We start from the raw sequence: 56483 nt of genomic DNA on the forward strand, positions 1-56483 counted from the left end.
TGCCCTTGGTGGTATACAACCCGTTTTACTACGGCGAGTTGTTGCCTCGTTTTAAATATGTCCCACAGAAATAGTAACCGGGTTTTGGGGGGGCCGCCCCCGCCACGCTGACGCGCGGCTCCCCCGGGGATATTTCGGTGAAGAAGAAGGGGGCGCATGCTGGAATTTCATATCTATGACGTGTTCACCGACCGGCCATTTTCGGGGAATCCGCTGGCCGTCGTCATGGGGGCCGACGATCTGAACACCGCGCAGATGCAGGTGATCGCGCGGCAGTTCAACCTGTCCGAGACGATATTCGTCATGACCCCGCGCGATCCGGCGCATACGGCCCGCGTCAGGATATTCTTTCCGACCGCCGAGATTCCCTTTGCCGGTCATCCGACCATCGGCTGCGCCTTGCATCTGGCAAAAGGTCAGGACGGGCAAATTCTGCTGGAGGAAGAAGCCGGGCTGGTGCCGGTCCGGATTCGCGGTGGACAGGCGGAATTCACCGCGCCCAGACTGCCCGTGCCGCATGGCGGGGACGTGGATGCCGGACTGATCGCGCGCGCATTGGATCTGCCAGACGCCGCTATCGGCTTTGGCAGGCACCGGCCGGGCGTCTGGCAGGGTGGTCCGGCTTTCCTGTTCGTGCCGGTCGCGGATCTGGATGCGCTGGCGGCCGCGCGGCCGATCGAGCCTTATTGGTCCCGGGCGATGGCGCAGGCGCAGGTGGACAGCGCCTATCTTTATGCTGCCGAAGACGATGGCTATCGCGCCCGGATGTTCTCGCCCACCGCTGGCATTCCCGAAGATCCCGCGACCGGCTCGGCCTCGGCCATACTGGCGGCGCAGCTTCTGGCAAGTGGGGCGCTGGCCGATGGCGAGAACCGGATCGGTCTTCGGCAGGGCGTCGAGATGGGGCGGCCCTCGCGGATCGGTCTGTCGGGGCTTGTCGAACGGGGCGAATTGCGCGAAATCAGAGTCGGCGGAACTGCCGTTTCCATCGCGGAAGGTCGTATCAGAATACCGGAGGACGCATGACCAAGGCTTATTGGGTGGGCCATGTCAGTGTTGATGACGCAACGGCCTATGAGGCTTATCGCAAGGCCAATGCCGAAGCCTTTGCGAAATTCGGCGCGCGTTTTCTTGTTCGCGGCGGCGCGCAGGAGATTGTCGAGGGTAAGGTCAGGCCGCGCTGCGTGGTGATCGAGTTTCCTTCGATCGAAGCCGCGCGAGGGTGCTATGACAGCCTCGAATATCAACGCGCCAAGGCGCTTCGCGATCCGGTCAGCCTTGTGGATCTGGTGATTGTGGAAGGCTGGGCTGATCCAAGCTAGACGCTTGTGTTTGCGGTGAAAAACCGTATGATTGAATGATGTTCCGCGATCTCTTGTCCCGCCTTTTCAATGAAGACCCGCTTCCGCGGCCTTTGGCCTCGCCGGATGCCGAGGTTGCGATTGCCGCGCTTTTGGTGCGGGTCGCGCGTTCGGACGACCATTACCGGCAGGTGGAACGACAACGGATCGACCAGATTCTGGCCCGGCGCCGTGGCCTGTCGCTGGAAGAAGCAGCCGAGCGTCGCGCCGCCGCCGAGATGATCGAGGCCGAGGCCCCCGATACCGTCCGCTTCACCCGGCAGGTCAAGGACCGGATCGCACTTGAGGATCGTACCGGCGTGATCGGCGCGATGTGGGAGACGGCTTATGCCGACAGCCGGCGCGGCACAGATGAAGAGACGCTGATCCGACTTGTCGCCGGGCTGCTAGGCGTACCGGACAAGGATTCGGCCATGATCCGCCAGAAGGTTCTGCGGGATCTGGGGATGGACGGAAGCTAAGGCTTCAGAACCCCAACCGGTCACGCAGCCCGTACCACGCCATGCCGGCGACCAGCAGTGGACCACGCAGGGATGCACCGCCGGGAAAGCCGCCTGTGGGAATGGCCTCCATGACCTCGAAACCCTCGGCCTGCCCGGCGATCGCTTCGGCCATCAGCCGTCCGGACAGGGTCGCCATGCCCACGCCATGCCCCGAAAAACCGCTTGCCGACAGGCAATTCACGGCGGGGCGCACGAAACAGGGCATGCGGTTGGTGGTGATCGCCAATGTGCCGCCCCATGCATGGGTCAGCCGCACATCCCCAAGCTGCGGATAGACCGACAGCAGATGCGGGCGCACCTTGGCGAAGATATCCTTGGGGAAACGGTAGCTCACGGTTTCGCCGCCACCGAAGATCAGCCGCCGCTCATCGTCCAGCCGCCAGTAATTCACCACGAATTTCGTATCCGCGACTGCCGGGTTTTGCGGCAGGATCTCGGGGAAGTTCTCGCCCAGAGGTTCGGTCGCCACGATATAATTATTGATCGGCATGACCTTCGAGGCGATTTTCGGGGCGATGCCGCCAAGATAACCGTTACCGGCAAGGATGACATGATCGCATATCACCCTGCCGGTATCGCAATGGATTATGGTTTTCTCGGCGGGTTTCCGGGCATGGGTGATGCGGTGCACATGGGTATTCTCGTGAATGACCGCCCCGGCATCATGCGCCAGTCTTGCGATGCCTTTGGCAAGGTTCAGCGGATGCAGATGCCCCGCGCCCCAATCTACATCTCCTCCGGCATAGCTTTGGGTACCGGCCAGATCGGCCAGTCCCTGCCCGTCCAGCGGCTGAACCCGGGCGTAATCGTAATGCTGCGCCAGATGTTCGGCGATGCGGTGGGCGTGATCGACCTCTGATTGAGTGCGGCAGGCATGGGCTACGCCATCGCGCACCGGAACCCCGGCTTCGGCGGCCAGCGAACGCACCAGTGCCTTGGCCTTTTCGGCCAGATCCCACAGACGGCGGGCGGTTTCCCTGCCAAACTGCGCTTCCAGCCAGTCAACCTCTTGTCGCTGACCAGAGCCAAGCTGCCCGCCATTGCGGCCCGACGCGCCGAAACCGACGCGATGCGCCTCAAGCAGGATCACGGCATATCCGCGCCGGGCCAGATGCAAGGCCGCCGACAGACCGGTATAGCCGCCGCCTACGACCGCGACATCAGCCCGCGTCTCGCCCTTCAGCATCGGGAAAGGAGCAAGCTCCGGGCTGGTTTCGGCGTAAAGGCTATCGGGGTATTTTCCCCGCCGGTCGTTTAGGTAAAGCAGGTTCATGGGGCGCCGCCGGAAACGGTTTCGTGCCTGTCACCGGTACCCTGACGGGTTTGGCGCATCGGACCGCTCATACATTCAACAGCAGATGTTCCCGTTCCCACGGGCTGATGACCTGAAGGAATTCCTTGTATTCATTGCGCTTCACCGATTCGTAGACAGCCGTGAACTCTTCGCCCAATACGCCGCGCATCGCCTCGTTCTCCGACATCAGGTCAAGCGCATCGCCCAGATTATAGGGCAGTTCATCCTCGGACATATAGGCATCGCCAAGGCATTCGGCCCGGGGAGATTCGCCGCTTATCAGGCCCAGATAACCGCATGCCAAAGACGCCGCGATGCCCAGATAGGGATTGCAGTCCATCCCGGCCAGCCGGTTCTCGACCCGTCTTGCCTCGGGTCCCGATATCGGTACGCGCAGCCCGGTTGTGCGGTTGTCGCGCCCCCATTCCAGATTGATCGGCGCGGCGAAATCCGGGACATAGCGGCGATAGCTGTTCACATAGGGCGCAAGCAGCGCGATCGCCGCCGGCAGATGCCGCTGCATCCCGGCAATGAAATGCAGAAAGGCCGGAGTTTCCCGGCCTCTCTCATCCGAGAACAAATTCTTCCCGGATTGCATATCCACGATCGAATGGTGGATATGCATGGCGCTGCCCGGTTCGCCTTCGATCGGCTTGGCCATGAAGGTGGCGAAGCAATCATGGCGCAGCGCGGCCTCGCGGATCAGGCGTTTGAAAAAGAACATCTCATCGGCCAGGGCCACGGGATCACCGTGATTAAGGTTGATCTCGACCTGCCCGGCGCCACCTTCCTGCAGGATGCCGTCGATCTCGAATCCCTGCGCCTCGGCGAAATCATAGATATCGTCAATCACCTTGCCATATTCATCGACCGCCGACATGGAATAGGCCTGTTTGGCCGCCGCCCGCCTGCCGGTGCGCCCCATCGGAGGAATGATCGGCTGATTTGGATCGGTATTGCGGGCGACAAGGAAAAACTCCATCTCGGGCGCGACGACGGGTTTCCAGCCCTTTTCCTCGTATAATCCGACCACTTTTTTCAACACGTTGCGCGGCGCGATCGGCACGGGATTGCCCTGCTGATCGGTTGCGTCATGGATGATCTGAAGCGTCCAGTCCGCCGTCCATGGCGCGGCGCTTGCGGTGCTGAAATCCGGGGTCAGGATCATGTCGGGCTCGGTGAAAGCCCCTGCCGGATTGTCGGCCCATTCACCGGTGATCGTCTGCAGGAAGATCGAGTTCGGCAGGTAGAACTTGTCCTGCCTTGCGAATTTCGAGGCGGGCATCGCCTTGCCGCGCGCCACCCCGGCGATATCGGCAACGATGCACTCCACCTCATCCAGCCGGCGACCGTCCAGATATTCCCGTGCGGCGGCGGGTGTGCGGTCTATCCAGTTCATGATCACGCAGCTCCTTTTGCGGCGCTGCGGGGCTGTTTGAAAAACGCCTCGATCCGATCTGCGATCACATCCGATGCCCTGACTTCGCCCATCCGGCCGGCCGCGCGATCCAGCAGGTCCTGCGGCACCACGCCCTTGGCGCGGGTATCCATCAACCCCTGCACGAAATCGTCCTGAAACTCGGGATGCGGCTGCACGGTCCATGCCTGGTCGCCATAAACCAGCGCAGCATATTCGCAGACCTCGCTGCGGCCCGCGACCCGGGCGTCATCGGGCGGGGTCACGACCTGATCCTGATGCCAGGCATTGAGCGTCACTTTCTCGCCGCCGAAATCGTAATCCTGCGCGCCGACGACCCAGCCGCCCGGATGTTTGACGACCTTGCCGCCCAAAGCCTGCGCGATAATCTGATGACCGAAACAAATCCCGACCAGAGGCACGGCAGCGGCGTAGGCGCGGCGGATAAAATCTTCCAGCGGCGGGATAAAGGCGTGACCCTCGTAGGCGCCGTGGCGGGAACCGGTCAGCAGCCAGCCATCGGCATCATGGATATCCGCCGGGAAATCCATATCTTCGACATGCCAGACCCGAAATTCGAAGCCCCGATTGCCCAGAAACCGCATGAACATGTCTGGATAATCGCCCAGACTGTCCCTGAGCTGTTCGGGAGACTGGCCGCATTGTAGGATACCGATACGCATGATTAACCTGCGATGTTGAGTTCAACCGCAGGGTAGTCGCCCGAACGGGGTGGCCGCAAGAGGCAGTGATACCGGTCCGTGATCAAGCGCGCAGCCTGTCAGATATGGCGGGGAAACTCGATCTTGGTGCAACGGTCCTGAATCACCTCGACGCCCCTTGCACGCGCCCGTGCTGCGGCCTTGTCGTCCCGGATTCCAAGCTGCAGCCAGATGGTCCCGAGATCGGGCAGATGTTCAAGCGCCTCATCGACGATCGCGCCCACCGCCTCGGAACGCCGGAAGACATCGATCATCTGCACGCCCGCATCCGCAGGAATACTTGCCAGATCCGCATAGACCCTTTCATCCAGAATCGTCTTGCCAGCATGCCCGGGATTAACGGGGATCACGCGCTTTCCCTGCGACTGAAGGTATCTTGCCACGCCCCAGCTTGCCCTTGCCTCATTCGGCGACAGCCCCACCATTGCGATCACCTTCGTCTCACGTGCGATCCGGGCGATCAGTTCATCATCGGCCATATCCAGTTGCAAAAGACTACTCCCCCTTCCCAGAAACGCGTCCAATACGAATTGCCTTAGGCTTACACAGAAAAGGCGCCCGGTCCAGAATTTGGCCGGGCGCAAGTGGCGGAACGAGGGACAGTGATCTGAACATGACCGTTCCGGGGTCATGTTCTGTGATGTAAATGAGCATCCATAGGGAAAAGTTCCATAGTTTTCGCAAAATTGTGAAGATTCGGCGATTGCGCTCCGGGTCAGTTTCTGGCGGCCCAAATCTCTTTGGCCTGGCGCAGAATTTCGTCCGGAGCCTGCTGTAGCCTGCGTAAATCGGCATCCGAGCGCGTCAGATAAAGCGTGTCGCCGATAACGGCGAAAAACCGCGGATCCCCCCGAAGCTCTTCTCCCTGGGCAAGGGAAACCGGGCATAATCCATCAAATGCGGGGGCGAATTGCCCCGGATCCGATTCGAATCGCGTACGGTTGTCTTCAGAGACAAAATGCCAGAACTGGCCTTTCCACAATGTCGAGATATCGCTGCGACCGGGCGCGGGGCGCCCCGAAACGAACCCGACGGGGTCATATCCTCCGACCGCCCAGTCCTGCGCAGCAAGGGGCGAAGCGAATGCGGTCAGCATGGATATGGCAGGTGCAAACAGTTTCATGGTCGCGTAGCTCTGGGATAAACAGGACTCCTGCCAGTATCTTCGGTGATTCTCAATGCTGTTGAGATCATGTCTCGGTGATATCGCCCGTTACCGCGTTCCCGCGTATAACGCGACCGCAGCGGCATTCGATACGTTCAGCGACCCGAAATCCGCCGCAAAGGGGATACGCGCGACATGATCGCAGCTTTTCATGGTGAGTTCGCGCATCCCGGGCCCTTCCGCCCCCATCACAAGGCAGATCGCCGCCCGGTCCGGCAGACCGGCAAGCAGATCGGGCAATGCCGTCTTGCCGGTGCCGTCAAGCCCGATCAGCGTGAAGCCCATCTGTTTCAGCTGGTTCAACGCCTCTGCAAGATTGGGCACGCGCAGATAGGGCTGCCGCTCCAATGCGCCGGACGCCGTCTTGGCAAGCGCACCGGTTTCAGGGGCCGAGTGACGCGCCGGGGCAATCACCGCGCGGGCGCCGAACACTTCGGCCGAGCGCAGGATCGCGCCGACATTATGCGGATCGCTGACCCGGTCCAGCGCAACCAGCAACGGCCGGACCTCGCCGGGTGCTTCCCGCAGCGCCACATCGCTAAGCCCGCCCCATTTCAGCGGCTTCACTTCAAGCGCCGCCCCCTGATGGACGCTTTCATCCGGCAGCGGCACGGTTTTCGTGAAGACGCGCGGATCGATCACCTCCGGATCCATGCCGTGCAATTCGCCAAGCCGGTCCAATGCGTTCCGCGTGACCACCAGCCGCAGCCTGTCACGCACGGGATTGGCCAAAGCGTCGCGCACCGCATGAAGCCCGAAAAGCCACAGGGTTTCGGCCGCTGCCGCCCGCCGCGCACGCTCTTTCCCGATGACCCATTGAGGCTTCTTCGATTTCTGTTGGGCGGCCATTGTGAATTCCCTTTATCTTCCCCTTGTCTGCGCCCCAATAACCTGCGACGCAAGCCCCGGAAATCCGCTTGACGCCCGTGGGCGAGACCGCTAATCACGGCCCACGCCGACGGCACTCGGCGGGCGACGTGCTGCAAGGTGCGGCAGCGGACTGTAACTCCGCCGGGGAGACCCATGCCTGGTTCGATTCCAGGGTCGCCCACCATTTCACCTGAAAATCGAACGAAATCAACGAAGTGGTGTCCCGATACCCGGTCAGGTCTACCGTGCATATCATGAATTGCCACTGACTGACGCATATTTTCTTCGATTCGAAAGATATTGCCCGGGGACGTCAAAGCCCGCTATCGAAAACAACCCGTGCCCGTCCTGAAGAAACGGCGCGGATCGTTGAACCTGGCGATAATGCACCGCCCGACGCATGAGCCACAGCCCCGGCGCGTTCAACCGGCAGCACATGACCCAAACATGCCCTTTTACACATTGCGCAGGCGGCTTTCGATCAGCAGCCCTTCTTCATCCAGTATCGGATGGGCGACCGAGACGAGATGCGCATTGATGCGCTTGAGATCGCGCAGAATATCAAGATGAAGGGAGGATGTTTCGCGGCTTTGCTGATGCCCGTCGCGCAGGCGCACCAGATGGCGCTGGGCCGACTGACGTTCCCGATTACGGATCTCGATCTTCTGTTCCATCAGTTGTCGGGCCAGTTCGATATCCCGTGTCATGAAAATCGTCTGCGCCATCTGCAATGTTTCCATCGTCATCAGGAACAGGGCGTCCAGTTCCTGATAGCCGGCATCCGAGAAGCGCAGTTGCAAGCCGATCTTCTTGCGAACGCTTACGGTAAGGCCCTTTTCGATGATGTCCCCGACATGTTCCAGATTGATGACATAATCAAGGATCGTGATCGACTGGCGCCGGTCATGCTCATCCGCGTCCCGGCCCAGCCGCGAGAGATAGGTTTTCACCTGCTGCTGGCGCAAATCCACCCTGTCCTCGAGTACCGTCACCTCTGACAATGAGCTGCTGTCGTTTCTGGTGAATGCCAGCCTGGTCTGATCAAGCATGCGGGCGATGTCATCACCGATCGACAATGCCTGCCTGCTGGCACCCCCAAGGGCAAGCGCAGGCACTTCGAGCGCCTGGTCGTCAAGCCATTGCGGCGGGGCTTCTCCGCTTGGTTCGGCGTCAGGCAGGAAATGGGCAAGGCTGCGCGAGATCAGGCCGGTAAACGGCGCGATGCAGACAGCCAACAGAACATTGAAGGCCAGATGCGCTTCGACGGCCAATCCGGTCATGGTCATGGGAACTGTTTCCAGTGCCGCACCGAATTGACCCGCAAATGGCAGCACCAAAAGGCAGCCGGCCGCGCGGATCATCAGGTTTCCGACCGTCAGACGCCGGGCCGCGATGCTGCCTTTTGCAGTGGCCAGAACCGGGGGAATTGCGCCGCCCAGATTGGCCCCAAGCACCAGAACAACAGTCAGGCCGACGGGAATGTTCAATGTCATCACCAGCAGCACCGCCGCAAGCGAAGATGAACAGATTGCAGCAATAATCGCCGCGAATAACAGCGCAACCGGCCATGACGCATCCAGCATGGTCAGAAAGGCCGCGATCTCGGAAGATTCGCGCAAAGGCTGCGTTCCGACTTCCAACAGCGCCAGCGATACCAGCATAAGGCCAAGCCCGATCAATGCCCGGCCGCTGCCGCTGATGGCTGGCTTTTCGCGACGGCTTGCGGCGAACCCGGCAAGGATCAGTGCAGGTGCAATGGCCTGAAATCCGACAGAGATCACTAATGCCGTCAAAGCCGTGCCGACATTCGCCCCCAGAAGCACGATCTGGGACATGCGGGCGCCGATCAGGTTCCGGTCGCGAAAAGAGGCCGTAAGAAGCGCCGTTGCCGTAGAGGATTGCAGCCCCAGCGTTGCGACAACACCGGAAAGGAACGCCCGCGGCCCCGTCCGGGTACCCAGACCAAGTGCCGTTTTCAACCGGATGCCGAAAGCGGTCGTTATGCCGTCACGTACAAGCCCGAGCCCGAACAGAAGCAGGGCAACGGCCCCGCCGATCTGAAAGAAGACAACGAATGATGCCATATCTGTTCCTGGCGGTTCTTCCTCGCGCGATCATAGTCAAGAGCAAACCAATCTGAGTCCCTCTTTCGGTACGAGGTCAATGATTTCTTCTGATTTTGGGCTATTTCTTGCGTATCTGCGGCATAAATAATGGCTTGACCATGCGGTTTCAGCCAATCTGGCGCAGCCATGTGATGCGGTCTGGACGAAACCGGCCTTTGATCCCGTCGGCCCGTCCTGCGACCGGAGGCGCAACGATCGACGCCCGATCTCCTCGCCGCTCTGCGGATCATCGGCCAAGGGAAAATCATCGCATGATACCTGCCGGTAGACGCCGGCGAATATTTCGTTCTTATTGTTGCATGATCTGCTGCACCCGGCATTGCGAAGGGGGAGAGGATGACGGATGCGATCAAAGTGATCAGCCAGCATCTCAGGCTGACCGGCAGCCTGTTCTATCGTTATGCGCTTCTGCTGTCAGCGATTTGGGCCGCAGGGACTGTACTGGACCAGCTTCTTCTGCGCGCGGCGGTCTGGATCGGTCTGCAAAACCGCCTTCTCGGGCTGGTCGCCATCGCACCGGTCATCCTGCTTCAGCTTGTCATCTTCGTGGTGTTTTTCGTGATTCTGAGAAACGGCTTGCCCCGGATGCGCATGCGGATGCTGCTACGCCGCAGGCAACCCGCGCCAGAGCCGGAACCCGGTACCGCCGAAACCGAGGCGCCGCCCCCCGGTTTCGCGATTGCCCTTCTGGCGGTGCTTGTTCCCTTTTACGGCTATTACGCCGGATGGGGTCTTTTGGGCGATACGCTGCGTAGCTATTCGCAGATCTTCCTTGCCACCCAGATGTCGCAAATTGATTTCAACGACCCCAAGGCGACTCCCACGGCTCTTGAAGTCAGCCAGACCGGCTGGGTGATCCTTGCCGTCCTGCTGGTCTGGGCGATCCGCAAATTTGCAAAATATTTCAGCGAACGCACCGGGAAGCAGTCCTGGTCGATGCTGATCGTCCTGTGCGAGGCAACCTGGGCGCTTTTGGGTCTGTATGTCATCTCGGGCTGGAAGAACGAGATTGCCGGGTGGATGGCAAATCTGCCGCCGCCGGGCGACCTGATGAACTGGTTTGTCTCGGAGGCATCGGCCGCGATTACCGATGCCTCGGCGATGCCGGTCGACTGGCCCCCTGCACCGCAGCTTTGGCCGACCGTCAAAGCGCTTTTCTGGTATGCGCTCTTGCCTCTGGTCTGGTTCAATCTTGGTGCTATCGTCTATGGTCACGATATGAACGCGGTGCGCGGCGAGACGGATCGCTTGGCGGGCCGGGCGCTACGCCGCTGGGAAGCCCTGCCGAAGCCAGTTACCGATTTCCTCGGACATTTCTGGAGAGGGGTGATCAAACGCTGGCATGCGGTGACGAATGGCATCCTGCTGGCAGCTTCCGCGGGCTTTGCATTGACTGCCTCGGTGCTGGTGCTGTGGCGGCTTGTCGACTGGCTGGGAAACTGGGCCTGGATCGGGCTTGCTCACCTGATCGGGCCGCAGGACATGCAGATGTGGCAGATCGCTTCTGTGCCGCTGAACGTGCTTTTCGACGCCCCCGGAGCACCGCCGGGCGGGCTTCTGGTCAGTCCCTTGCAATTCTGCATCCTCGCGGCCGGGCTTGAACTTGCCGGGCGCGCGCAGGACGCAGCGCAACAGGCTAGCCGGGCGGCAGCTGCATCACCGGGTTGAGTGGCAATGACAACGCATCCGGGCGCGTATTCAGACCCGAGATCTCAAGCCTGAGCCCACCCACAACATCGGCCGGCACCAGAAAGGGCTGCCCTGAAAAAGAGGGGCTGCCATCTTCCGGCGGCATACTCAAAGACTGGTTGCAGCTTTGCTCATAGGGGTCATCGCCAAGGAACCGGATGATCTGAGCCCCCGCCGCATTGGCAAGTGGAAGCCATTTGCGCCCGCTGCCATCGGTCAGGGCGATATCGCAGCTTAGCCAATCGCGCATCCGATCCGGCTCTGCCTGCAATCCCAGCCGCAGATAAAGCAAGGCACGGTCAGGCGCCGCAGGCAGGATCATCGCCCGCGTCTGATCCACGAAGACCCTGACGCCATGCAATTCGCCCTCGGACCGGTCAGATTGCGCGACATCCCAGTTCCTGCCGCGCCGCAATTCCTTCAGATCCGGCCATGCAACGATCAGGACCGACAGGCCGAAGAAGAACAATGTCGCGATGACAAGCCCGATCGATTTCATGGTCCCAGCCTCAGGATGGCTTCATGCGCGGGGGGCGAATCCGGCGGGGCAAGAAGCAGCGTGCCGTCAAGCGGCGGATCGAGTCGCAGCGACAGCAGGGCAGAACCGCCTTCGATCTCATCGGGTGGAAGCTCGAATATCGCGAATGTCTTGCTGTTCACGCCCGGCTGAAGCCAAAGCTGGTCGATCTGCCCGGGCACATCCGCAATGCGCGAGGTCGCGCGATAGCGACGCTTGCTTGCTCCGACCCAGGTCGCAGAAAGCATGGCCGATTCCCGGGTTCCCGACAGGACGAAATCCGCAACCAGAAAGATTCCGTCGGTATCGCGGGTAATTTCGGTTCCATAACGGCTGAACTGGATCCGGTCGGCACTGCGCCAATTTTCGAACCGCCCCGAAATCAGTCGCGTCTCTCCTGTCTCTCCGGGTTTCACCGATGTGACAAAGGGACGGACCGCGCTGTTGTAATCGGGATTGGTCAACATCATCGCGCCAAGCAGCACGATAGCGGCAAGCCCGATCACGATATTGACGAAGGTTTTCATGGCGCTGCCTCGGGCTCGGCAGTCATCCGCGCTTCCGGAACGAAAACAAGCCAACTCGCCTGTCCGTAAAGATTGTCCCGAAGCTTGAAGGTCTGGCGCGAGAAGGCAATCTCGACCGTTTGCGGCTGCCACGGTGTCGGCAGCGTCCAGACCAGCGCGATCTTTTCCGGGATACGCGGCTGAAGCTCGTATAGCGGCGCGTCGTCCCGCATCAGGACGATCTCGGGCGGTGCAAGCGGGTTTTCACCGATCGTCAGCAGCGGCGGATGTTCAGGACTGCCGAAGACCGCGTTCTGCGTCTTGCCCGTAACATTCTCGACCGACGCGGTCAGGACAAGCTGATCAGGCTGATCGGGACTGCGGCGCAGTTGCAGCGCCTCGGGTGTGAACAGACTGCGGCCAAGGTCGATCGTCTCGCCGAAACTGGTCGTAGCGATTTCGGAGGGCGCCCGCGCCTGATCGATCCTCAGCCACCAGCTCAGAAGCACGGCAGCCGCGATTCCGGCGGTCGCCAGAAGGCGCAGCCAGAGACGTCGAAACAGATGGAGCTTCGCATCGGCCATGCCGTATCTGAGCGTGGCCAACAGGCAAGATCAAGATCAAATGCCTGCCTGCAAGGCATGTCCATGCCCCCGGGCGCAAGCCGCGCCTCCGGTTCGCAGAAATCAGCTTCCCGGCATATGATCGATATCCACCCGCACCACGACCGACAGGCCCGGCGCCAGATATTCCGACATCTCCTGATCCGGATCGATCGAAATGCGGACGGGCAGACGCTGTGCGATCTTGGTGAAATTGCCGGTTGCGTTCGAACCTGACATGACACTGAATTCCGATGCCGTCGCGGGCGAGAACGCCTCGACCTTGCCGGTGAATTCCCGCCCCTGCATCGCATCGACGGTGAAGGTCACGGTTTCCCCGACACGCATCCCGCGCAATCCGGTTTCCTTGAAATTGGCCACGATCCAGATATCCTCGCCGACATGCGACGCCAAAGCCGTGCCGGTGGTGACATATTGTCCCTTGCGCACCGCAATCTGGCCAAGCCGCCCCGCCGATGGCGCACGGATCACGGTATTCTCCAGATCGATCCGGGCCAGTTCAACCGCCGCCTCGGCAGCGGCGATATCCGCCTGCCGCGAGGAAAGCGCGACTTTTGCCGAATTGATCGCCTCGCGCTGCACGTCAAGCGCGGCTTCAGCCTGCGTCACCGATGCCCGTGCCTGCCGCAGCGCCAGTTGCGACTCGTCTTCGGAGGATTGCGAGGCCACGCCCCGCTCACGCAGCGCATGCGCGCGGTCCCAGCTTGCCTCCGAGGTTTCCAGCCCGGATCTTGCCGATGCAAGCATGGCCTCGTTCGAACGCATGGTCGCTTCTGCCGACCGGACATCCTGTTCACCAACTTCCAGCGCAGCCTTTGCCGCCTCGAGCTGGGCTTCGGCCTGCGCGAGTTTCTGGCGATAGCTCTGATCGTCGATCCGCGCGATGACGTCGCCCTCCTTGACGGTCTGGAAATCCTTGACCGCCACGTCGCTGACATAGCCGGAAAGCTGCGGGGCGATGGTTGTGATTCTGCCACGGATATAGGCGTTCTCGGTCGTCGGCTCGGCAGGCTGGAAAGGCGGCAGATGCCAGGCGAATAACAGCAGCAGAATACCCGCAATGCCGATGATGACTGCAATGATTGTGGGAAGAATATGGGTCTTGTTCATGTCTTCGGTTCCGTAATGTCTGAAGGTCCCTGATCGCGGGTCATCCGCTGCGCCAGCCAGTCGCGGAACACATGCAGAAGCAACGCGGTCAGGGCTCCGCCCGCGATCAGGGCAATAAGGAAATAGGCGTCGTTATAAGCCAGTACGTAGGATTGCCGGGTAACCTCCTGCACCAGCAGCGAAACCCCCTGCAACTGTTGCTGCACGGGATCGACGATCCGCGAAACCGTCATCGCGGCTCCGGCGGCGATCGCCGCGGTGGTTTGCTGACCGGTCACCGTCAACTGCTCGGCCAGCGCCTGAAAATAGCCGGCCTGACGATGATTGATGAATGTCGTGAACAGTCCCGAGCCAAGCACCCCTCCAAGGCTTTGCGTCGACAGAAACACGATCACGAAGGAAAGCAGATATTGCGGGCCTTTCGCTAATGCCGAAAGCAGCCCCATCATCGCGGCGGGCGGCATGAACAGCATACCCGCACAGCCGATCAGTGCCTGGCTGATCAGCATCTGCTCGGGCCGGGTCAGGACTGTCGAGCGGCTGTCCATCAACGCGCCGGTGAAAATCAGCACAAGCGCGGCAAGATGAAACCATTTTTCGCGCCCGGGCTTGATCCATGCTATACAGGCAAGCGCGCCCATCACGCAGGCAATCAGGATCACTGTGAACAGCGTGATCATCTGCGACGGAGCGACATCCAGTGCCGTGAACATTCGGGGCGCGCCGCTGGACTGTTCGGACAGGATCAGACGGAACAGGAACAATGTCGCGGTCAGATGCAGAATCGCCGGGCTGGTCAGCCACCGGATGTCGATAAGCGGTTCTTTCCGGTTCAGTTCGATCGCGACGGCGCCGGTCAGGGACAGGACGGATATGGCCAGCAGAACGCCGATCCATGCCTGCTCGGTCCAGTAATGGATCGGCCCCATGACAAAGCAGATGACCAGGCCGCCAAAGCCCACCCCGATCAGCAGGAAACTGACGATATCCAGCGATTTGATGACCCGCTCACGCGGCACCGGGCGCAGGGGCAGCAGATAGACCAGTCCCATCGACATCATCGCAAGCGCAAGCGCGACAAGATGCACCCATGTCAGCCCTCCGTCTCCTATCAGGGCGGGCGAGATGACCCGCGACAGATTCGGGGCCGACATCAGGAACAGCAGCGCAAGCGGCAAACCGATCCGCATTTTCCATTGCTGCGGCAGGGGTTCCAGCATGTACAGAAATGCAAGCGTCGCCAGCGGCGCAGCCGCACAGCCCGACAGGAACTGAATCGTGACTGCCGATCTGAGATCGGACATCCAGACCGCGGCGAAGGATACCAGAACATAAAGCGCGATGCCGATCTCGGCGAAACGGCGAAGGCCGTATTGCGTCCTTATCTTGATCAGCATCAAGGGCAGCACCGCGCGCGGGATCATATAGGCCGCCATAAGCCAGGCGGCTTCCGTCGTGGTAATCCCCAGATCACCCGCAATCTGCGGCATATTGGTCGTGACAAAACCCTGCCCCAGCCCCTGCGACAGCGCCAGCACCATCGAGGCCCCCATATAGGCCATCGCCCTATATAGCGAAAATGGCGGCTCCGGTGGCGGCAGGGGCGTTTCGGTCTGCTCTTTCGAAGCTTGACCGGCCGGCGGCTGGTCGGCAAGCGGTTGATCGGTCGCGGCACTCATCGGTCGGCCAGCTTTCTGATATTCGCGGCGATCTGGTCCAGCACCTGCCGGGCCGTGGCCAGATCAGCCGCATCGATATCCTGCAAAACGTCATCCCGCAGCGACTGGCTGAATTCGTTGACCTTGCTTTGGCGCCCCTTTTCGGAAAGGAAGATCACCTTCTTGCGCCCGTCATCCTCTGCCGGGCGGCATTCAACGAAGCCGTCGGCTTCAAGCGCGTCGATCTGCCGCTTCAATGTCGGCGGCTCGATCATCATGACGCGGGCAAGATCGTTTTGCGACATGCCGTCGTGCCGCGCAAGTTCCACAATAACGCGGGCGCGTGACATGGTCAGGCCCATTTCGCGGACGCATTCGTCGAAATGGCGGCGCATCAGCCGCATGACCTGCAAGAGCGAGTCGATGATGGTGGGATCGGTGGACATGGGATTATGGGATTTCGTTAGCTGGCTTATTATATTTCATTAGCCAGCTAATGGTTTTCAGCGGCGGGTTCAAGTGATCTTGCGATCATTTTCGAAACCTTGCCGCCCGCCGGAATCGTCATCAATCTGGCTGTTCCTGATGCATTTGCCTCTGCAACTGCAAAAGAACCCGGCGTTTACGGAATCCCGCGCAGCAAAACGGCCCGGATCCGTTGCCTTCACATCTGTCGCCAAAGCTAACTGAAGCAGAAAACCGCGCGGCACTGCCCGCGCATCAGCGACATTATAGCGAATCGGAGCCGCCATGTCGGAAACAGAAAATCCGGCAATGCCGCCAGCAACGACTGCCAATAAAGCACTGACGCTTTCCACGGTCGCCTTTACCGTCTGTTTTGCCGTCTGGACGATATTCTCGATCATCGGCGTGCAAATCCGGCAGGAACTGGCGCTGTCGGATACCCAGTTCGGGCTTCTGCTCGGCATGCCGATCTTGACCGGATCGGTGGTCAGGATCGTTCTTGGCATCATGACTGACCGGCTTGGCGGTCGGCTGATCTATACCGTGACCATGCTCGCCGCCGCCGCCGCGACCTTTCTTCTGTCATGGGCCGGCAGCTACCCGCAGATGCTTCTGGCGGCGCTTGGCGTCGGGCTTGCGGGGGGCTCTTTCGCGGTGGGCGTCGCCTATGTCTCGCGCTTCTTTCCATCCTCGAAACAAGGCACGGCACTGGGTATTTTTGGCGTCGGCAATGTCGGCGCGGCACTCACCAAATTCGTAGCGCCCTTCGTCATGGTCGCGCTGGGCTGGCAGGCGACAGCGCAGATCTGGGCCGCAGTGCTGGTCCTTGTCGCGATCTTGTTCTGGCTGCTCAGCGAAGACGATCCGGTTATCCGGCAAGAGCGCGCGACCGGCCGCCCGCCACGCAATCTGCGTGACGAATTCGCGCCGTTGGCGAATATGCGGGTCTGGCGATTCTCACTTTATTATTTCTTCGCATTTGGCGGCTTCGTCGCGCTGGCGCTGTGGCTGCCGCATTATCTAATCGAGGTTTACGGCTTCGACATCAAGACGGCAGGGATGATCGGCGCGGCCTATTCCGTTCCCGCATCCATTTTCCGCGCCTATGGCGGGATACTCTCGGACCGGATCGGCGCGCGCCGGGTAATGTACCGGATGCTTGCCGTCTCGCTTCTGACGACCGCTATCCTGTCCCTTCCCGGTGGCGTCCCGATCCTGATCTTCATTCCGGTGATATTCGTGCTGGGCTTTTTCATGAGCCTTGGCAAAGCCGCCGTCTACAAGCATGTGCCAAGCTATTTCCCGCAAAATGTCGGCGCGGTCGGCGGGCTGGTTGGCATGATCGGCGGGCTGGGCGGCTTTTTCCTGCCCTTCCTGTTCGGCTGGCTGCGTGACGCGACCGGCCTCTGGTCAAGCTGCTTCATGGCAATGTTCGTCCTTGTCGCGCTGTGCCTTGCATGGATGGAAGTTTCGATCCGGCGCATCGACCGCGCAGACGCGCCGCAAGCCGCCTGAAATGGAGAATTCGATGAAAAGGAAACTGGTTGTCATCGGGGCCGGAATGGCCTCGGGCCGGATGCTGGAGCATCTCTTCGAAGCCGATCCCGACGCCTATGATGTGACTCTGTTCAATCTGGAGCCTCGCGGCAACTACAACAGGTTGATGCTGTCGCCGGTTCTGTCCGGCGAAAAAACCTATGAAGATATCGTGACCCATGACGATGACTGGTATGCCGCCCACGGCGTGACCTGTCATTTCGGCGAGGCGGTGGTCGGCATAGACCGCGAGGCCCGGAGGATTCGCACGAACAAGCGCGAGACCGAATATGACGCGCTTGTCATCGCCACCGGCTCTGCGCCCTTCATCATTCCCGTGGCCGGAAAGGAACTGCCCGGCGTCGTGACCTATCGCGATCTGGAAGACACGAATGCCATGATTCAGGCCGGCATCGCTGGCAAGGATGCCGTTGTGATCGGCGGTGGATTACTTGGGCTGGAGGCGGCGGCAGGCATGGCCGCGCGCGGCGCCAGCGTGACCGTCATTCATCTGATGGATCACCTGATGGAGCGTCAGCTTGATCCGGCGGCGGGCTATCTGCTGAAACGCGATCTGGAATCGCGCGGGATCAGAGTGCATTGCGGTGGCGCGACCAAGGCCATTCTGGGAAATGACCGCGCCGAGGCCGTGCTGCTGGAAGATGGCACTGTCTATCCCGCCGATCTGGTCTGCATGGCGGTGGGTATCCGCCCCGAAACACGCATCGCCGTAGACGCAAGGATCGAGGTCGAGCGCGGCATCGTCGTCGATGACGCATTGCGCACTAGCGATCCGCATATCTTCGCGCTTGGAGAATGTGTCGAGCATCGCAACCAGCTTTTCGGCCTTGTCGCGCCATTATACGATCAGGCCAAAGTTCTTGTGAAATCCCTGCTTGGCGAGGCCGCCGAATTCCGCCCGGTGCAAACAGCGACCAAGCTGAAAGTCACCGGCTGCGATCTGTTCAGTGCCGGGGATTTCGCCGAAGCCGAGGGGCGCGAGGATATTGTTTTCCGCGATCCGGGCCGGGGCATCTACAAGCGGCTGGTGCTGGAGGGTGACCGGATCATCGGTATCGTGATGTATGGCGATACCGCCGATGGCAACTGGTTCTACAGCCTGATGAAAGACGGAACCGATATCGGCGATATGCGCGAAACGCTGATCTTCGGCCCGGCCTTTCAAGGAGGCGGCAAGCTGGACCCTATGGAGGCCGTTGCAGCCTTGCCGCCTGAGGCGGAGATCTGCGGTTGTAACGGCATTTGCAAGGGGCGGATCGTCGAAGCGGTTCAGGGCGGTGCGACCACCCTGGACGCGGTAAGGGCACAGACCAAGGCAAGCGGATCCTGCGGCACCTGTACCGGACTGGTCGAACAGGTGATGAAGGCGACGCTGGGCGATGCCTTTGCCGCGCCGATCCCTGCCGGAATGTGCAGTTGCACGGATCACAGCCACGAGGATGTGCGCCGTCTCATCAAGTCGATGGGCCTGAAATCCATCCCGGCGGTGATGCAGGAACTGGGCTGGAAAACCATCGGCGGCTGCCATTCCTGCCGCCCGGCACTGAATTTCTACCTGCTTGCCGATTGGCCGACCGAATATCGGGATGACCGCCAGTCGCGCTTCGTCAACGAACGCAATCACGCCAATATCCAGAAGGACGGCACCTATTCCGTCGTGCCCCGCATGTGGGGCGGCGTGACGACGCCCGCCGAATTGCGGGCCATCGCCGACGCGGCCGAGAAATATGACGTGCCCATGGTCAAGGTCACCGGGGGACAGCGGCTTGATCTGCTAGGTATCCGCAAAGAGGATCTGCCCCATATCTGGGCCGATCTGAACAAGGCCGGGCTGGTCTCGGGCCATGCCTATTCCAAGGGACTGCGCACGGTGAAAACCTGTGTGGGCAAGGAATTCTGCCGCTTTGGCACCCAGGATTCGACCGGACTGGGTGTCCGGCTGGAAAAGCTGCTTTGGGGATCATGGACTCCGCATAAGGTCAAGCTGGGCGTTTCCGGCTGTCCCCGGAACTGCGCCGAGGCGACCTGCAAGGATATCGGCGTGATCTGTGTCGATTCCGGCTATCAGATCAGCGTGGCCGGCGCCGCCGGGATGGAGTTGAAGGAAACCGAACCACTGGCCTCCACTCCGTCCGAGGATGAAGCGATCGAGATCATCACCGCCTTCATCCAGCTTTACAGGGAAAATGCGAAATATCTGGATCGCGCCTATAAATGGGTCGCCAAGGTCGGTCTGGACTGGGTGAAGGAACGGGTCGTGCAGGATCCGGATGAGCGTCGGGCGCTGGTGGAACGGTTCGAGATCAGCCAGTCGATCTACCGCAGGGATCCCTGGGCCGAACATTCCGCCAGCGATCAATCGGGCAAATGGGCGCCGATGGCGGATTTCACGCTTGAGGCCGCGGAATGACCGAATTCGTCGATATCGGGGCTTTGGCGGATATTCCCGTGCAAGGCGCAAGGCTGGTACGCACCGCGCAAGGCTGCATCGCTGTGTTCCGCACCGCGGATGACCGCGTTTTCGCACTGGACGACCGCTGCCCGCATAAGGGTGGCCCGCTTTCGGAAGGTATCGTTCACGGCAGTTCGGTGACCTGCCCTTTGCATAACTGGGTCTTCGACATGAATACCGGCCAAGCCACCGGCGCCGATAACGGCCAGGTCGGCACCTATGCAACGCGGGTCGAGAAGGGCCGCATCCTGATCGACGCATCCCGGATCGCCCGCAGCCATGCGGCCTGAGCCGCGGAAGGAGTTTCCATGAACAAGATGACCCCCGATGAGATCACACGCGACGATCTGACCGCGATGATCCTGCGCGCCAAGAAAAGAGCGGGGCTGAGCTGGACCGAAATCGCGGGGAAGATCGGCATGTCGCCGGTCTGGACCCATTCCGCCGCGACCGGCATGAACGCTTTCCCCGAAGACAAGGCCCGCGCCTTCGCGCAATTGCTTGGATTGCCCGAAAGCACAGTGACCCTGCTGGCCGAAAGCCCGCTGAAACTCTGGGGCCAGACCGTGCCGACCGATCCATGCGTTTACCGCCTTTACGAGATCGTCGGGGTCTATGGCCCGACGATCAAGGCGTTGATCAACGAGGAATTCGGCAATGGCATCATGTCAGCGATAGATTTTTCGATGGCGATCGAGCGGGAACCCAACCCCAAAGGCGACCGTGTCAGGATCACCATGTCCGGCAAATATCTGGAATACGCAAACTGGTAACCGCCTGCCCCATCGGGATCACTCAACCGGAAAGGAACACGCATGTCCTATGTCAATCCACCAGATTTTGCCCGAAAGATGATTGATGCCGGAGAATCCAAGGTCTTCATGTCCACCAAGGACACGTTGATCCGCGCCTATATGGCCGGGGCAATCCTCGCGCTTGCCGCAGCCTTCGCGATTACCGTTACGGTGAATACCGGCAATCCCCTGATCGGCGCATTGCTGTTTCCGGTCGGGTTCTGCATGCTTTATCTTCTGGGCTTCGATCTGCTGACCGGAGTGTTCACGCTGGTCCCTCTGGCGCTTCTGGATCGCCGCAAGGGTGTGACGGTCAGGGGAATGCTGCGCAACTGGGGGCTGGTATTCTGCGGCAATTTCGCGGGCGCCATGACGGTTGCGGTTTTCATGGCGATCATCTTCACATTCGGCTTTTCGACCGAGCCGAACGAAATCGGGCAGAAGATAGGCCATATCGGCGAAGGCCGCACCCTTGGCTATGCCGAATACGGATCTGCCGGCATGCTGACATTGTTCATCCGCGCGGTGATGTGCAACTGGATGGTATCGACCGGCGTCGTGGGTGCGATGATGTCCAGCTCGGTCTCGGGCAAGATCATGGCGATGTGGATGCCGATCCTGGTTTTCTTCTACATGGGATTCGAACATTCCATCGTGAACATGTTCCTGTTTCCCTCGGGGATTCTGCTGGGTGGACAATTCACCTGGATGGATTACCTGATCTGGAACGAAATTCCGACCATCCTCGGCAATGTGGTGGGCGGGCTGACCTTTGTCGGCGCGATGATCTATTCCACGCATTACAGAACCTCTGCTTCGCTGCGGGACAAACCGGAAGCCAGGCCGCATTCATCCGTTCCCGCAGAGATTCCGGCAGAATAACCGGATGACGGAATGCTGTAACCGCCCCGGACCGGTCCGCACGACCTGCGCCTATTGCGGTGTCGGATGCGGAGTGCTTGCGACGCCTGACGGGATGGGCGGCGTCGCAATCGAGGGCGATCCCGATCATCCTGCCAATTTCGGCAAGCTATGCGTCAAGGGCTCGGCGCTTGGCGAAACCGTCGGGCTTGAAGGGCGTCTGCTGGCGCCGCAGATCGGCGGGCAGGAAACGGATTGGGATCAGGCGCTTGATCTGGTTGCCCGGAAGCTCAGCGAGACGATCGCGGCCCACGGGCCGGATTCCGTCGCCTTCTATGTTTCCGGCCAATTGCTGACAGAAGATTACTATGTCGCCAACAAGCTGATGAAAGGCTTTATCGGATCGGGGAATATCGACACGAATTCACGCCTTTGCATGGCGTCGTCGGTGGCGGGGCATCGCCGGGCCTTCGGCTCGGACACGGTACCGGGTTTGTACGAGGATCTCGAACAGGCCGATTGCGTGGTCCTGACCGGCTCTAACCTCGCATGGTGCCATCCCGTTCTGTATCAGCGTCTGGCAGCGGCCAAGGCTGCGCGCCCGTCGATGCGGATTGTCGTGATCGATCCGCGCCGAACGGCCACCTGCGATATCGCCGACCTGCATCTGGCCATCGAACCAGGAAGCGACGCGGCGCTTTTTAATGCCCTTCTGGCCGAGATCGACCGGCGCGGGTTTGCCTCGGCCAGGTTTCGCGATCATCTGGCGGGCGCGGATGAGGCCATCGCGGCGGCACGGGCATCCGATCCGTCGATGACGGGGCTGGACCCTGCGGAACTGGCCCGGTTTCTGGAAATATGGCTGGCCAGCGAGAAAGTCGTCACGGTCTACTCGCAGGGCATCAACCAGTCCGAAAGCGGCACGGACAAGGTCAACGCGATCATCAACTGCCATCTGCTGACCGGGCGCATCGGGCGCGAGGGGATGGGGCCGTTCAGCGTCACCGGACAGCCCAACGCCATGGGCGGGCGCGAGGTCGGCGGGCTTGCGAATATGCTGGCCTGTCATCTGGAGATCGAGAACCCCATGCATCGGGATACTGTCCGGGATTTCTGGAACTCCCCCCACATTGCGGAAAGGCCGGGTCTTAAAGCCGTTGACATGTTCAGGGCGGTGGAAGACGGGCGGATCAAGGCGTTGTGGATCATCTGCACCAATCCCGCCGTTTCGATGCCCGATGCCGACCGCGTCGCCCGTGCCATCGCCGGATGCGATTTCACCGTAGTGTCGGATGTCATGGCCAGAACCGACACGACCCGGCTTGCCGATGTGCTGTTGCCCGCGACCGGCTGGGGTGAAAAGAACGGCACAGTCACCAATTCCGAACGCCGGATCAGCCGTCAACGCCCGTTCCTGCCCGCCCCCGGTCAGGCCCGGGACGACTGGCGCATATTGGCCGAGATCGGCCGCAGGATGGGCTGGCCGGAGGCATTCGCATGGCAGCATCCGGCAGAGATATTTTCCGAATATGCCGCATTGTCCGAAATCGCCGGGACGCTGGGAAGCGATTTCGACATTTCGGCCTGTGCCGCGATGTCCCGCGCGGAATACGACCGGATGGCGCCCATCCTCTGGCCTCAATCCGCCACGCGCAAAGGCGGGCGCTTCTTTACCGACGGGCGTTTTCATACTGTCGATGGCAAGGCCCGGATGCTGCCCATCCGGCCACAGCTTCCCGAGGCGATCGGCGACGGGCATCCGTTCCGCCTGAATACCGGACGGGTGCGGGATCATTGGCACACGATGACCCGGACCGGAAAATCGCCACGGCTGGCGCAGCATCTGGCAGAGCCGTTTGTGGAACTTCACCCAGACGACGCCGATCGGCTAAACCTGCAACCCGCCGATCTGGCAAGGGTCGCAAATCGGCATGGCACTTCTGTCCTGCGGGTTCTGGTGACCGACCGTGTGAAGCCCGGTCATCCTTTCGCACCTATCCACTGGACCGGCGAGACGGGCAAGGCAGGGCGCGTCGGGGCAGTGGTTCCTGCCGCCGTGGATCCGGTGTCGGGACAGCCCGCGCTCAAATCCGCGGCAGTGTCGATAGAGCGCTATAACCCCCGCTGGTATGGCTTCATGCTGACGAAGAACGACCTGTCACCCGCGACGTCCTACTGGGCCAAGGCAGTGCTGCCCGGCGGCAATCAATACGAGCTTGCGGATGACCGCTCGCCGGATGATTGGGAAGAATATGTCCGGGAATTGCTGAACATTGATGCGCAATTGATCACCCTGCATGACCGGCATCGTCAAATCCACCGTTTCGCCGCGCTTCATGGCAACCGGTTGCAGGCAATGCTGTTCACCGGCCCGCAACCGGTCGCGGTGTCGCGTAGCCATATCGCCGGGCTGCTGGGCAAGATGTGGGAACCGGCGGATATGGCAGGCATCCCGCCTCTGGATCAGCCAGAAACTGGCCCGACCATCTGCGCCTGTGCGGGCGTCGGCAGCCTGACCATCGAGCGCGCCATCAGAAGCCAGCAACTCTCGTCACTCGATGAGATCGGCGTGGCTTTGGGCGCAGGGGCAAATTGCGGCTCTTGCCGGTCAGAGATCAGGGTTATCCTGCAACGCTGCACGGGTGAGGCTTCCACCCTCACGGATACCGGCGACAACACGCGCGCCTCGCGCGATCTTGCCGAAGCCTAGGAACGACGGCCGGGGATAAGATCATCCCCCGGCCGGGCGCGCAAGGATCAGCCGATCAGACGAATTTGTTGTCTCTGGGGAAGCCGCGCGGTGCCATCCGGCCCGCTCCGGCGCGTTTGCCCACCCATTCCTCAAGATCGCTTTCGGTACGGGTCTTGCCGCCGCCCATCGGCCAGCTCAGCCCATCCGCCAGCGTCAGGCAGATCGCATCCGACAAGCCGCCATCCTTGTATTTCTGCAACCTGACTCCCTTGCCGCGCGCCATTTCGGGCAATTCGTCCAGCGGGAAAACCAGCATCTTGCGGTTCTCCCCCACCACCGCGACGTGATCGCCTCTGACGGGTTTGCACAGCAGGGCGTGACCGTTCAGCACCTGTTTCCCGGATTTCGTTTGCGCCAGTGTATCGCCCGACTGCACGATGAACCCGTTCCCGTCTTTCGAGGCAACCAGATATTTCTCGCCCTCACGCCAGGGAAACAGCGCGACGATATCGGCATCGTTAGGCAGATCGACCATCAGCCGCAGCGGCTCCCCCATCCCCCGGCCGCCGGGCAGGCCATTGGCGGGCAGCGTATAGAAGCGCCCGTTCGAAGCAAAGACCAGCAGCTTGTCGGTCGTCTCGGCATGCAGCGCCAGTCCCGGGCCGTCGCCATCCTTGAACTTCAGCTCGGTATCCAGCGGCTGATGCCCCTTCATGGCCCGGATCCAGCCCATCTTGGACAGGATCACGGTCAATGGCTCGCGCTCGATCATCGCATCCATGTCGATCGGCTCGACATCGGTGGCATCGGTGATCAGGGTCCGGCGCTGCCCTTCGGGCGTCGATTTGCCGAACAGGTTCCGCACCTCGCGCAATTGTTCGGCGATCCGCGCCCATTGCGCGCCCTCATCGGACAGCATCGCCTGCAAGCCCTCGCGCTCTTCCAGAAGATTGTCGCGTTCGGCCCGAAGCTCGATTTCCTCAAGCTTGCGCAAGGCGCGCAAGCGCATGTTCAGGATCGCTTCGACCTGAACATCCGACAGGCCGAATTCGGCCATCATGATCTTTTTCGGCTCATCCTCATAGCGGATGATCTCGATCACCCGGTCAAGGTTGAGATAGGCGACCAGATAGCCCTCCAGCACCTCAAGCCGTGCCGCAATCTTCTCAAGCCGGAAATTCGAGCGCCGGATCAGCACGTCGCGGCGGTGATCCAGAAATGCCCGCAGCACTTCCTTGAGGCTGCACACTTTGGGCACCCGGCCGTCGATCAGCACATTCATGTTCAGGCTGAAGCGCAGTTCGAGATCGCTGACCCGGTAAAGCGCCGCCATCAGCTGCTCGGGATCGACACTGCGGGTTTTCGGCTCAAGCACGATGCGGATATCCTCGGCGGATTCGTCGCGGACATCGGCAAGGATGGGAATCTTGCGGTTCTGGATCAGTTCGGCCAGCCGCTCGATCAGCTTGGATTTCTGAACCTGATAGGGGATCTCTGTGACGACGACCTGCCATTGCCCGCGCCCCAGATCCTCTTTTTCCCATCTGGCGCGTATCCGGAAGGCACCCCGTCCGCTGCGGTAAACCTCGGCAATGGTTTCGCGGCTCTCGACCAGCACCCCGCCGGTCGGGAAATCCGGACCCTGCACGATCCCTGCAATCGTATCGTCACGGGCATCCGGCGTCTTGATCAGATGCAGGCAGGCATCGATCACCTCGTGCAGGTTATGCGGAGGAATATTCGTCGCCATCCCCACCGCGATCCCCGACGCCCCGTTGACCAGCAGATTGGGGAAAGCCGCAGGCAGCACCACCGGTTCGGTCAGGGTGCCGTCGTAATTCGGGCGATAATCAACCGCATCCTCGGCCAGCCCGTCCATCAATGCTTCCGATGCAAGCGCAAGCCGCGCCTCGGTATAGCGGGCAGCAGCGGGGTTGTCGCCGTCGATATTGCCGAAATTGCCCTGCCCGTCCACCAGCGGATAGCGCATCGCGAAATCCTGCGCCAGCCGCGCCATGGCGTCATAGATCGCAGCATCGCCATGCGGGTGATAATTGCCCATCACATCGCCGGTGATCTTGGCCGACTTGCGGAACGCTCCGTTCGGCGACAGGCGCAATTCGCGCATCGCGTAAAGAATGCGGCGATGCACCGGCTTCAGCCCGTCGCGGGCATCCGGCAAAGCGCGGTTCATGATCGTGGAAAGCGCATAGGTCAGATAGCGCTCGCCAATGGCGCGGCTGAGTGGCTCGGCCTGCGTGTTCTCGGGTTCGGTGGGCAAATCGTCAGACATGTCGTATTGGATAGGCTGACAATCGCCAACGGTCCAGACGGAAATTCACCTGCGGAACATGCCACGCTATCTTGGCGTTACTATCACGAAAGTGTAATCCATCCGTGATCCACCGGTGGGACAGAGGCGCGGGACAAGGGCGACGCAATGTTACGATTGATAGTTTTGATAGCAGCGACGGTCGCAGCGCTGCTCTATGTATTATCGGCATATGGCACGGGTGCACCGTCGGCTAGGCCGCAGGTTCCTGCGGAACAGAACGTCCCCGAGGAAAAGCCCGTATCCGATTTGCTGCCCGAACTGCCCGCCACACCGGAATCCAACGGCGCCGATAGCGACCCCCCCGCAGATCTGGTACAGCCCGAAGTTCAAACCCCCGAGCGTGTGCAGGATTTCCCCGGCCCGGATTTGCAACCGTCGCCCGAATATGAAGACCGGCCCCTCGAGACCCCGCAGACGATCGCCGAAGCGGAAGGGCCGGTTCTGTATGTCAGTGCCGCAAGCGTGAATGTCCGCTCGGGGCCTTCGACGAATGACCGGGTGATCGGCGCATTGGATGCCGGCGCGCCGGTCGAGGCCCTGGGGCCACTGGATACGGAATGGGTGCAGATCCGCGATATGGATGGACGGATCGGCTATATGTCGGGTCAGTTCCTGTCGGAAGACGCGCCCTAGATGCCGGGACGGGTTCTTGTCACCGGATGCTCATCGGGGATCGGGCTGGATACCGCAAGGCGCCTGCAAAGCGAAGGCTGGCATGTCGTCGCCACTTGTCGCAAAGCCGAAGATATCGCGGCGCGGCGCGCGGAAGGTATGGAATGCCATCATCTGGAACTGTCCGACCCGGACAGCGTGGCAGAGTTGGTGAGCAAGGTTCTGGCGGGCGGGCGACTGGACGCATTGGTGAACAACGCGGCCTTCGCCCTGCCCGGCGCGGTCGAGGATATCCCGCGCGATGCCCTGCGTTCGATCTTCGAGACCAATCTGTTCGGCACCCATGACCTGACCGTCCGGCTGATCCCGCATTTCCGCGAACATGGTGGGCGGATCGTGAATATCAGCTCGGTCCTCGGACTGATCGGGATTCGCTGGCGCGGCCCCTATGTGGCGACGAAATTCGCACTTGAAGGGCTGACCGATGTATTGCGCCTAGAGATGGAGGGAACCGGCGTCAGGGTCATCCTGATCGAGCCCGGCCCGATCGCCAGCCGCATCCGCGAAAACGCCATCCCCCATTTCGAGAAATGGGTGAACTGGCAAGCCAGCCCCCGCGCCGATCAATACCGGAAAAGCCTGCTGAAGCGGCTCTATGAACCGGCGAAGAAGAAAGACCGCTTCGAACTTCCCGCCTCGGCGGTCAGCGACCGGATCCTGCATGCCCTGACGGCGGCGAATCCGGCCCCGCGCTATTATGTCACGGTGCCGACATGGATTTCGGGGCTTGGCCGCCGGATTCTGCCGACCCGCGCACTGGACTGGCTGGCGCGGCAGGGATAGGGTCGGCCCTGAAAGGCGGATCCATGCAAGACAAGCCCCTGTTCCTTGTCATCATCCTTGCGATGCTGGTCGTGCTGGCCATTCTGGCCACCGGCATCGGCGGCTTTGCCCGCGGTGGTGAATTCAACCGCAAACACGGCAATCGCATGATGCGGTGGCGGATCATTGCGCAGGCAATCGCCGTTGCCCTGATCATGCTGTTCATCTGGATAAGGTCGAATTGATGGTCGTTCTGAACAAGATTTACACCCGCACCGGCGACAAGGGCGATACCGCGCTGTCCGATGGCAGCCGCGTGGCCAAGCACGATCCCCGGGTCGAGGCCTATGGCACCGTGGACGAATTGAACGCAACGCTTGGCCTGTGCCGCCTGCATGCCGCCGATATGCTGGCTGACCGGCTGTCGGTGATCCAGAACGATCTTTTCGATCTGGGCGCGGATCTGGCCCGCCCCAATATGGCGGCGGACGATCAGGCGGGTTACCCCGTCTTGCGAATCATTGATTCCCAGGTCGAACGGCTGGAACGGGAAATCGACGAAATGAATGCCGGTCTTCAACCGCTGCGCAGCTTCATCCTGCCGGGCGGCACCATCCTGGCATCGCATCTGCATCTGTCGCGCACCGTCGCCCGCCGGGCCGAGCGCCGCGCGACAGAACTAGCGCAGGGTGGCGATGTGAACGGCTCGGCAGTGCGCTATCTCAACCGCCTGTCCGATTGGCTGTTTGTCGCCGCCCGCCTGTCGAATGACGGCGGGAACGGGGACATCCTGTGGGTTCCGGGCGGCAGCCGTTAGCGCATGACTGCCGCAAACGTCGCGTCGCATGGCGTTTTTATACTGTAAATCCGCGAAATCTGCCGATAACACTGCCTCTCGACAGATGACGCAAACTAAGGGAGAGGCGAATGAAAGTCCTCGTGCCGGTCAAGCGCGTGATTGACTATAACGTGAAAGCCCGCGTGAAGGCGGACGGATCGGGTGTCGATCTGGCGAATGTGAAGATGTCGATGAACCCCTTTGACGAGATCGCGGTGGAAGAAGCGATCCGGCTTCGGGAAAAAGGCGTGGCCGAAGAGGTCGTGGCCGTTTCCATCGGCGTGAAACAGGCGCAGGAAACGCTGCGCACCGCGCTTGCCATGGGAGCTGATCGCGCCATTCTGGTAGTCGCCGCCGATGACGTGCATCAGGATATCGAGCCTCTGGCGGTTGCCAAGATCCTCGCAAAAATCATCGAGGAAGAACAACCGAAACTGGTCATCGCCGGCAAACAGGCCATCGACAACGACATGAACGCCACCGGCCAGATGCTGTCGGCATTGCTGGGCTGGTCGCAGGCCACTTTCGCCAGCAAGATCGAGATCGAGGACGAGGCGGCGAAAGTCACCCGCGAGGTCGATGGCGGCTTGCAAACTATCGAGGTCAGGCTGCCTGCCATCGTCACCGCCGATCTGCGCCTGAACGAGCCGCGCTATGCCTCGCTGCCCAATATCATGAAGGCCAAGAAGAAGCCGCTGGATGAAAAGACCGCCGCCGATTACGGGGTAGATGTCAGCCCGCGCCTCGAAATCGTCAGCACGCGCGAGCCCGAGGGCCGCAAGGCGGGCATCAAGGTCGAATCGGTCGATGAACTGGTCAGCAAACTGAAAGAAGCGGGGGTGGTGTGATGGCGGTTCTGCTGCTTGGAGAAGTAACCGGAGGCGAGCTGAGCGTTGACGCCACCTCCAAGGCCGTAACTGCGGTCAAGGCGCTTGGCGATGTGACGGTGCTTTGCGCCGGGGCCTCGGCCAGGGACGCCGCGCAGGAGGCCGCGAAGATCGACGGCGTCGCCAAGGTGCTGGTCGCCGAGGATGCGCGTTACGGCCACCGGCTGGCCGAGCCGACCGCCGCCCTGATCGCCAGCCTTGCGGGCGATTACGACCATATCGTCGCGCCCGCCACCACGGATGCCAAGAACATCATGCCGCGCGTGGCGGCGCTTCTGGACGTGATGGTGATTTCGGATGCCTCGGGCATCATCGATGCCGACACGTTCGAACGTCCGGTCTATGCCGGCAACGCGATCCAGACGGTGAAATCGAAAGATGCGAAGAAGGTTCTGACCATCCGCACGGCAAGTTTCGACGCGGCGGGCGAAGCCGGCGCGGCGCCCATCGAGGATATCGCCGCCGCCGATGATCCTGCGCTGTCTAAGTGGGTCGGCGACGAATTCGCCAAAAGCGACCGTCCCGAACTGACCTCGGCCGGTCGCGTGGTCTCGGGCGGGCGCGGTGTCGGCTCGAAAGAGGATTTCGCCATCATCGAGGCGCTGGCCGACAAGCTTGGCGCCGCTGTCGGCGCCAGCCGCGCGGCGGTCGATTCGGGCTATGCTCCGAACGATTGGCAGGTCGGTCAGACCGGCAAGGTCGTCGCGCCCGAGCTTTACGTGGCCATCGGCATCTCGGGCGCGATCCAGCACCTTGCGGGGATGAAGGATTCGAAAGTCATCGTCGCCATCAACAAGGACGAGGAAGCCCCGATCTTCCAGATCGCCGATTACGGCCTGGTCGGTGATCTCTTCACCACCGTCCCGGAACTCACCGAAAAGCTCTAACCCGCCGAAAAACTCTGACCGTTTCTTCTTTGCGAAAATACCTCGGGGGAGTCGCGCAAAGCGCGGCGGGGGCAGCGCCCCCTTCCTCCGGCGAAGCTTCACCGCCTCTGGAACGATCCGGGGGCGGTTTTGCATTGCAGCATCGCATCGCCCGGCCTATCGTCACGCCGATCAAAGATACGAGGCGGATATGGCGATCGAAAAAATAGGCATCATCGGGGCGGGCCAGATGGGCAATGGCATCGCCCATGTTTTTGCACTGGCGGGATATGATGTATTGCTCAACGATATCAGCCGGGACGCATTGGACAAGGCCGTCTCTCTGATCGACCGCAATATGGAACGTCAGGTCAGCCGCGAGAAAATCACCGCCGAGGAAAAAACTGCCGCCATGGCGCGGATCACCACGACGCTGACGCTGACCGATCTGGGTCAGACCGATCTGGTGATCGAAGCCGCGACCGAGCGTGAAACCGTCAAGCAGGCCATTTTCGAGGATCTGTTGCCGCATCTGAAGCCGGAAACGATCCTGACCTCGAATACATCCTCGATCTCGATCACCCGACTGGCCAGCCGCACCGACCGGCCCGAGAAATTCATGGGTTTCCATTTCATGAACCCGGTTCCGGTGATGCAGCTTGTCGAATTGATCCGGGGAATCGCCACCGACGAGGCCACCTACAAGGCGCTGCACGAGGTGGTCGAGAAACTGGGCAAGACTGCCGCCTCGGCCGAAGATTTCCCGGCTTTCATCGTGAACCGCATCCTGATGCCGATGATCAACGAGGCGGTCTATACGCTGTATGAAGGCGTCGGAAGCGTCAAATCCATCGATGAATCGCTGAAGCTGGGGGCCAATCACCCGATGGGGCCGCTGGAACTGGCGGATTTCATCGGGCTGGATACCTGTCTTGCGATCATGAACGTGCTGCATGACGGGCTGGCCGATACGAAATACCGCCCCTGCCCGCTGCTGACGAAATATGTCGAGGCCGGCTGGCTGGGCCGCAAGACAGGCCGCGGCTTCTACGATTACCGCGGAGAAACTCCGGTTCCGACGCGATAAGATTCCGGGGTGATCTTCGGCGGAAAACCTGATACTGATTGACTGGACAATCAATATCCCGTCAGGAGGAAGTCCAATGCTCAGCAGGAAACGCCTACTCGTCGCGCTGTCGCTTTCGGCGGCAACCGCGATGCCCGCACTGGCCGATGATCCCGGCACATGCGGCACGGTACATCTCTCCGATCCCGGCTGGACCGATATCACCGCAACGAATGGCGTCGCGGCTGTGGTGTTGTCCGCGCTGGGCTATACGCCCGATATCGCCACCCTGTCGGTTCCGGTCGGATACGAGGCGTTGAAAAATGGCCAGACCGACGTGTTCCTGGGCAATTGGATGCCTGCGCAGCAAACCTTCCGTGACGATCTGGACGCGAATGGCGGTATCGAAGAACTGGTGCAGAATCTCGAAGGCGCGAAATTCACTCTGGCGGTCAACACTGCCGGCGCGGAAGCCGGCGTTGCGGATTTCGCCGATCTCGATGCGCAGAAAGATGCGTTCGAGGGCAAGATATACGGGATCGAACCCGGCGCCCCGGCAAATCAGTCGATTCAGGCCATGATCGAGGCGGACGAATTCGGCCTTGGCGACTGGGAACTGGTCGAAAGCGGCGAACAGGCAATGCTGGCTCAGGTTGGCCGCAACGACAGCGCGGACACACCGACGGTCTTTCTGGCATGGGCGCCGCATCCGATGAACGAATCGCTCGAGATCACCTATCTGACCGGCGGCGATGAACAGTTCGGCCCGGATTATGGCGGCGCCGATGTATTCACCCTTGCCCGCAAGGAATGGGTCGCGGAATGTCCCAATGCCACCAAACTGTTCAGCCAGCTGGTTTTCGACATCAGCATGGAGAACCAGCTGATGGGCAAGATCCTTGACGAGGGCGCGGATGCGCAGGATGCCGCGAAAGAGTGGATCGCCGCGAATCCCGAAATTGCCGGGAAATGGCTGGACGGCGTGACCACGCTTGACGGCCAGCCGGGTATTGATGCGGTGATGGCAGCGGTCGGAGAATGAAACCGAATATTCTTGTTTTGATGGCGGATCAGCTATCAGGGGTGCTGTTTCCCGACGGCCCCGCCGATTTTCTGCATGCGCCCAATCTTCGACGATTGGCAGAACGCTCGACGCGGTTTGCCAATACCTATACCGGCAGCCCGCTTTGCGCCCCCGGGCGCGCCAGTTTCATGTCGGGGCAACTGCCCCGGCGCACGCGGGTCTATGACAACGCGGCCGAGTTCGCCTCGGACATCCCGACCTATGCGCATCACCTGCGGCGGGCGGGATATCAGACCTGCCTGTCGGGCAAGATGCATTTCGTCGGCCCCGACCAGTTGCACGGATTCGAGGAACGGCTGACCACCGATATCTATCCCGCCGATTTCGGCTGGACCCCCGATTACCGCAAGCCGGGTGAGCGGATCGACTGGTGGTATCACAATCTCGGCTCGGTCACCGGCGCGGGCGTGGGTGAGATCAGCAATCAGCTCGAATATGACGACGAGGTTGCCTATAATGCCTGCCGCAAGCTTTATGATCTGGCGCGCGGCGGGGATGAGCGGCCTTGGTGCCTGACCGTCAGCTTTACCCATCCGCATGATCCCTATGTCGCGCGACGGAAATACTGGGATCTCTACGAAGATGCGCCCGAACTGGCCGCACCTCAGACCCTTCCATACGAGGATCAGGACCCGCATTCGCAGCGGCTTATGGATGCCTCGGACTGGCGGGCCTTTGACATCACCGAAGATCATATCCGTCGGGCGCGGCGGGGTTATTTCGCCAATATCAGCTATATCGATGACAAGATCGGAGAGATTCTCGATGTGCTGGAAACGACCGGGCAAGAGGCGATCATCCTGTTCGTCTCGGATCACGGCGATATGCTGGGCGAGCGGGGATTGTGGTTCAAGATGAGCTTTTTCGAAGGCTCGGCGCGGGTGCCGCTGATGATCTCGGCTCCGGGGATGGAACCCGGGCGCGTGGATCAGCCCGTCAGCACCATCGACGTTCTGCCGACGCTTTGCGACCTGGCCGGGTTGCCGCTGGACGAAATCGCGCCCTGGACCGATGGGGTGTCTTTGGCCGATGGCGGCGCGGATCGGGGGCCGGTACCGATGGAATACGCGGCCGAGGGCAGTATCGCGCCACTGGTGGCGATACGGGACGGGCGGTGGAAATATATCGCCTGCGACGCCGATCCCGAACTGCTTTACAATCTGGAAACGGATCCGGACGAACGGATCAATCTTGCCGGTGATCCCGCCCATGCGCGGGAATTGGAGCGGTTGCGGGATATGGCACGACACCGCTGGGATCTGGCGGCGTATGATTCCGAAGTGCGGCAGTCGCAGGCTCGCCGCTGGATCGTTTACGAGGCCTTGCGGAACGGCTCCTATTATCCCTGGGACTATCAGCCGCTGATGCGCGCGTCCGAGCGTTATATGCGCAATCACATGGATCTGAACGTGCTGGAGGAAAATCAGCGTTTCCCGCGCGGAGAATAAGCGAAGGGGCCGGAAGTTCCGGCCCCATTCGTTTTTATCACTGTTCCGACTTGGTGTCGCGCTGTTCCATGAACTGATCGAACTCTGCCTTGTCCTTGGCTTCGCGCAGCTTTTGCAGGAAGTCCATGAACTCGGAATGCTCGTCTTCCAACCGCTTCAGCGTTTCTTCGCGATAAGTGTCGAAAGCGGTATTGCCGGTGGGCGCGGAATGATAACGGCGATGGTGGTGATGACTGCGTTTGCTGCATCCAAACATGCGTTTACTCCAGATCATGTAAGCAAGAATGGCAAGACCGATGGGCCAGAAAGCGATGAAGCCCAGGATCATGGCAACGATCCACGCAGCTTTGCCGCGCTCGTCCAGCCAGTCTCTGACCCGCCCGACCGGACCCGGACCCGCATCCCGCGGCATCCTGAAACCGGTTATTTCACGCGAGGCACTGTGCATTTTGATGAACTCCCTATGTTAATGTTAATCACATTTACATAAATGGGCACCACGCGACGCAGGTCAAGAGTTTTCGTCGATTTTTTTGAAACCATCCGGATCGGGCAGTCCATGCCACCGGTGCGGTTATTATCCGAACAACCGCACCAGTCCCAGCGTGATGGCGGGAAAGGCAATCAGTACCACGATACGGACAAGATCGCTAAGCAAAAAGGGCAACACGCCACGGAAGCTTTCGATCATCGGCACGTCTTTTGCCATCCCGTTGATGACAAAGACATTCATGCCGACCGGAGGCGTGATCAGCCCGACCTCGACCACCACCACCGCAAGGATCCCGAACCAGATCAGCGTCTCTTCACGTGGCATGCCGAAATCCAGCCCGCCGATGATCGGGTAGAAGATCGGGATGGTCAGAAGCAGCATGGACATGGAATCCATCACACAGCCCAGCACCAGATACAGTGCCAGCATTGCCAGCAGAACCATCATCGGCGTCATGCCCGATTGCGAGATCGCATTGGCCATCAACATGGGGGTCTGGGTCTGGGCGAGGAAGGCGTTGAACATCTCGGCCCCCAGCAGGATCAGGAAGATCATCGCCGAGGTCGATGCGGTTCCGCGCAGGCATGCCATCAACCCCGACAGGCGCAATCCACCATGCAGGAAAGCCAGCATTCCCGCGCCGAAGGCGCCAACCGCAGCGGCCTCGGTTGGCGTGAACCAGCCCCGATACATACCGGTGATCACCAATGTGAAGATCAGGATGATCGACCAGGTTTCCTTCAACGCGCCCAAACGCTCGGGCCAGCCTGCGCGCGGACCGGCAGGGCCGTCTTCGGGATGGCGCCAGACAAAAATCGCCACGGCCAGCATATAACCAAGGGCGGCCAGAACGCCCGGCACCATGGCGGCGACGAACATCTTGGCGATGTTCTGCTCGGCCATGAGCGCATAAAGGACAAGGATGACCGAGGGCGGAATCAGGATGCCCAGCGTGCCCCCTGCGGCAAGCGAGCCGGTCGCCAAAGCGCCCGAATAATTATAGCGCCGCATCTCGGGCAACGCGACCTGCCCCATTGTCGCCGCTGTGGCCAGAGAACTGCCGCAGATCGCGCCGAATGCGGCGCAACCGCCGATCGAGGCCATGGCCAACCCGCCCCGGCGATGCCCAAGAAATGCGGCGGCGGTGCGGTACAGTGCCCGGCTCATTCCGGCATGGGTGGCGAATTCGCCCATCAGCACGAAAAGCGGAATAACCGACAGCGAATAGGTCGAGAACTGGTAATAGGTCGAGGTCTTGAGAAAGGCGAGAAGCGGCGTGACCCCGCTGTAAAGGCCGTATCCGCCGATCCCCACCGACAGCATCGCGACGCCGATGGGCACCCGTATGACCATCAAGGCCAGAAGCGCGGCGAATCCGGTCAGCCCGGCGGCCAGCCCGCTCATTGCCGCGCCCCTTTCAGATGGGCAAGGAAGCTGGCGGCGCAGGTCACGGTCAACAGCGCCATCGCCGGAAGGATGATGATGAAGCTCCACCAGACCTGCACCGCCAGCACCATGGTCTGTTCGCCATATTGCCGCATTTCCAGCGCGCCATGGATCAGCCGCCACAACAACAGCCCCGCGATCAGCAGATAGAGCAGCGAACCAAAGGCATCCATCAGATGGATCGCGCGCGGTCCGGCCTTTTGCGTAAAGAAATCGACCACGACATTGCCGCCAGTCGCCTGACACCAGGGAAGAAAGCAGAAGATCGCGATCGCACTGCCAAGCTCGACCAGTTCGAAATCGCCGGGGATGGGTTTGCCGATGATGCCGCGCAGCACCACGCTGGTCACGGTCATCAGCATCATGGCCAATAATGTCACTCCCCCGATAGCAGCGAATCCCTTGCAGGCAGCAAGAAGCCAGCCGGGCAAGCTGATCGGTGACGCGGCTTCGCTGAAAATCTCTGTATCGGCCATGGCTTCTCCTCCCGGTCGCTTACTCGGCCTGCGCGGCGTCCAGCATCGCCTGCGCGTCATCCAGGATCGCCTGACCGTTCAGCCCGGCATCAGTGGTCGATTTGACCCAGGCGTCGATGACCGGCTGCGTCGCCTCGCGCCATTTGGCGACCTCTTCCTCGGGCAGGACGGTGATATTGCCGCCCGCGTCCAGCGCCTTCTGTCGCTCTTCATCCTCGGCGGCGTCGAATGCCGCGCCTGCGAGTTCGGCCAGCGCCGCGCCGGTCGTCTCGTCGATGACCGCCTTCAGATCATCCGGCAGTCCGTCATATTTGCCCCTGTTCATCACAAGCGCCATGACCGAGGTGGACAGCCCGCCATTCTCGACCCCGATTTCGGCATGTTCCTTGGCGACGCTTTCGATCCTCAGACTGCCGAAGACCTCCCATGGGATCACCGCTCCGTCGATGACACCGGTGGTCAGGGCCTGAGGCACCTCGGGTACCGGCATGCCGACCGCGGTCGCGCCAAGCGCGTTCAGCCCCTCGGTCATGGTGCGCGAGGGGGCACGCAGTTTCAGCCCTGACAGGTCCTCAAGCGAGGCAACCGGCTTGCCATTGGTGTGAATCTTGTAAGCGGCAGGCGCATGAATCAGCAGCGGATGCACGTCCTTCAGCTCATCGCCCATATATTTCGCCTGAAATTCCTGAAGCGCAGCGGTCGTCTGGGTTGCGGTGCCCGACATGAAGGGCAGTTCGAACACTTCGGAAACCGGGAACCGCCCCGGCGTATAGCCAAGCAGGGTCCATGAGATATCAACGATCCCGTCGCGCGCCTGATCGTAAAGCTGTGGCGGCTTGCCGCCAAGCTGCATCGAGGGGTAAAGCTGCACGTCGATGCGGCCCTCGGATTTCTCCTCGACCTGTTTTTCCCACGGCACGAGCACATCCTTGTGCATCGGCGCATCGGCAGACAGGAAATGGTGAACGCGCAGCGTCACCTCCTGCGCGGTGGCCACGCCTGTCGCGGCGATACATATCGCGGCGGATAGCAGCAGTTTCTTCATGTTCAGTCCTCCCATGACTGGTCAGGAACGGGCCTGTGCCGGCGCGTCTCCGATGTTGTTTTCGAATGCGAGAATCTCTGCCCAGTCATGACCGGGAACGATACGCGACAGGGCCTCGGGCAAGGTTTCCCTGCCATTCACGTCCATCTCCGCCAATGCCTGCCGGACAAGTGCCAGCGCCTGATCGCGCGGCATGGAACGGGCCAGATAAAATCCCGCGGCCTCGGCAAGCATAGCGCCGCGATCGGCGGCAAAGGTCCGGACTATCGCAGCCTGATCGGCGGAAAGCGAGTCCACCAGTGTGGTCGCCAGACGCAGCGCCGCGCCGCTATGGATCACCATGCCCGGCAACACCCGCCATTCGATCCCCAGCGCCGAGCCGTCGCGCTCCTGCGCATGAACCATTGCCTGATGGATCGTGCCGACCGCACCCGCGTTCAGCCTTGCAATCGTGACAAGGGTTTCGGCCGCGACCGGATTGGATTTCTGCGGCATGGTCGAGGATGCTCCGCCCGTTCCGGCCTTAACCTCGGCAATCTCTGACTGACCCAGAAGGATCAGATCCGCGCCCATCTTGCCCAAAGACCCGCACAGCATCGCCAGCCACCCGGCGAGTTCGGCAATATTGTCGCGGGCGGAATGCCAGGGCACATCATCCGCGCCCAGGTTCAGCTCTTCAGCCAATGCCTGACGCACCCTTGCCATATCCGGCCCAAGCGCCGCGCCCGTCCCCGCCGCGCCATGAAACGAGACCTTGAACAACCTGACGCGCAGTTCCGCCAACCGCGCCAGATGCCGCCGCAAAGGCGCGCGCCAGACGGCGATCTTCGCGCCAAGCGTGGTCGGTGCGGCAAGCTGAAAACGTGTTCGCGCGGGGATTGCGCGATCCGCGAAACATTCCGCCTTCGCCGCAAGCTGTTTTTCAAGTTTGACAAGCCGTTCCTCGATGATCCGCAACGCCTCGACCAGACAGATAACCAGCGCCGTATCCTCGATATCCTGCGAGGTGGCGCCGAAATGCACCCAGTCGGCATTCTCGCCGCATTGCTTTTTCAGGGCAGTCGCCACGGCCTGCGCCGCAATACCCGCCCGCATCGTCGGCCCAAGCAGATCGGCGGGATCGATCCGCCGTTTCTCGATCCGTGCCACGATCTCCGCCGCAGCCTTGGCCGGGATGATCCCCAGCCTGCCCTGACAACGCGCCAGCGCGGATTCGACAAGGCAGATGGCATTGATCTGACAGGGCGCGGTCATCAACCGCTCCAGATCCTCATCCCCGAAAAGCCCATCCGTCAGCATCATGGCGCATGCAATCCCAATATCTGCCGCGCCTGCCGGAAATCGGCGACCGGCCGTTCATATTTCCCGCATAATTCAACCGCCCGCCGCACAAGCGCAGCATTGGACGGGGCCAGCTCCTCCCTGCTCAGCCGGACATTATCCTCCAGCCCGGTGCGGGCGTGACCGCCCGCAGAAATCGCCCATTCATTCACGACGATCTGGTTCGCACCGATCCCGGCGGCGCACCAGGGCGCATCCTCGCCGAACAGGCGCTTGACGGTGTGGATGTAGAAATCAAACACCTCGCGGTCGCCCGGCATCGCGTTCTTCACACCCATCACGAATTGCACATAGGGCCGGTCCTTGATCCGGCCGTCCTGATGCATCTTTGCCGCCTGAAAGATATGTGAGAGATCGAAAGCCTCGATCTCGGGCTTGACCCCATGCGCGATCATCTCGGATGCCAGCCAGTCCACCAGATCGGGCGGGTTCTCATAGACCCGCGCGGGAAAATTGTTCGACCCCACCGAAAGCGAGGCCATGTCGGGGCACAGGGGCAGCATCCCGCCCCGCGCCTGCCCGGCACCGGAACGCCCGCCAGTCGAGAATTGCAGGATCATACCGGGGCAATGTTTCTTCAGCCCTTCTTTCAATGCGGCGAAACGCGCGGGATCGCTGGTCGGTTTGCCCTCGTCGTCGCGGACATGACAATGGGCGATAGTCGCGCCGGCTTCAAAGGCTTCCTGCGTGGATTCGATCTGCTCGCTGACCGAAACCGGCACGGCGGGATTGTTTTCCTTGGTCGGCAAGGAACCGGTAATCGCCACGCAGATGATGCAGGGATTCGTCATGATCGGGCCTCAGATATCGAAGAACACGGTTTCATCATCGCCCTGTAACCGGATATCGAACCGGTAGACCGGGATGCCATCGCGCATGGCGCGGGCAGCGATCAGGGTCGCGCGGCGATGTTCCCATTCGATCAGGTTCAGGACCGGATCGGCGGCATTGGCGGATTCCTCGTCGGTGAAATACATCCGTGTATTCAGGCCGATATTGATCCCGCGCGAGACGATCCAGAAATTCAGATGCGGCGCCATTTGCCTGCCGCCTCGCCCCATGACCGCGCCCGGCTTTATGGTGTCGAACCCCCATTCGCCGGTTTCGAAATCGCTGATGACCCGACCCCAGCCGCGAAAACCGTCTTCCACCGCGCCACCTCCTTCGGGATGGGCGTAATGCCCGGCGGCATTCGCCTGCCAGACCTCAAGCAGGACATCCCTGACTGGCGATCCCATCCCATCGAGGACGCAACCCTCGACCCGGATACGCTCGCCTGCCGCGTTCGGGCCAGCGATATCCTTGCCCAGTTCCTGCCCGTAAATCTCGAAGCCCGCATCCTTCGGGGCAAGGCCGATATGAACATATGGCCCCGCCGTCTGAGATGCGGTTTCGCGCAGATAATCCAGTTTCTGCGGCATGTCAGTTCCCCTCCAGCCGGTTCTCGAACAAGGTCGAGCGCCTGCCCCGCAGCACGATGTCGAACTTATAGGTAATCGCATCCAGCGGAATAGTCGCGTTCAGGTCAAGCCTTGCGATCAGCTGCTCGATGGCCTCCGGGTCCGGGATTGTCTTGACGATGGGGCAATGCGGGATCAGCGGATCGCCTTCGAAGTAAAGCTGGGTGATCAGCCGTTGGGCGAAAGCCGAGCCGAAGACCGAAACATGGATATGCGCGGGACGCCAGCTATTGACCCAGTTGCGCCACGGATAGGCCCCGGGCTTGATAGTCCGGAAAAAATAATTGCCGTTATCATCCGTCAGGGTTCGCCCGCAGCCGCCGAAATTCGGATCAAGCGCGCCCAGGTAAGTGTCCTTCCTGTGCCGATAACGACCCGAGGCATTGGCCTGCCAGATCTCGACCAGCGTCTTCGGCACCGGGCGCGCGTTCTCATCCAGAACCCGGCCATGCAGGATGATCCGTTCGCCCACCGGATCGCCGCCATGCGGGAAATTGCGGACCAGATCGTTATCCAGCGGATCGATGTCACGATGCCCGAATACCGGCCCGGTAATCTCGCTGGCCGAATTTTGCAGCGAAATCAGCGGCAGGCGCGGGCTGCGTGAGACCGAGGTCTTGTAATCCGGCGCATAGGCGGGCGGGTGCAGGGTCCGGTCCCGCTGATAATATTCGGCTGGCTTCATTGGCTGACCCCCTCGTTACGGTCCGATTTGGCGTCCATCTCGGCATAGGTCTGTTTCGCCAGCTTCAACGCATGGTTCGCACGCGGAACACCGGCATAGATGGCGACATGCTGAAACGCCTCCAGCACATCCTGACGCGATGCGCCGGTGCGGGTGGTGGCGCGGATATGCATCGGGATCTCCTCGAAATTCCCCGTCGCGGCCAGCAGCGCAAGGGTCAGCATGGATCGGTCACGGCGGCTGATCCCGTCACCGGCCCAGACGGTGCCCCAGGCAGAGCTGGTGATAAGATCCTGAAACGGCGTGTCGATATCCGATTTTGCGGCCTCGGCACGGTCGACATGTTCGTCACCCAGCACTTCGCGGCGAACCCGCATGCCGATGTCAAAACGGTCAGACATGCCCCACCTCCCGCAGAAAACCGGACAGAATTCCGGCATAGGCTTCGGGTGCCTCGACACAGGGCAGATGTCCGACGCCCCGCATCACCTCGACCCGTGCGCCCTTGATCAGTTCCGCAGTGTCCTGCATCACCGAAACCGGGGTCGCACCGTCAAGCTCTGCCGCGATCAGGCGGAGGGGCAGTTTCAAACCCGGCACAGCACTCCGCAAATCCGCCGCCGCGATAGCCTCGCAGCAGGCGATATATCCGTCCACTGGCTGCCGTTCCAGCATCCTTTGCCAGGGATCCGCCGCGCCCGAGGCCCGGAACGCGGGCGAGAACCACCGTTCCATCGTGGCCGGGCCGATAGACGCAAGCCCATGCCTTCGGATCGTCACGACACGTCCATGCCATATCCCGGCATCGCCGATCTTCGCCGCGCTGTTTGAAATCACCAATCCGCGAAGCAGCCCGTCATGTCGCAGGGCGACGGATTGCCCGATCAGCCCGCCGATGGACAGGCCGACAAAGACGACATCCCGCAGCCCCAGATGCCGGATCAGCCCTGCCGCATCATCGGCAAGCTGCTCGATCATATAGGGACCGGGCGTTTCCTCGGACAGACCATGGCCGCGCTTGTCATAGCGGATCAGCCGCAAACCCTCTGGAAGATGCGACAAAAGCGCGTCCCACAGCCGCAAATCCGTTCCCAGTGAATTGGCGAATATCACCGCCGGACCGTCCGCAGGCCCCTGATCCGCGTAATGGAGATTCGCGCCGTTAACGGTTGCCGTATGCATCAATATGGTAACCCCACATAGTTTTCCGCAAATGCCCGTTGCTGCGCCTGATTGTCACGCAGGAAAGCCAGATCGGCCTGCTGCATCTTCAGGTCGAACCGACTTTGATCCGGATAGCGGTGCAGCAACCCGCTGAACCACCAACTGAAGCGTTCCGCCTTCCAGACCCGTGCAAGCGCCCGCTCGGAATAGCGGTCGATGCCTTCACTATCGGCCTCTTCGTAATATTGACGCAAGCCGTTATACAGGTAATGCACATCGCTTGCCGCCGTGTTCAGGCCCTTTGCCCCCGTCGGCGGCACGATATGGGCCGCGTCACCGCACAGGAACAGCCGCCCCCAGCGCATCGGCTCGGTCACGAATGACCGCAGGGGCGCGATGGATTTCTCGATCGTGGGACCGGTCACCAGCCGCTCGGCCACCTCGCGGGGCAACCGGCGCTTCAGTTCCTGCCAGAAGGCCGCATCGGTCCAGTCTTCGGGATGATCCGACAGGGCGCATTGAACGTAATAGCGCGACAGATTCCGGTTGCGCATCGAACATAGCGCAAAGCCGCGTTCCGAATTCGCATAGATCAACTCGTCATCCACCGGCGGCGTATGCGACAATACGCCAAGCCAGCCGAACGGATAGGTCTTTTCATATTCGCGGCGGATCGTCAGCGGGATGGATTGGCGGCTGACCCCGTGAGATCCGTCGCAACCGGCGATGAAGTCGCAATCTATCCGCTTTTGCTGACCGTTCTGCTCGAATGTGACATGAGGCCGGTCACTTTCGGCGTCATGGATAAGAACGTGATCGACCTCGAATTCCGTCTGTGCGCCCACAGCTTCGCGGGCATCGTAAAGATCGCGCGTGACCTCGGTCTGGCCATAAACGATGACCGGAGTTCCGGTAAGCGCCTTGAAATCGATATGGAACATCTCGCCACCCACGGCAATCCGGGTGCCGGCATGCACGAAACCGTCGCGATGCAGACGTTCGGCCACGCCCGCCTCTTCCATGAGATTGACCAGCCCCGTTTCCAGAACCCCGGCGCGAATCCGGCCCAGCACATATTCACGGGTCTTGCGCTCCAGCACGACGGCCCCGACGCCCCGGCGATGCAGCAACTGCCCCAGCAGCAAACCCGAAGGCCCGCCTCCGATAATGACGACCTGTGTGCGCATGGTCCCTCCACATCCGGAAATTCACATATTGAAAATGCAAAGTAAAATGAGTTCTATAAGTATTTGATTATCAAAAATGGCAATTATGGATCGTCGCATCAAAATCCGCCACCTGCAGGCCCTGACCGAGATCGTGCGCCAGGGCAGCATGAAACGCGCCGCACAGCGCCTGCTTCTGACCCAACCGGCGATCTCGCGCACACTGTCAGAGCTGGAAGAAATCGTCGGGGTCCGGCTTCTGACCCGCAGCCGCGCGGGAATATCGCTGACGGCAAAGGGCGAATATCTTCATGGATTGGCCCTGAACAGTCTTTCGACCTTGGAACAGGGGCTTGCCGGGATCAAGGAGGCCGGGCGCGAAGGTGCCGCGTCATTGCAGATCGGCGCCCTGCCATCGGTCGCGGCAAGGCTGATGCCCGAAACGGTCGCGCAGCTTTCCGAGACCGCGCCCGAGCTGCGCCTGACCATCGCCGACGGCTCGCATGAACATCTGACAAGATTGCTGCGGGCAGGGGATCTGGATGTCGTCATCGGGCGGCTTGGCGCGCCCGAGACGATGCAGGGCCTTAGCTTCACGCAATTATATCTGGAAGAGGTCGCCATCGTGACCCGGCCCCGCCATCCGATCCAAAACGATCCGGATCTGCGCAGGCTCGCGGAATGGCCGGTGATCTTCCCGCCGCCCTGGGCCGCAATCCGGCCATTCGTCGAGCGATACCTGATCGCTGCGGGCATTCCGATCCCGTCGCGGCGCATCGAAACCGTCTCGGGCGCATTCGGCCGCTCTTATGTGCAGGACAGCGACGCGATCTGGTTCATTTCGGCAGGCGTGGTCGCACGCGAGATCGCGCAGGGCCGATTGGCGCGGCTTCCCGTGGCAACCGAACTGACCGCCGGGCCGGTCGGCGTCATGACACGGGCGGACCATGTCGAAAACGCCGGTTCCGCGCTGTTCCGCCAGGCAGTTCATCGCGCCGTCGACAAGCTGGGGCTGACCGGCAAAGCGGATAGCCACCATACCGAACCGAGCTGAGACATCGCATCCTTGCCCGCGGATCGTTACAACCGGTTGTCATCCCTGCCGCTTTCGTATTGCTTGGCGACAGACATGGCGCGTGGCGCCCACAAACGGTTTCGAATGAAAGCGGAATTGAAATGACGAACTCTGTCGCCATCGTGAAACGCAAGAAATCCACGGTCGCCCCACGCCTGCGCAAGATATTTTCACTGGACGATTTCGAGACGCGCGCGAAGCGGCTTCTTCCCCGTGCGATCTTCGGCTATGTCAGCGGCGGCACCGAAACCGATTCCAGCCTGCGCGCCAACCGCGAGGCCTATCAGTCCATCGGCTTCCGGCCCCGTATCCTGCGTGACGTTTCAGGCCGCAGTCTGCAAACCGAATTTCTGGGGAACTCCTATTCCGTTCCCTTTGGCATCGCGCCGATGGGCTTCAGTGCGGTTGCCGCATTCGATGGCGATGTCGTGCTGGCCCAGGGCGCCGCCGCCGCCGGAAGTTTCGCGATCTGTTCAGCGGCCTCTCTGACACCGCTTGAACGCGTCGCCAAAGATGCGGGCAGCACGTGGTTTCAGGCCTATATCCCGGGCGACAAGGACAGGATCGCGGGCCTGCTGCAACGTGTCGAGGCCGCGGGCTTTCGACATCTTGTCGTTACCGGTGACGTACCCGTCGCAAGCAACCGCGAGAATAACGCCAGAAACGGCTTCGACGCGCCGTTCCGGATCACCCCGCAACTGGTCTGGCAGGGCGTGACGCATCCTCGCTGGTCCCTCGGCACGCTGGGCAGGGAAATCGCCACGCGCGGCATGCCGCATTTCGAGAATATGGAAGCCGTTCAGGGACCACCGCTGTTTTCTCGGGACCTCGTTCGCTCGACCATCGCCCGCGACAAGCTGAGCTGGGATGATATCGCCTTCATCCGCGACCGGTGGAAGGGGAAATTGCTGGTCAAGGGAATCATCCATCCCGATGACGCAGAGCTGGCCGCCCGGCACGGCTGCGACGCGATCATTCTTTCGAACCACGGCGGAAGGCAGTTGGATGGCACCATCTCACCGCTGCGCTTCCTGCCCGAATTCCGCAAGGCGGTCCCGGATATGAGCATCATATTCGACGGCGGCATCCGGCGCGGAACGGATGTGCTCAAGGCGCTTGTTCTGGGGGCGGATTTCGTTCTTGTGGGGCGGCCATTCCTCTATGCCGCCGCCACTTACGGGCTGGCGGGGGTCGGTCACGCCATGACCCTTCTGTCCGAAGAGATCGACCGCGACATGGCCCTGCTGGGTGTCAGATCGATCCGGGAATTGCGGGAACTGGGTCTGGATTGCCTGCATCCCGCACCAGCCACCTGCATATCTGCCTGATCCGATCCTTAGCCTGCCGCGCCTGCCCGGGCTCGCTTCCTCCCCCTTCTTCTTTGTCCAAATACCTCGGGGGTCCGGGGGGCAGCGCCCCCGGTCATCGCGGGACGCAAATAACCGGCGTTTCCGGTGCAGCGTGATCCGCTTCAGGTTAATCGGTCAGGTACCGCATCATGAACCAGGCCAGCCCCGAACAGATCAGCGTGGCACAGATCACCGGCACCGCGGTGCCATTGTAAAGCAGTCCGACCGGGGCCGCGATCAACGTCGCCAATACCGTCGAGATCGCCGCCACCAGCGAGGCGGCAGTACCGGCGATATGACCCATGGTTTGCAGCGCGAGCGCGTTGAGATTGCCGAATGTCACGCCCGCCATGAAGAACACGCTGACTGCCCAGATGAAAAAGGCTGGAAATTCAAGCCATTCCGGAAGAACCCCGGTCAGGGTCAGCAGCAGCATGACAGAAGAGACGCATGTCTGCATGATATAGGCCCATCTGGCGATCCGGCGCATGCCAAAGCGCAGCACGAAGATCGCGTTCAGCACCGTGCCCGACCCGGAAAGCAGCGCCATGCCCGCGAACCAATAGGGAAAATTCGCGCCCTTGCCATATGCTTCGCCGAAAAGCTGCTGGGCCGAACTGAGCAGCGCGAACATCTGGCCGAAACCCAGCGTCAGGATCAGGGTGCACATCATCACGTGACGGTTGGACAGAACTTCGCGGGCGGCCTCTTTCAGCGGGGCGACCTGCAGCGGGCGGCGGCGCGCGGGCGCCAGGGTTTCCGCCTGACGCAAGTTCAGCCATGTCGCTCCGATCAGGGCGAATGCGAGGAAACCGATAAAGACCCCATGCCAGCCGGCAAGCCGGATCATGCCTGCCCCGATCGCGGGGGCAAGCGCCGGCACAATGATGAAGACCATCATCACGATGCTGGTAATCCGGGCCATGGCGCGGCCTTCATACAAATCCCGGACCAGTGCCAGCCCAACGATCCGCGGCCCTGCCGCCCCCAGCCCTTGAATGAAGCGCGCGACCAGAAGGAACTCGATGGAATTCGCGAAAAGTGCGGCGAAAGCCGCGCATGAATAGATGATGAAGCCGATCGTGATCGCCCGCTTGCGGCCTATGGCATCCGAAATCGGCCCGGCAAACAGCGTACCGATTCCCATGCCCGCGACGAAGACCGTCAGGATAAGCTGTGCCCGGTTGACGTTATCCGGCGTAAGCGCCGCCGCGATCTCGGGAAGGGCGGGCAACATCGCGTCGATGGAAAATGCGATTGTCGCAAAAAGAAAGGCCAGCATCGCGATGAATTCGGGCATCGGCAGCCGCCGAACCGGCGAATGCTGGAAATTGGCAGATTGGTGCATTGGAAATACCCTTGACTTGGAACTGGGCCATAACGCCAAATTGCACACTGTGCAAGATGTGGCCAATTATCCCCTGCACGCCGATCCCCAATCCCGCCCTGAATCATTCCGAATGTGACATGAAACATTGGCACTCCGGCAATATCCCCACGGAACATCAGGAACCGCAGGCCCGCCGCGCAGCGCCCGTCTCCCGGTTCAGAATCTCGCGGAATCTGGCGATTCGGTCGGGCGTGGCATTGGCAAAACCCACGATGAACCCGGTTTGCCCCGTGGATGAACAGGGCGAAAGCGGTGCGGGATGGAAGCCCCCGGCGGCCAGAGCGGCAAGGATCGCCGCCTCGTCCCGCTTTTCGTGAAATTGCAGGGCAAGCTGCACACCCCCATCGGGCGGGCGGATCGTCAGGCCAGGGATCGAGCAAAGCGCCTCGGCCAACGCATGTCCGCGTTCTTCATAGGCCCTGGAAATGCGGCGCAGATGCGCGCGATACCTGCCCGTTCTCATCAGATCGGCCAATGCCGCCTGCGCGTGGATATTGGCCAATATGCCCAGATTGCGCTGCGCCATACGCGCAGGCTCGACCAGCCAGTCGGGCAGCAGCAGCCAGGCGATACGCAAGGCAGGCATCAGTACTTTCGCAGCCGAACCGAGATAGGCGACCTCCCCCGAGCCATAACCCGCCAAGGCTGCGATCTCACGGCCGCGCCAATGAAACTCGCTATCGTAATCATCCTCGATGATCAGGGTATTGTGCCGCCGGGCCCGTTCGAGCAGGGTCATCCGGCGCTGCAGGGACATCCTGATTCCAAGCGGATACTGGTTGGAAGGCGTGACGTAAACGATCCGCGCGGCGTCCGGGATCAGTTCGGCGCATATGCCCTCGTCATCAACCGGCACCGGAGCGATCGCCAGCCCGGCGCCTGAAAACGCAGCCCTCGCCCCCAGATAACCCGGATCCTCCATCGCCGCGATATCGCCCGGATCGGCCATTACCTGCGCAAGCATCGCAAGCGATGCCTGCGTGCCGCATGTGACCAGTATCCGCTCGGGATCGGCGCGCAAGCCGCGATCCGCAGTCAGCCGCTCGGCCAGAATCTGACGCAATTCGGGCAGACCGTAATGCATGTCATATCCTGACATCCCGCCCTGCAACCGCCGTGAAACGCGCCGTAACGCCGTCGCCCATTCCGAGCGCGGAAACAGGGCTTCGTCCGGTATCCCCGGCGACATGACCCCTTTTTTCCGGCTGTCCCCGGATCTGCGCAAATCCGTTGACAGCCTGCCGCCCCGATCGGACAGGGGCAGTCTGGTGGTCATTTTCGGCCGGCGGGGATTGGCGGGTGCGACGACCGCCGGGGCAGCGCCGGGTCGCACCGTCAGGACCCCTTCGGCCCGTAACAGATCATAGGCCGTGTTGATGGTGGTGCGCGAAACCTGCAACACCTCTGCCGCTGCCCGGCTGGAGGGCAGCTTCGCGCCATGGATCAGTTTGCCCTCACGGATTGCAGCCAGCAGATCCCGGCGGATTTGCAGTGGCAGCGGCTCGGCTTCCCCGGAATCGGGGCGGGTCAGGGTGGTGAGCAAAACTGGTTTCATAGATTTCAATAAAACTGGATATTTTGTAAATCCAGTTAATCCTGCATATGCAAGGCGAGTCAAGAAAGGAAAGACCATGCAGCCCAGTTACGCCAAAGCCAGGCAGGCAAAACGCGCAAGCTATGATGAAGAGGTCATACACGCGATTCTGGACAAAGCTCTTGTCGGCCATGTCGGATTCATTGCCGACGGGCGTCCGATGGTCATTCCAATGGCATATGCGCGGATCGGCAATATCCTGTATCTGCACGGCGCATCGAAAACCCGGATCGCCCGGCTGGAATCCGTTCCTGTTTGTCTTGAAGTGACCGAGTTAACGGGGATCGTGGCCGCCCGTTCGGGGTTCCACCATTCGGTCAATTACCGCAGCGCGGTCATTCACGGCGCGGCGCGGCATGTAACGGATGACGAGATGGACAAGGCGCTTGACGCCGTTCTGGACCATCTGCTGCCGGGGCGCAGCCTTGAGGTCCGCCCCATGTCGAAACAGGAGCGCAAGGCAACCGGCGTCATCGCGCTTGATATCGAATATGCCAGCGCAAAGATCCGCACCGGTCCCCCGATCGATGACGAGGAAGATCACCAGCTGCCGATCTGGGCCGGGGTGGTCCCTGTCACGACTTCGCTGGGAACCGGGATCCGCGACGGCTACACGCCCGACGATCTGACCGAATCGAGGTCGATTGCGGCGGCGCGCAGGAAATTCGCGTGAGCCACCCGTCGGAAAGCCCTCCGACAAGAATACGCCGCCCGGCGGGTGTCACGCAGGGCGGCGCATCCATCTTCCATCCTTCCCAAGTCAGCGGATAATCACCTTTGGTCAGTGCTTTCCGTTGATGGCCTGCACGGCATCGATATTTTCCTGCCCGATATCGCCGGCAAACTGCTCCCATACGGGTTTCATCGCATCGACCCATGCCTGACGCTGTGTGTCATCAAGCTTTCGGATCTCTGCGCCGCTATCGGCTATGGCCTTGAGAGCCTGCTCTGCGATCTCATTCACGACGGCATTACGTTCGACGGTGACCTCGTTCAGGATTGTCAGCATCTGATCCCGGATTTCGGGATCAAGGCCGCCCAGCCAGTCGACCGATGCGACCACCAGATAGTCAAGCACGCCGTGATTCGTTGCGGTCACGCCGTCCTGAACCTCGTAGAATTTCTGGCCGTTGATATTCGCCCAGCTATTCTCCTGACCATCGACAACACCGGCCTGCAACGCGCCATAGACTTCGGAAAAGGCCATGGGCTGTGCCGTCGCGCCCAGCGCCTCGATTTGCGCGACAATCACCTCCGAGGGTTGCACGCGGAATTTCAATCCCTTTGCATCCCCGGGCAGAAGCAGCGGCTTGCTGGCCGAAAACTGCTTCATCCCGCCATGCCAGTATTCCAGCCCCGACAGGCCCTGATCCTCTATCGAGGCCTTCATCTTCATCCCGGCTTCCGAATGCTGAAATTCGTCCACAGCCCCGATATTCTTGAACATGAAGGGCAGATCGTAAATTTGGAAAGCCTTGGTGAAAGCCTCGAATTTCGACAGCGAGGGCGCGGCGAGCTGAATATTGCCCTCAAGGATCGCATCAAGAACCTTGCTGTCGTCATACAGCATCGAATTCGGATAAACCTCGACGCACATCTTGCCGTCCATCTCTTCATTCACCCGCTTGGCGAACAGTTCGGCGGCAATCCCTTTGGGATCGTTGTCGGAATTGGTGACGTGGCTGAACTTGACCATTTCCTCATCGCCGTCGCAACCGGCGGGATCGGCCATCGCGATCCCGGCCATCAATGCCAGCCCGCAGGTCGCCGTCAAAAGCTTTTTCATCGGCTCGTCCTCCTTTGAAGATGGTCACCGGGTGGAGCGCCCCGGCGACATACCCCTATCACAGAAAACAGCACCTCGTTCCCGCAGGCGCAATATGCAGGTATTTTCCGTAACTGGAACCGGGTTCGATTGCCACCTGGTCTTGGCCTTTCCGCTTTGCTTCGGTAATCGGGTGCCCAGGCAAGGGGATCATAACCATGACCATGGACAAGAGTTTCAACGCAGGGGCTGCCGAAGCCCGCATCAGTGCAGAATGGGAAAGCGCCGGGGCATTCGCCGCCGGTGCCAATGCCTCCCGCACGGAAAGCTTTACGGTAATGATCCCGCCGCCAAATGTCACCGGCAGCCTGCATATCGGCCACGCCTTCAACAATACCTTACAGGACATCCTTGTCCGCTGGCACCGGATGCGCGGCTTCGACACCCTGTGGCAGCCCGGGCAGGATCACGCCGGCATCGCCACGCAAATGGTGGTCGAGCGGCAGATGGCCGAACGTCAGGAACCGAACCGGTGCGCGATCGGGCGTGATGCCTTCGTCGAGAAGATCTGGGCGTGGAAACAGGAATCCGGCGGCACGATCATGAATCAGCTGAAGCGGCTTGGCGCCTCTTGCGACTGGTCGCGGAATGCTTTCACCATGTCCGGCGCTCCTGCGGCACCGGCTGGCGAAGAGGGGAATTTCCACGACGCAGTGATCCGGGTTTTCGTCGACCTTTACAACAAGGGCATCATCTACCGCGGCAAGCGGCTGGTGAACTGGGACCCGCATTTCGAGACCGCGATCAGCGATCTGGAGGTCGAGAACCGCGAGGTTCCCGGCCATATGTGGCATTTCAAATACCCGCTGGCTGGCGGCGAGACCTATGAATATGTCGAGCGGGACGAGGACGGTAACGTCACCCTGCGCGAAACCCGCGACTATATCAGCATCGCCACCACGCGCCCGGAAACCATGCTTGGCGATGGTGCGGTCGCGGTTCATCCGGACGATCCCCGCTATGCCCCGATCGTCGGCAAGCTGTGCGAGATCCCGGTCGGGCCAAAAGAACACCGCCGCCTGATCCCGATCATCACCGACGAATATCCCGACCCGGATTTCGGCTCGGGCGCGGTGAAAATCACCGGCGCGCATGACTTCAACGATTACGGCGTCGCGACCCGGAACGGAATTCCGCTTTATTCGCTGATGGATACGGCAGGCGCGATGCGCGCGGACGGGTTGTCCTATGCCGACAGCGCCGCCATCGCGACCCGCGCGGCGGGGGGCGAGGATGTAGGCGATGTTTCGGCCGTCAATCTGGTCCCCGAGGAATTGCGCGGCCTTGACCGGTTCGAGGCCCGCAAGCGCGTCGTCGAGGCGATCACCGCCGAGGGATTGGCTGTGACGGATGCCGAAGGCGCGCCCTTCGTCGAGAACAAGAAGATCATGCAGCCCTTTGGCGATCGTTCCAATGTCGTGATCGAGCCGATGCTGACCGATCAGTGGTTCGTGGACACGAAACGGATCGTCCAGCCCGCGATTGACGCGGTGCGCGATGGCCGCACCCAAATCCTGCCGGAACAGCACAAGAAGGTCTATTTCCACTGGCTGGAGAATATCGAGCCCTGGACCATCAGCCGCCAGCTTTGGTGGGGGCATCAGATCCCGGTGTGGTATGACGAAGACGGCAATCAATACTGCGCCCCGACCGAGGCAGAGGCGCAGGCACAGGCTCCGGGCAAAACCCTGACCCGCGACCCCGACGTGCTCGACACATGGTTCTCATCCGGTCTCTGGCCCATCGGCACGCTCGGCTGGCCGGACGACACGCCGGAGTTGCGAAAATATTTCCCGACCGATGTTCTGGTGACCGGCTTCGACATCATTTTCTTCTGGGTCGCCCGGATGATGATGATGCAGCTGGAAATCGTCAAAGAGGCGCCTTTCCACACCGTCTATGTCCACGGTCTCGTGCGCGATGAAAAAGGCGCGAAAATGTCCAAATCCAAGGGCAATGTCATCGACCCGCTGACCCTGATCGACGAATATGGCGCGGACGCGCTGCGCATGACCCTGACCAGCATGGCGGCGATGGGGCGCGACCCGAAGCTGGGGCCGCGCCATGTCGAGGCATTCCGCAATTTCGTCACCAAGATCTGGAACGCCAGCCGCTTCGCCGAGATGAACCAGGTTCGCGGCGGCGGTCCTCGTCCCGCGCCGCGCCATACCGTCAACCGCTGGATCATCGGAGAGACGGCGCGCATCCGCATGGCCACGGACGAAGCCCTGTCCACCTATCGTTTCAACGATGCCGCGAACGGGCTTTACGCCTTTGTCTGGGGCAAGGTCTGCGACTGGTATGTGGAATTCTCGAAACCGCTTTTCGATGGCGAATTCGCGCAGGAAACCCGCGAAACCATGGGATGGGTGCTGGATCAATGTTATCTGATGCTGCATCCCGTCATGCCTTTCGTGACCGAGGAACTCTGGTCCCTGACCGGAGACCGCGCTGGCCTTCTGGCGCATGGGAATTGGCCGGAATATGGCGCGGAACTGATCGACGCGGATGCAGATCGCGAGATCAACTGGGTCATCTCGCTGATCGAGGAAATCCGTTCCGCCCGCGCCCAGATGGGTGTTCCGGCAGGCGCAAGGCTGGATCTGATCGTGACCGAGGCGGACAAGCCGTCGCGCGATGCCCTTAGTGCCAATGCGCCACTGATCGGACGTCTGGCCCGGGTCAATCCGCCACAGGACGGCACCGCGGGCAAGGGCATGATCAGCGTGGCCGCACAAGGCGCAAGCTTCGCCCTGCCCATCGGCGATGTCATCGACGCCGAGGCGGAAACCGCGCGGCTTCAGAAATCGCTGACAAAGGCCGAAAAGGACGCCGACGGTTTGCGGAAACGCCTGGACAATCCGAAATTCGTCCAGAACGCCGAGCCCGAGGTGATCGAGGAAACCCGCGGCAAGCTGACCGCGCTGGACGACGACACCACCCGCCTCAGAACGGCTCTCGCGCAGCTTGAAGCGATGCGCTGAGCGGGGACCCCTCCCCCTCGTGTTCCCGCCGGAACCTCCGGCGGGGATATTTTATCGAGAAGAAAGGGGCCGTTTTCTCAGCGGGTCGGGCTTGCTCTAACCGGTGAATTCATCAGGATTCGGGCCGGTGCGGTTATCCCGGTCGAGCGCGTCGATGGCCGCGATATCCGCATCGCTCAACCGCAATTCCAGCGCCACGAAATTCTGCCTTTGACGTTCGGGATTGCTGGATTTCGGGATCACCGACAGGCCATGCGCCAGATGCCAGGCGATGATGACTTGCCCGGGCGTAGCCCCCAGCCGCCGGGCAATGCCGGACACAGCCTCGAAATCCGCGCCCCGGCCCAGCGGCGCCCAGCTTTGGGTGACGATGCCAAGGTTTTTGTTCACCTCTCGCAGATGGGTCTGGGCGAATGCCGGGTGCAGTTCGATCTGGTTCACCACCGGCACGGTGCCGGTTTCATCGACCAGACGGCGCAGATACGGTTCGTGGAAATTCGCGACGCCGATGGATTTCACCCGCCCGGAATCGCGTAATTCGATCAGGGCCTGCCATGTCTCGACATACAGATCCTGTGCGGGCACCGGCCAATGGATCAGATAAAGATCCAGATATTCCAGCCCCAGACGCTCCATCGTGGCATCGAAGCCCCGCAGCGCCTTGTCGCGACCGTGATGATCGGCCCATAGCTTCGAGGTGACGAAGATCTCTTCGCGCGGGATATCGGTGTCGCGAACCGCCTGCCCAAGCCCTTCTTCATTGCCGTAAAGCTTGGCGCCGTCGATCAGCCGGTAACCGTTCCGGAACGCCTCGGCCACGACACCGGCGGTTTCCTCCGCCGGGATCTTCCAGACCCCCAATCCCAATTGAGGCATCTTCCGCCCATCATTGAGCGTCATCATCGGTTGCTGCATCTCGCATTCCTTCTTCGATATCCGGAAATCGCTTGTCAGGCGACGAAATCCGCCTCTTTCGCGCCGGTCAGCGCCACAAGCCGCTGTGGCGCAATTGCAAAGATATGGCGCGGCGTGCCCGCCGCCGCCCAGACCCTGTCGAATTCCGACAGGCGCGGATCGTACCATGCCTCGACAGGTCTGAGATGTCCAACCGGTGCCACGCCGCCGATCGCGAAACCCGTTTCCGCCCGGATCAGAGCCGCGTCGGCCTTGCCCAAAGACTGTCCGGCGACACGGGCCGCCTTGGCTGGATCGACCCGATTTCCGCCCGCGGTCAGGAACAGGACGACATGCCCGCTGCTTTCGCCGCGGAAAATGATCGATTTGGCGATCTGGTCGATCTCGCATCCCGCCGCCGTAGCAGCCTCGGCCGCGGTACGGGTGGATTCGCCCATTTCCATGATCTCGACCGCTTCCCCTGCCGCATCGAGCGCAGCCTTGACGCGGGCCAAACTCTTGCTCATCCGTCCCTCCTGTAGTCAATTGCGGACAGGTTATCCCGCGCCAAATGGAAGGAACAGCCCTGATGGAAGTCTTCACGCTGCTTGTCGAGGTCGGACGCAGCAAGGGCGACGGCCTTCCCGACGGTTCGACCGGTGCGGCACTGATGTGCTATGCCTCGGGCAAGGATGAGGCCGAGGCGGTGCGCGAAACCGTCGCGATCCTGAAACAGGCCGAGATGGCCCCGCTGGATGTCACCGGCTACGGCACGCTTCAGGAACGGCTGGACGAAGGGCACGAAATCGATGAGGAGGAGCGCGCCCTGATGGACCGCGCATTACAGGAGAATGCGGTAATTATCGCGCAGATGCAGCCGTTTTTCAAAGGATGCGACGGCAGCGATGCCGATACGTGAACGGATTTCGCCGATTCGCTTTCGGCCTCTATCCAACTGACCACAGTTTCGTTACACTCGATCACAATAAGAACAGCAGCAGTCACGAACAGGCAAACGACATGACATTTTCACGGTTCATCCTTTCCGCGGCCATGATCTCCGCCATAGCTTCCTGCGCCGGCCCCTATGCCAGCAATTCGGGCAGTTCGGGCGGATCGGTCACGCCCGACCCGATCCCTGCCGCCGCGCCGGGAGACGAGGCGGGATTGCAGCGTTTCGTCCAGTCTTTCCGGTCCCGCGCATTGTCCTCGGGCATTTCGGCCGGGACTTACGATCGCGCCATGCAGTTCGCGCGCTACAATCCCGACGTCATCAGACTGGATCGCAAGCAGGCTGAATTCTCGCGCCCGGTCTGGCTGTATTTGGACAGCGCCGTATCGGATTCGCGCATCTCGACCGGGCAGCAGAAACGCAACCAGCTTTCGCGAACCTTGAACGCCATCGAATCCCGCTATGGCGTGCCGGGCGAAATCGTGCTGGCCGTCTGGGGGATGGAGTCGAATTTTGGCGCCAATCGCGGCAAAATGCAGATCATCCCGTCCCTGACCACTCTGGCTTATGACGGCCGCCGGGGCGAGATGTTCCAGAACCAGCTTATCGCCGCGCTCAAGATCCTGCAGGCCGGCGATATCGACCCCGCGCATATGCTGGGAAGCTGGGCGGGGGCCATGGGGCATACCCAGTTCATGCCGACCTCTTATCTGGAATATGCCGTCGATTTCACCGGCGATGGCCGCCGCGACATCTGGTCCGAGGACCCGACCGATGCGCTTGCCTCGACCGCAGCTTATCTTG

Annotated in this window: 55 protein-coding genes and 1 tRNA gene (1 of these 56 running past the window's edge); 26 read left to right on the plus strand and 30 right to left on the minus strand. The window is 61.1% G+C overall.

Going from position 1 to position 56483, the window contains the following annotated elements:
* The first annotated feature begins 156 nt into the window (after positions 1-156).
* From Q0601_RS18375 to Q0601_RS18385, 3 genes are read left to right on the plus strand one after another with little or no spacing between them, the layout of a single operon-like run.
* Complete coding sequence (locus tag Q0601_RS18375) at positions 157-1026, plus strand: PhzF family phenazine biosynthesis protein (RefSeq protein ID WP_305291353.1); 870 nt, start codon at positions 157-159, stop codon at positions 1024-1026.
* The gene (locus tag Q0601_RS18380; RefSeq protein ID WP_305291355.1) at positions 1023-1322 is read left to right on the plus strand and encodes a DUF1330 domain-containing protein; all 300 of its coding nucleotides are present in this window, start codon (positions 1023-1025) and stop codon (positions 1320-1322) included. The genes Q0601_RS18375 and Q0601_RS18380 overlap by 4 nt, the downstream gene beginning before the upstream one ends.
* Positions 1323-1360: 38 nt before the next feature.
* Entirely contained in the window at positions 1361-1822 is a 462-nt protein-coding gene (locus Q0601_RS18385; protein WP_305291356.1) for a tellurite resistance TerB family protein, read from the plus strand.
* 4 nt (positions 1823-1826) lie between these two features.
* On the opposite strand, the gene Q0601_RS18390 is transcribed toward Q0601_RS18385, so the two are convergent.
* The 6 genes from Q0601_RS18390 to Q0601_RS18415 all read right to left on the minus strand — a co-directional run bounded on the left by Q0601_RS18390 (position 1827) and on the right by Q0601_RS18415 (position 7311).
* On the minus strand, positions 1827-3137 hold the full coding sequence (locus Q0601_RS18390; protein WP_305291357.1) for an NAD(P)/FAD-dependent oxidoreductase: 1311 nt from the start codon (positions 3135-3137) through the stop codon (positions 1827-1829).
* A gap of 67 nt (positions 3138-3204) precedes the next feature.
* A complete protein-coding gene (locus Q0601_RS18395) occupies positions 3205-4560 on the minus strand; it encodes a glutamine synthetase family protein (RefSeq protein ID WP_305291445.1) in 1356 nt (451 codons plus the stop codon).
* Positions 4560-5258, minus strand: coding sequence for a type 1 glutamine amidotransferase (locus Q0601_RS18400; RefSeq protein WP_305291358.1), 699 nt, complete (start codon positions 5256-5258; stop codon positions 4560-4562). The genes Q0601_RS18395 and Q0601_RS18400 overlap by 1 nt, the downstream gene beginning before the upstream one ends.
* Before the next feature lie 98 nt (positions 5259-5356).
* Positions 5357-5776: a CoA-binding protein gene (locus tag Q0601_RS18405; protein WP_119751477.1), complete on the minus strand. Its 420-nt coding sequence runs from the start codon at positions 5774-5776 to the stop codon at positions 5357-5359.
* Between the two features lie 236 nt (positions 5777-6012).
* The gene (locus tag Q0601_RS18410; RefSeq protein ID WP_305291359.1) at positions 6013-6420 is read right to left on the minus strand and encodes a YHS domain-containing (seleno)protein; all 408 of its coding nucleotides are present in this window, start codon (positions 6418-6420) and stop codon (positions 6013-6015) included.
* Positions 6421-6510: 90 nt separating this feature from the next.
* A complete protein-coding gene (locus tag Q0601_RS18415; protein WP_305291360.1) occupies positions 6511-7311 on the minus strand; it encodes a TrmH family RNA methyltransferase in 801 nt (266 codons plus the stop codon).
* 121 nt (positions 7312-7432) lie between these two features.
* On the opposite strand from Q0601_RS18415, the gene Q0601_RS18420 reads away from it, so the two are divergent.
* Positions 7433-7516 (plus strand) — tRNA-Tyr (locus Q0601_RS18420).
* A gap of 271 nt (positions 7517-7787) precedes the next feature.
* Here the strand turns inward: Q0601_RS18420 and Q0601_RS18425 are convergent.
* Positions 7788-9416, minus strand: coding sequence for a Na/Pi cotransporter family protein (locus Q0601_RS18425; RefSeq protein ID WP_305291361.1), 1629 nt, complete (start codon positions 9414-9416; stop codon positions 7788-7790).
* Positions 9417-9794: 378 nt separating this feature from the next.
* Here Q0601_RS18425 and Q0601_RS18430 point away from each other — a divergent pair, with 378 nt between their 5' ends.
* Positions 9795-11126, plus strand: a complete 1332-nt coding sequence (locus Q0601_RS18430; RefSeq protein WP_305291363.1) for a hypothetical protein — start codon at positions 9795-9797, stop codon at positions 11124-11126.
* On the opposite strand, the gene Q0601_RS18435 is transcribed toward Q0601_RS18430, so the two are convergent.
* The 6 genes from Q0601_RS18435 to Q0601_RS18460 all read right to left on the minus strand — a co-directional run bounded on the left by Q0601_RS18435 (position 11095) and on the right by Q0601_RS18460 (position 16007).
* A complete protein-coding gene (locus Q0601_RS18435; RefSeq protein WP_305291365.1) occupies positions 11095-11646 on the minus strand; it encodes a hypothetical protein in 552 nt (183 codons plus the stop codon). The genes Q0601_RS18430 and Q0601_RS18435 overlap by 32 nt on opposite strands.
* Entirely contained in the window at positions 11643-12191 is a 549-nt protein-coding gene (locus Q0601_RS18440) for a hypothetical protein (RefSeq protein WP_305291366.1), read from the minus strand. The genes Q0601_RS18435 and Q0601_RS18440 overlap by 4 nt, the downstream gene beginning before the upstream one ends.
* Positions 12188-12775 carry a hypothetical protein gene (locus tag Q0601_RS18445; protein ID WP_305291367.1) on the minus strand — a complete coding sequence of 196 codons (588 nt, stop codon included), beginning with the start codon at positions 12773-12775 and terminating at the stop codon, positions 12188-12190. The genes Q0601_RS18440 and Q0601_RS18445 overlap by 4 nt, the downstream gene beginning before the upstream one ends.
* Positions 12776-12856: 81 nt before the next feature.
* The gene (locus Q0601_RS18450) at positions 12857-13903 is read right to left on the minus strand and encodes an HlyD family secretion protein (RefSeq protein ID WP_305291368.1); all 1047 of its coding nucleotides are present in this window, start codon (positions 13901-13903) and stop codon (positions 12857-12859) included.
* Positions 13900-15582, minus strand: coding sequence for an efflux MFS transporter permease (locus Q0601_RS18455; protein ID WP_305291369.1), 1683 nt, complete (start codon positions 15580-15582; stop codon positions 13900-13902). The genes Q0601_RS18450 and Q0601_RS18455 overlap by 4 nt, the downstream gene beginning before the upstream one ends.
* Positions 15579-16007 carry a MarR family winged helix-turn-helix transcriptional regulator gene (locus Q0601_RS18460; RefSeq protein ID WP_119751487.1) on the minus strand — a complete coding sequence of 143 codons (429 nt, stop codon included), beginning with the start codon at positions 16005-16007 and terminating at the stop codon, positions 15579-15581. Before Q0601_RS18460 ends, Q0601_RS18455 begins: the two co-directional genes overlap by 4 nt.
* A 304-nt stretch (positions 16008-16311) precedes the next feature.
* Here Q0601_RS18460 and Q0601_RS18465 point away from each other — a divergent pair, with 304 nt between their 5' ends.
* From Q0601_RS18465 to Q0601_RS18490, 6 genes are read left to right on the plus strand one after another with little or no spacing between them, the layout of a single operon-like run.
* Positions 16312-17541: an MFS transporter gene (locus Q0601_RS18465; protein ID WP_305291370.1), complete on the plus strand. Its 1230-nt coding sequence runs from the start codon at positions 16312-16314 to the stop codon at positions 17539-17541.
* A 13-nt stretch (positions 17542-17554) separates the two neighbouring features.
* Positions 17555-19993, plus strand: coding sequence for a nitrite reductase large subunit NirB (nirB, locus tag Q0601_RS18470; protein ID WP_305291371.1), 2439 nt, complete (start codon positions 17555-17557; stop codon positions 19991-19993).
* The gene (gene nirD, locus Q0601_RS18475; RefSeq protein ID WP_305291372.1) at positions 19990-20325 is read left to right on the plus strand and encodes a nitrite reductase small subunit NirD; all 336 of its coding nucleotides are present in this window, start codon (positions 19990-19992) and stop codon (positions 20323-20325) included. Before nirB ends, nirD begins: the two co-directional genes overlap by 4 nt.
* Positions 20326-20343: 18 nt before the next feature.
* Complete coding sequence (cynS, locus tag Q0601_RS18480; RefSeq protein ID WP_305291373.1) at positions 20344-20808, plus strand: cyanase; 465 nt, start codon at positions 20344-20346, stop codon at positions 20806-20808.
* A gap of 42 nt (positions 20809-20850) precedes the next feature.
* Positions 20851-21711 (plus strand): formate/nitrite transporter family protein, encoded by an 861-nt coding sequence (locus Q0601_RS18485; RefSeq protein WP_305291375.1) that lies wholly within the window; start codon positions 20851-20853, stop codon positions 21709-21711.
* Between the two features lie 4 nt (positions 21712-21715).
* Complete coding sequence (locus Q0601_RS18490) at positions 21716-24400, plus strand: nitrate reductase (protein ID WP_305291377.1); 2685 nt, start codon at positions 21716-21718, stop codon at positions 24398-24400.
* Positions 24401-24455: 55 nt separating this feature from the next.
* Here the strand turns inward: Q0601_RS18490 and parC are convergent, their stop codons facing one another.
* A complete protein-coding gene (gene parC, locus Q0601_RS18495) occupies positions 24456-26675 on the minus strand; it encodes a DNA topoisomerase IV subunit A (protein ID WP_305291378.1) in 2220 nt (739 codons plus the stop codon).
* 147 nt (positions 26676-26822) lie between these two features.
* Between parC and Q0601_RS18500 the strand changes: the two genes are divergently transcribed.
* From Q0601_RS18500 to betC, 9 genes are all read left to right on the plus strand, one after another.
* Positions 26823-27350 (plus strand): SH3 domain-containing protein, encoded by a 528-nt coding sequence (locus Q0601_RS18500; RefSeq protein WP_305291379.1) that lies wholly within the window; start codon positions 26823-26825, stop codon positions 27348-27350.
* Positions 27351-28172, plus strand: coding sequence for an SDR family NAD(P)-dependent oxidoreductase (locus tag Q0601_RS18505; RefSeq protein WP_305291380.1), 822 nt, complete (start codon positions 27351-27353; stop codon positions 28170-28172).
* Between the two features lie 23 nt (positions 28173-28195).
* A complete protein-coding gene (locus Q0601_RS18510; protein ID WP_119751495.1) occupies positions 28196-28396 on the plus strand; it encodes a twin transmembrane helix small protein in 201 nt (66 codons plus the stop codon).
* Positions 28396-28968, plus strand: a complete 573-nt coding sequence (locus Q0601_RS18515) for a cob(I)yrinic acid a,c-diamide adenosyltransferase (RefSeq protein WP_305291381.1) — start codon at positions 28396-28398, stop codon at positions 28966-28968. The genes Q0601_RS18510 and Q0601_RS18515 overlap by 1 nt, the downstream gene beginning before the upstream one ends.
* A 110-nt stretch (positions 28969-29078) precedes the next feature.
* On the plus strand, positions 29079-29837 hold the full coding sequence (locus Q0601_RS18520) for an electron transfer flavoprotein subunit beta/FixA family protein (protein ID WP_305291382.1): 759 nt from the start codon (positions 29079-29081) through the stop codon (positions 29835-29837).
* Positions 29837-30763 carry an electron transfer flavoprotein subunit alpha/FixB family protein gene (locus Q0601_RS18525; protein WP_305291383.1) on the plus strand — a complete coding sequence of 309 codons (927 nt, stop codon included), beginning with the start codon at positions 29837-29839 and terminating at the stop codon, positions 30761-30763. The genes Q0601_RS18520 and Q0601_RS18525 overlap by 1 nt, the downstream gene beginning before the upstream one ends.
* A 190-nt stretch (positions 30764-30953) precedes the next feature.
* On the plus strand, positions 30954-31829 hold the full coding sequence (locus Q0601_RS18530; protein ID WP_305291384.1) for a 3-hydroxybutyryl-CoA dehydrogenase: 876 nt from the start codon (positions 30954-30956) through the stop codon (positions 31827-31829).
* Positions 31830-31905: 76 nt separating this feature from the next.
* Positions 31906-32850 carry a choline ABC transporter substrate-binding protein gene (gene choX, locus Q0601_RS18535; RefSeq protein ID WP_305291385.1) on the plus strand — a complete coding sequence of 315 codons (945 nt, stop codon included), beginning with the start codon at positions 31906-31908 and terminating at the stop codon, positions 32848-32850.
* Positions 32847-34340, plus strand: a complete 1494-nt coding sequence (gene betC, locus Q0601_RS18540) for a choline-sulfatase (RefSeq protein WP_305291387.1) — start codon at positions 32847-32849, stop codon at positions 34338-34340. The genes choX and betC overlap by 4 nt, the downstream gene beginning before the upstream one ends.
* Before the next feature lie 37 nt (positions 34341-34377).
* On the opposite strand, the gene Q0601_RS18545 is transcribed toward betC, so the two are convergent.
* The 11 genes from Q0601_RS18545 to pobA all read right to left on the minus strand — a co-directional run bounded on the left by Q0601_RS18545 (position 34378) and on the right by pobA (position 43637).
* Positions 34378-34752, minus strand: a complete 375-nt coding sequence (locus Q0601_RS18545; RefSeq protein WP_305291446.1) for a DUF2852 domain-containing protein — start codon at positions 34750-34752, stop codon at positions 34378-34380.
* A gap of 165 nt (positions 34753-34917) precedes the next feature.
* Positions 34918-36237 (minus strand): TRAP transporter large permease, encoded by a 1320-nt coding sequence (locus Q0601_RS18550; protein ID WP_305291388.1) that lies wholly within the window; start codon positions 36235-36237, stop codon positions 34918-34920.
* On the minus strand, positions 36234-36755 hold the full coding sequence (locus tag Q0601_RS18555) for a TRAP transporter small permease (protein ID WP_305291389.1): 522 nt from the start codon (positions 36753-36755) through the stop codon (positions 36234-36236). The genes Q0601_RS18550 and Q0601_RS18555 overlap by 4 nt, the downstream gene beginning before the upstream one ends.
* Before the next feature lie 19 nt (positions 36756-36774).
* Entirely contained in the window at positions 36775-37800 is a 1026-nt protein-coding gene (locus Q0601_RS18560; RefSeq protein WP_305291390.1) for a TRAP transporter substrate-binding protein, read from the minus strand.
* A gap of 21 nt (positions 37801-37821) precedes the next feature.
* Entirely contained in the window at positions 37822-39102 is a 1281-nt protein-coding gene (locus tag Q0601_RS18565) for a lyase family protein (protein ID WP_305291391.1), read from the minus strand.
* Entirely contained in the window at positions 39099-39932 is an 834-nt protein-coding gene (locus tag Q0601_RS18570) for a 3-oxoadipate:acetyl-CoA acetyltransferase (RefSeq protein WP_305291392.1), read from the minus strand. The genes Q0601_RS18565 and Q0601_RS18570 overlap by 4 nt, the downstream gene beginning before the upstream one ends.
* A gap of 9 nt (positions 39933-39941) precedes the next feature.
* Positions 39942-40562: a protocatechuate 3,4-dioxygenase subunit alpha gene (gene pcaG / locus Q0601_RS18575; protein ID WP_305291394.1), complete on the minus strand. Its 621-nt coding sequence runs from the start codon at positions 40560-40562 to the stop codon at positions 39942-39944.
* Position 40563: 1 nt separating this feature from the next.
* Entirely contained in the window at positions 40564-41286 is a 723-nt protein-coding gene (gene pcaH, locus Q0601_RS18580) for a protocatechuate 3,4-dioxygenase subunit beta (RefSeq protein WP_305291395.1), read from the minus strand.
* Positions 41283-41687 (minus strand): 4-carboxymuconolactone decarboxylase, encoded by a 405-nt coding sequence (gene pcaC, locus Q0601_RS18585; RefSeq protein ID WP_305291396.1) that lies wholly within the window; start codon positions 41685-41687, stop codon positions 41283-41285. The genes pcaH and pcaC overlap by 4 nt, the downstream gene beginning before the upstream one ends.
* A complete protein-coding gene (gene pcaD, locus Q0601_RS18590) occupies positions 41680-42468 on the minus strand; it encodes a 3-oxoadipate enol-lactonase (RefSeq protein ID WP_305291397.1) in 789 nt (262 codons plus the stop codon). The genes pcaC and pcaD overlap by 8 nt, the downstream gene beginning before the upstream one ends.
* A complete protein-coding gene (gene pobA, locus Q0601_RS18595; protein ID WP_305291398.1) occupies positions 42468-43637 on the minus strand; it encodes a 4-hydroxybenzoate 3-monooxygenase in 1170 nt (389 codons plus the stop codon). Before pobA ends, pcaD begins: the two co-directional genes overlap by 1 nt.
* A gap of 85 nt (positions 43638-43722) precedes the next feature.
* On the opposite strand from pobA, the gene pcaQ reads away from it, so the two are divergent.
* Both pcaQ and Q0601_RS18605 read left to right on the plus strand, forming a co-directional pair.
* The gene (gene pcaQ, locus Q0601_RS18600) at positions 43723-44670 is read left to right on the plus strand and encodes a pca operon transcription factor PcaQ (RefSeq protein ID WP_305291399.1); all 948 of its coding nucleotides are present in this window, start codon (positions 43723-43725) and stop codon (positions 44668-44670) included.
* Positions 44671-44792: 122 nt separating this feature from the next.
* Positions 44793-46019: an alpha-hydroxy acid oxidase gene (locus tag Q0601_RS18605; protein WP_305291401.1), complete on the plus strand. Its 1227-nt coding sequence runs from the start codon at positions 44793-44795 to the stop codon at positions 46017-46019.
* 148 nt (positions 46020-46167) lie between these two features.
* Here the strand turns inward: Q0601_RS18605 and Q0601_RS18610 are convergent, their stop codons facing one another.
* Both Q0601_RS18610 and pdxR read right to left on the minus strand, forming a co-directional pair.
* Positions 46168-47388 (minus strand): multidrug effflux MFS transporter, encoded by a 1221-nt coding sequence (locus Q0601_RS18610; RefSeq protein ID WP_305291402.1) that lies wholly within the window; start codon positions 47386-47388, stop codon positions 46168-46170.
* Between the two features lie 157 nt (positions 47389-47545).
* Entirely contained in the window at positions 47546-48973 is a 1428-nt protein-coding gene (gene pdxR, locus Q0601_RS18615) for a MocR-like pyridoxine biosynthesis transcription factor PdxR (protein ID WP_305291404.1), read from the minus strand.
* An 88-nt stretch (positions 48974-49061) separates the two neighbouring features.
* On the opposite strand from pdxR, the gene Q0601_RS18620 reads away from it, so the two are divergent.
* Positions 49062-49697: a pyridoxamine 5'-phosphate oxidase family protein gene (locus Q0601_RS18620; protein ID WP_305291405.1), complete on the plus strand. Its 636-nt coding sequence runs from the start codon at positions 49062-49064 to the stop codon at positions 49695-49697.
* Positions 49698-49805: 108 nt separating this feature from the next.
* Here Q0601_RS18620 and Q0601_RS18625 read toward each other — a convergent pair whose 3' ends face one another.
* Positions 49806-50810, minus strand: a complete 1005-nt coding sequence (locus Q0601_RS18625) for a DctP family TRAP transporter solute-binding subunit (protein ID WP_305291406.1) — start codon at positions 50808-50810, stop codon at positions 49806-49808.
* A 197-nt stretch (positions 50811-51007) separates the two neighbouring features.
* On the opposite strand from Q0601_RS18625, the gene Q0601_RS18630 reads away from it, so the two are divergent.
* Positions 51008-53833, plus strand: coding sequence for a valine--tRNA ligase (locus Q0601_RS18630; protein WP_305291407.1), 2826 nt, complete (start codon positions 51008-51010; stop codon positions 53831-53833).
* Between the two features lie 96 nt (positions 53834-53929).
* Here Q0601_RS18630 and Q0601_RS18635 read toward each other — a convergent pair whose 3' ends face one another.
* Together Q0601_RS18635 and Q0601_RS18640 are read right to left on the minus strand one after the other, a co-directional pair.
* Complete coding sequence (locus Q0601_RS18635) at positions 53930-54748, minus strand: aldo/keto reductase (RefSeq protein ID WP_305291408.1); 819 nt, start codon at positions 54746-54748, stop codon at positions 53930-53932.
* 35 nt (positions 54749-54783) lie between these two features.
* Positions 54784-55254, minus strand: coding sequence for a YbaK/EbsC family protein (locus Q0601_RS18640; RefSeq protein WP_305291410.1), 471 nt, complete (start codon positions 55252-55254; stop codon positions 54784-54786).
* A gap of 62 nt (positions 55255-55316) precedes the next feature.
* Between Q0601_RS18640 and Q0601_RS18645 the strand changes: the two genes are divergently transcribed.
* Positions 55317-55646: a hypothetical protein gene (locus tag Q0601_RS18645; RefSeq protein WP_305291412.1), complete on the plus strand. Its 330-nt coding sequence runs from the start codon at positions 55317-55319 to the stop codon at positions 55644-55646.
* 101 nt (positions 55647-55747) lie between these two features.
* Positions 55748-56483, plus strand: partial view of a lytic murein transglycosylase gene (locus Q0601_RS18650; protein ID WP_119751412.1) — the 5' portion only. 521 nt of this gene lie beyond the right edge of the window; the window shows 736 of its 1257 coding nt (coding positions 1-736); its start codon is at positions 55748-55750; its stop codon lies off the right edge, out of view.

The sequence above is a fragment of the Paracoccus wurundjeri genome (genome assembly GCF_030678915.1).
GTDB classification, from domain to species: domain Bacteria; phylum Pseudomonadota; class Alphaproteobacteria; order Rhodobacterales; family Rhodobacteraceae; genus Paracoccus; species Paracoccus onubensis_A.

What these genes read in the sequence shown, in the direction of transcription:
- Q0601_RS18425 (WP_305291361.1), bottom strand. Translation starts at nt 9,416, where the DNA reads ATGGCATCATTCGTTGTCTTCTTTCAGATCGGCGGGGCCGTTGCCCTG.
- Q0601_RS18375 (WP_305291353.1), top strand. Translation starts at nt 157, where the DNA reads ATGCTGGAATTTCATATCTATGACGTGTTCACCGACCGGCCATTTTCG.
- Q0601_RS18560 (WP_305291390.1), bottom strand. Translation starts at nt 37,800, where the DNA reads ATGAAGAAACTGCTGCTATCCGCCGCGATATGTATCGCCGCGACAGGC.
- nirD (WP_305291372.1), top strand. Translation starts at nt 19,990, where the DNA reads ATGACCGAATTCGTCGATATCGGGGCTTTGGCGGATATTCCCGTGCAA.
- nirB (WP_305291371.1), top strand. Translation starts at nt 17,555, where the DNA reads ATGAAAAGGAAACTGGTTGTCATCGGGGCCGGAATGGCCTCGGGCCGG.
- Q0601_RS18635 (WP_305291408.1), bottom strand. Translation starts at nt 54,748, where the DNA reads ATGCAGCAACCGATGATGACGCTCAATGATGGGCGGAAGATGCCTCAA.
- Q0601_RS18620 (WP_305291405.1), top strand. Translation starts at nt 49,062, where the DNA reads ATGCAGCCCAGTTACGCCAAAGCCAGGCAGGCAAAACGCGCAAGCTAT.
- Q0601_RS18460 (WP_119751487.1), bottom strand. Translation starts at nt 16,007, where the DNA reads ATGTCCACCGATCCCACCATCATCGACTCGCTCTTGCAGGTCATGCGG.
- Q0601_RS18410 (WP_305291359.1), bottom strand. Translation starts at nt 6,420, where the DNA reads ATGAAACTGTTTGCACCTGCCATATCCATGCTGACCGCATTCGCTTCG.
- Q0601_RS18400 (WP_305291358.1), bottom strand. Translation starts at nt 5,258, where the DNA reads ATGCGTATCGGTATCCTACAATGCGGCCAGTCTCCCGAACAGCTCAGG.
- cynS (WP_305291373.1), top strand. Translation starts at nt 20,344, where the DNA reads ATGAACAAGATGACCCCCGATGAGATCACACGCGACGATCTGACCGCG.
- Q0601_RS18500 (WP_305291379.1), top strand. Translation starts at nt 26,823, where the DNA reads ATGTTACGATTGATAGTTTTGATAGCAGCGACGGTCGCAGCGCTGCTC.
- Q0601_RS18555 (WP_305291389.1), bottom strand. Translation starts at nt 36,755, where the DNA reads ATGGCCGATACAGAGATTTTCAGCGAAGCCGCGTCACCGATCAGCTTG.
- pcaC (WP_305291396.1), bottom strand. Translation starts at nt 41,687, where the DNA reads ATGTCTGACCGTTTTGACATCGGCATGCGGGTTCGCCGCGAAGTGCTG.
- Q0601_RS18485 (WP_305291375.1), top strand. Translation starts at nt 20,851, where the DNA reads ATGTCCTATGTCAATCCACCAGATTTTGCCCGAAAGATGATTGATGCC.
- parC (WP_305291378.1), bottom strand. Translation starts at nt 26,675, where the DNA reads ATGTCTGACGATTTGCCCACCGAACCCGAGAACACGCAGGCCGAGCCA.
- Q0601_RS18415 (WP_305291360.1), bottom strand. Translation starts at nt 7,311, where the DNA reads ATGGCCGCCCAACAGAAATCGAAGAAGCCTCAATGGGTCATCGGGAAA.
- pcaG (WP_305291394.1), bottom strand. Translation starts at nt 40,562, where the DNA reads ATGCCGCAGAAACTGGATTATCTGCGCGAAACCGCATCTCAGACGGCG.
- Q0601_RS18565 (WP_305291391.1), bottom strand. Translation starts at nt 39,102, where the DNA reads ATGATGCTGACGGATGGGCTTTTCGGGGATGAGGATCTGGAGCGGTTG.
- Q0601_RS18430 (WP_305291363.1), top strand. Translation starts at nt 9,795, where the DNA reads ATGACGGATGCGATCAAAGTGATCAGCCAGCATCTCAGGCTGACCGGC.
- Q0601_RS18490 (WP_305291377.1), top strand. Translation starts at nt 21,716, where the DNA reads ATGACGGAATGCTGTAACCGCCCCGGACCGGTCCGCACGACCTGCGCC.
- Q0601_RS18435 (WP_305291365.1), bottom strand. Translation starts at nt 11,646, where the DNA reads ATGAAATCGATCGGGCTTGTCATCGCGACATTGTTCTTCTTCGGCCTG.
- Q0601_RS18515 (WP_305291381.1), top strand. Translation starts at nt 28,396, where the DNA reads ATGGTCGTTCTGAACAAGATTTACACCCGCACCGGCGACAAGGGCGAT.
- Q0601_RS18385 (WP_305291356.1), top strand. Translation starts at nt 1,361, where the DNA reads ATGTTCCGCGATCTCTTGTCCCGCCTTTTCAATGAAGACCCGCTTCCG.
- Q0601_RS18450 (WP_305291368.1), bottom strand. Translation starts at nt 13,903, where the DNA reads ATGAACAAGACCCATATTCTTCCCACAATCATTGCAGTCATCATCGGC.
- Q0601_RS18530 (WP_305291384.1), top strand. Translation starts at nt 30,954, where the DNA reads ATGGCGATCGAAAAAATAGGCATCATCGGGGCGGGCCAGATGGGCAAT.
- pcaQ (WP_305291399.1), top strand. Translation starts at nt 43,723, where the DNA reads ATGGATCGTCGCATCAAAATCCGCCACCTGCAGGCCCTGACCGAGATC.
- Q0601_RS18405 (WP_119751477.1), bottom strand. Translation starts at nt 5,776, where the DNA reads ATGGCCGATGATGAACTGATCGCCCGGATCGCACGTGAGACGAAGGTG.
- Q0601_RS18610 (WP_305291402.1), bottom strand. Translation starts at nt 47,388, where the DNA reads ATGCACCAATCTGCCAATTTCCAGCATTCGCCGGTTCGGCGGCTGCCG.
- Q0601_RS18380 (WP_305291355.1), top strand. Translation starts at nt 1,023, where the DNA reads ATGACCAAGGCTTATTGGGTGGGCCATGTCAGTGTTGATGACGCAACG.
- pobA (WP_305291398.1), bottom strand. Translation starts at nt 43,637, where the DNA reads ATGCGCACACAGGTCGTCATTATCGGAGGCGGGCCTTCGGGTTTGCTG.
- Q0601_RS18455 (WP_305291369.1), bottom strand. Translation starts at nt 15,582, where the DNA reads ATGAGTGCCGCGACCGATCAACCGCTTGCCGACCAGCCGCCGGCCGGT.
- Q0601_RS18440 (WP_305291366.1), bottom strand. Translation starts at nt 12,191, where the DNA reads ATGAAAACCTTCGTCAATATCGTGATCGGGCTTGCCGCTATCGTGCTG.
- Q0601_RS18640 (WP_305291410.1), bottom strand. Translation starts at nt 55,254, where the DNA reads ATGAGCAAGAGTTTGGCCCGCGTCAAGGCTGCGCTCGATGCGGCAGGG.
- Q0601_RS18525 (WP_305291383.1), top strand. Translation starts at nt 29,837, where the DNA reads ATGGCGGTTCTGCTGCTTGGAGAAGTAACCGGAGGCGAGCTGAGCGTT.
- Q0601_RS18520 (WP_305291382.1), top strand. Translation starts at nt 29,079, where the DNA reads ATGAAAGTCCTCGTGCCGGTCAAGCGCGTGATTGACTATAACGTGAAA.
- Q0601_RS18570 (WP_305291392.1), bottom strand. Translation starts at nt 39,932, where the DNA reads ATGACGAATCCCTGCATCATCTGCGTGGCGATTACCGGTTCCTTGCCG.
- Q0601_RS18645 (WP_305291412.1), top strand. Translation starts at nt 55,317, where the DNA reads ATGGAAGTCTTCACGCTGCTTGTCGAGGTCGGACGCAGCAAGGGCGAC.
- pcaD (WP_305291397.1), bottom strand. Translation starts at nt 42,468, where the DNA reads ATGCATACGGCAACCGTTAACGGCGCGAATCTCCATTACGCGGATCAG.
- Q0601_RS18550 (WP_305291388.1), bottom strand. Translation starts at nt 36,237, where the DNA reads ATGAGCGGGCTGGCCGCCGGGCTGACCGGATTCGCCGCGCTTCTGGCC.
- Q0601_RS18630 (WP_305291407.1), top strand. Translation starts at nt 51,008, where the DNA reads ATGACCATGGACAAGAGTTTCAACGCAGGGGCTGCCGAAGCCCGCATC.
- choX (WP_305291385.1), top strand. Translation starts at nt 31,906, where the DNA reads ATGCTCAGCAGGAAACGCCTACTCGTCGCGCTGTCGCTTTCGGCGGCA.
- betC (WP_305291387.1), top strand. Translation starts at nt 32,847, where the DNA reads ATGAAACCGAATATTCTTGTTTTGATGGCGGATCAGCTATCAGGGGTG.
- Q0601_RS18465 (WP_305291370.1), top strand. Translation starts at nt 16,312, where the DNA reads ATGTCGGAAACAGAAAATCCGGCAATGCCGCCAGCAACGACTGCCAAT.
- Q0601_RS18510 (WP_119751495.1), top strand. Translation starts at nt 28,196, where the DNA reads ATGCAAGACAAGCCCCTGTTCCTTGTCATCATCCTTGCGATGCTGGTC.
- Q0601_RS18625 (WP_305291406.1), bottom strand. Translation starts at nt 50,810, where the DNA reads ATGAAAAAGCTTTTGACGGCGACCTGCGGGCTGGCATTGATGGCCGGG.
- Q0601_RS18505 (WP_305291380.1), top strand. Translation starts at nt 27,351, where the DNA reads ATGCCGGGACGGGTTCTTGTCACCGGATGCTCATCGGGGATCGGGCTG.
- pcaH (WP_305291395.1), bottom strand. Translation starts at nt 41,286, where the DNA reads ATGAAGCCAGCCGAATATTATCAGCGGGACCGGACCCTGCACCCGCCC.
- Q0601_RS18545 (WP_305291446.1), bottom strand. Translation starts at nt 34,752, where the DNA reads ATGCCGCGGGATGCGGGTCCGGGTCCGGTCGGGCGGGTCAGAGACTGG.
- Q0601_RS18390 (WP_305291357.1), bottom strand. Translation starts at nt 3,137, where the DNA reads ATGAACCTGCTTTACCTAAACGACCGGCGGGGAAAATACCCCGATAGC.
- Q0601_RS18605 (WP_305291401.1), top strand. Translation starts at nt 44,793, where the DNA reads ATGACGAACTCTGTCGCCATCGTGAAACGCAAGAAATCCACGGTCGCC.